The sequence below is a fragment of the Sphingobium trunci genome (assembly GCF_022664535.1).
Classification (GTDB): domain Bacteria; phylum Pseudomonadota; class Alphaproteobacteria; order Sphingomonadales; family Sphingomonadaceae; genus Sphingobium.
The window spans coordinates 1-57,671 of record NZ_JAKUJY010000022.1 but is presented as its reverse complement, the minus strand read 5'-3'; the positions used below and the strand labels follow the sequence as shown (position 1 = coordinate 57,671).

The 57,671-nt window shown below is 62.3% G+C and carries 49 protein-coding genes and 5 pseudogenes (1 of these 54 running past the window's edge); 23 read left to right on the top strand and 31 right to left on the bottom strand.

Annotation, left to right across the window (positions count from 1 at the left end):
- Together MJ601_RS17045 and MJ601_RS17040 are read left to right on the top strand one after the other, a co-directional pair.
- Positions 1-474, top strand: partial view of a ParB/RepB/Spo0J family partition protein gene (locus MJ601_RS17045; protein ID WP_242128580.1) — the end only. Its footprint begins 648 nt before the window's first position; 474 of the gene's 1,122 nt are visible here — the last part of the coding sequence; its start codon lies off the left edge, out of view; its stop codon occupies positions 472-474.
- A gap of 166 nt (positions 475-640) precedes the next feature.
- Positions 641-766: pseudogene (locus tag MJ601_RS17040) on the top strand (replication initiator protein A); the annotation flags it as partial.
- A gap of 34 nt (positions 767-800) precedes the next feature.
- On the opposite strand, the gene MJ601_RS17035 reads toward MJ601_RS17040, so the two are convergent.
- The gene (locus MJ601_RS17035; protein WP_242128578.1) at positions 801-1,625 is read right to left on the bottom strand and encodes an aldehyde dehydrogenase family protein; all 825 of its coding nucleotides are present in this window, start codon (positions 1,623-1,625) and stop codon (positions 801-803) included.
- Here MJ601_RS17035 and MJ601_RS17030 point away from each other — a divergent pair.
- The 3 genes and pseudogenes from MJ601_RS17030 to MJ601_RS17020 form a co-directional block, all read left to right on the top strand.
- Positions 1,539-1,914: pseudogene (locus MJ601_RS17030) on the top strand (transposase); the annotation flags it as partial. The gene MJ601_RS17035 and the pseudogene MJ601_RS17030 sit on opposite strands and share 87 nt — an antisense overlap.
- A gap of 349 nt (positions 1,915-2,263) precedes the next feature.
- Positions 2,264-2,566: a type II toxin-antitoxin system RelB/DinJ family antitoxin gene (locus MJ601_RS17025; protein ID WP_242128576.1), complete on the top strand. Its 303-nt coding sequence runs from the start codon at positions 2,264-2,266 to the stop codon at positions 2,564-2,566.
- On the top strand, positions 2,563-2,862 hold the full coding sequence (locus MJ601_RS17020; RefSeq protein WP_242128574.1) for a type II toxin-antitoxin system RelE/ParE family toxin: 300 nt from the start codon (positions 2,563-2,565) through the stop codon (positions 2,860-2,862). The genes MJ601_RS17025 and MJ601_RS17020 overlap by 4 nt, the downstream gene beginning before the upstream one ends.
- Before the next feature lie 5 nt (positions 2,863-2,867).
- On the opposite strand, the gene MJ601_RS17015 is transcribed toward MJ601_RS17020, so the two are convergent.
- The 21 genes and pseudogenes from MJ601_RS17015 to MJ601_RS16915 form a co-directional block, all read right to left on the bottom strand.
- A complete protein-coding gene (locus MJ601_RS17015) occupies positions 2,868-3,239 on the bottom strand; it encodes a PrpF domain-containing protein (protein ID WP_242128572.1) in 372 nt (123 codons plus the stop codon).
- Positions 3,240-3,389: 150 nt separating this feature from the next.
- Positions 3,390-6,173, bottom strand: coding sequence for a conjugal transfer protein TraG N-terminal domain-containing protein (locus MJ601_RS17010; RefSeq protein ID WP_242128569.1), 2,784 nt, complete (start codon positions 6,171-6,173; stop codon positions 3,390-3,392).
- A 14-nt stretch (positions 6,174-6,187) separates the two neighbouring features.
- A complete protein-coding gene (locus MJ601_RS17005) occupies positions 6,188-7,588 on the bottom strand; it encodes a conjugal transfer protein TraH (RefSeq protein ID WP_242128611.1) in 1,401 nt (466 codons plus the stop codon).
- 65 nt (positions 7,589-7,653) lie between these two features.
- Positions 7,654-8,457, bottom strand: a complete 804-nt coding sequence (locus MJ601_RS17000; RefSeq protein ID WP_242128567.1) for a conjugal transfer protein TraF — start codon at positions 8,455-8,457, stop codon at positions 7,654-7,656.
- A gap of 67 nt (positions 8,458-8,524) precedes the next feature.
- The gene (locus MJ601_RS16995; protein WP_242128565.1) at positions 8,525-8,917 is read right to left on the bottom strand and encodes a hypothetical protein; all 393 of its coding nucleotides are present in this window, start codon (positions 8,915-8,917) and stop codon (positions 8,525-8,527) included.
- Positions 8,898-9,770 (bottom strand): annotated as a pseudogene (locus tag MJ601_RS22140) (conjugal transfer protein TraN); the annotation flags it as partial. The pseudogene MJ601_RS22140 and the gene MJ601_RS16995, both read right to left, overlap by 20 nt.
- Before the next feature lie 1,934 nt (positions 9,771-11,704).
- Entirely contained in the window at positions 11,705-12,448 is a 744-nt protein-coding gene (gene trbC / locus MJ601_RS16985; protein WP_242128564.1) for a type-F conjugative transfer system pilin assembly protein TrbC, read from the bottom strand.
- 12 nt (positions 12,449-12,460) lie between these two features.
- A complete protein-coding gene (traU, locus tag MJ601_RS16980) occupies positions 12,461-13,483 on the bottom strand; it encodes a conjugal transfer pilus assembly protein TraU (protein ID WP_242128561.1) in 1,023 nt (340 codons plus the stop codon).
- Positions 13,474-13,752, bottom strand: coding sequence for a hypothetical protein (locus MJ601_RS16975; RefSeq protein ID WP_242128559.1), 279 nt, complete (start codon positions 13,750-13,752; stop codon positions 13,474-13,476). The genes traU and MJ601_RS16975 overlap by 10 nt, the downstream gene beginning before the upstream one ends.
- On the bottom strand, positions 13,752-14,408 hold the full coding sequence (gene traW, locus MJ601_RS16970; RefSeq protein ID WP_242128557.1) for a type-F conjugative transfer system protein TraW: 657 nt from the start codon (positions 14,406-14,408) through the stop codon (positions 13,752-13,754). The genes MJ601_RS16975 and traW overlap by 1 nt, the downstream gene beginning before the upstream one ends.
- On the bottom strand, positions 14,405-14,941 hold the full coding sequence (locus MJ601_RS16965; RefSeq protein WP_242128555.1) for a S26 family signal peptidase: 537 nt from the start codon (positions 14,939-14,941) through the stop codon (positions 14,405-14,407). Before MJ601_RS16965 ends, traW begins: the two co-directional genes overlap by 4 nt.
- Positions 14,922-15,587 carry a TrbI F-type domain-containing protein gene (locus MJ601_RS16960; RefSeq protein WP_242128553.1) on the bottom strand — a complete coding sequence of 222 codons (666 nt, stop codon included), beginning with the start codon at positions 15,585-15,587 and terminating at the stop codon, positions 14,922-14,924. The genes MJ601_RS16965 and MJ601_RS16960 overlap by 20 nt, the downstream gene beginning before the upstream one ends.
- Complete coding sequence (locus MJ601_RS16955) at positions 15,580-15,945, bottom strand: hypothetical protein (protein WP_242128551.1); 366 nt, start codon at positions 15,943-15,945, stop codon at positions 15,580-15,582. Before MJ601_RS16955 ends, MJ601_RS16960 begins: the two co-directional genes overlap by 8 nt.
- 5 nt (positions 15,946-15,950) lie before the next feature.
- Positions 15,951-18,536: a type IV secretion system protein TraC gene (gene traC, locus MJ601_RS16950; protein ID WP_242128549.1), complete on the bottom strand. Its 2,586-nt coding sequence runs from the start codon at positions 18,534-18,536 to the stop codon at positions 15,951-15,953.
- Entirely contained in the window at positions 18,536-19,312 is a 777-nt protein-coding gene (locus MJ601_RS16945; RefSeq protein WP_242128548.1) for a TraV family lipoprotein, read from the bottom strand. Before MJ601_RS16945 ends, traC begins: the two co-directional genes overlap by 1 nt.
- On the bottom strand, positions 19,309-20,199 hold the full coding sequence (locus MJ601_RS16940) for a DsbC family protein (protein WP_242128546.1): 891 nt from the start codon (positions 20,197-20,199) through the stop codon (positions 19,309-19,311). The genes MJ601_RS16945 and MJ601_RS16940 overlap by 4 nt, the downstream gene beginning before the upstream one ends.
- On the bottom strand, positions 20,186-21,526 hold the full coding sequence (locus MJ601_RS16935) for a TrbI/VirB10 family protein (RefSeq protein WP_242128544.1): 1,341 nt from the start codon (positions 21,524-21,526) through the stop codon (positions 20,186-20,188). Before MJ601_RS16935 ends, MJ601_RS16940 begins: the two co-directional genes overlap by 14 nt.
- Positions 21,526-22,335, bottom strand: coding sequence for a type-F conjugative transfer system secretin TraK (locus tag MJ601_RS16930; protein WP_242128542.1), 810 nt, complete (start codon positions 22,333-22,335; stop codon positions 21,526-21,528). Before MJ601_RS16930 ends, MJ601_RS16935 begins: the two co-directional genes overlap by 1 nt.
- The gene (locus MJ601_RS16925) at positions 22,332-22,898 is read right to left on the bottom strand and encodes a type IV conjugative transfer system protein TraE (protein WP_242128540.1); all 567 of its coding nucleotides are present in this window, start codon (positions 22,896-22,898) and stop codon (positions 22,332-22,334) included. Before MJ601_RS16925 ends, MJ601_RS16930 begins: the two co-directional genes overlap by 4 nt.
- A gap of 1 nt (position 22,899) precedes the next feature.
- Positions 22,900-23,190 (bottom strand): type IV conjugative transfer system protein TraL, encoded by a 291-nt coding sequence (gene traL / locus MJ601_RS16920; protein WP_242128537.1) that lies wholly within the window; start codon positions 23,188-23,190, stop codon positions 22,900-22,902.
- 55 nt (positions 23,191-23,245) lie between these two features.
- Positions 23,246-23,566 carry a hypothetical protein gene (locus MJ601_RS16915; protein ID WP_242128535.1) on the bottom strand — a complete coding sequence of 107 codons (321 nt, stop codon included), beginning with the start codon at positions 23,564-23,566 and terminating at the stop codon, positions 23,246-23,248.
- A gap of 596 nt (positions 23,567-24,162) precedes the next feature.
- On the opposite strand from MJ601_RS16915, the gene MJ601_RS16910 reads away from it, so the two are divergent.
- The gene (locus MJ601_RS16910; RefSeq protein WP_242128533.1) at positions 24,163-24,681 is read left to right on the top strand and encodes a helix-turn-helix domain-containing protein; all 519 of its coding nucleotides are present in this window, start codon (positions 24,163-24,165) and stop codon (positions 24,679-24,681) included.
- A gap of 7 nt (positions 24,682-24,688) precedes the next feature.
- Here the strand turns inward: MJ601_RS16910 and MJ601_RS16905 are convergent, their stop codons facing one another.
- Positions 24,689-25,618 (bottom strand): lytic transglycosylase domain-containing protein, encoded by a 930-nt coding sequence (locus tag MJ601_RS16905; protein ID WP_242128531.1) that lies wholly within the window; start codon positions 25,616-25,618, stop codon positions 24,689-24,691.
- Positions 25,619-25,725: 107 nt separating this feature from the next.
- Between MJ601_RS16905 and MJ601_RS16900 the strand changes: the two are divergent.
- Positions 25,726-27,021, top strand: a pseudogene (locus tag MJ601_RS16900) (DUF8535 domain-containing protein).
- Positions 27,022-27,182: 161 nt separating this feature from the next.
- Positions 27,183-28,079 (top strand): Ros/MucR family transcriptional regulator, encoded by an 897-nt coding sequence (locus MJ601_RS21960; protein WP_281061355.1) that lies wholly within the window; start codon positions 27,183-27,185, stop codon positions 28,077-28,079.
- 412 nt (positions 28,080-28,491) lie between these two features.
- Here the strand turns inward: MJ601_RS21960 and MJ601_RS16885 are convergent, their stop codons facing one another.
- Complete coding sequence (locus MJ601_RS16885) at positions 28,492-29,007, bottom strand: helix-turn-helix domain-containing protein (RefSeq protein WP_242128529.1); 516 nt, start codon at positions 29,005-29,007, stop codon at positions 28,492-28,494.
- A gap of 301 nt (positions 29,008-29,308) precedes the next feature.
- Here MJ601_RS16885 and MJ601_RS16880 point away from each other — a divergent pair, with 301 nt between their 5' ends.
- The 5 genes from MJ601_RS16880 (at position 29,309) to MJ601_RS16860 (ending at position 35,333) form a co-directional block, all read left to right on the top strand.
- Positions 29,309-29,938 (top strand): GntR family transcriptional regulator, encoded by a 630-nt coding sequence (locus MJ601_RS16880; protein ID WP_242128526.1) that lies wholly within the window; start codon positions 29,309-29,311, stop codon positions 29,936-29,938.
- Between the two features lie 715 nt (positions 29,939-30,653).
- Positions 30,654-30,992, top strand: a complete 339-nt coding sequence (locus MJ601_RS16875) for a helix-turn-helix transcriptional regulator (RefSeq protein ID WP_242128524.1) — start codon at positions 30,654-30,656, stop codon at positions 30,990-30,992.
- Entirely contained in the window at positions 30,982-32,277 is a 1,296-nt protein-coding gene (locus MJ601_RS16870) for a type II toxin-antitoxin system HipA family toxin (RefSeq protein WP_242128522.1), read from the top strand. Before MJ601_RS16875 ends, MJ601_RS16870 begins: the two co-directional genes overlap by 11 nt.
- A 667-nt stretch (positions 32,278-32,944) precedes the next feature.
- Entirely contained in the window at positions 32,945-33,577 is a 633-nt protein-coding gene (locus MJ601_RS16865; protein WP_242128520.1) for a lasso peptide biosynthesis B2 protein, read from the top strand.
- Positions 33,570-35,333: an asparagine synthase-related protein gene (locus MJ601_RS16860; RefSeq protein ID WP_242128518.1), complete on the top strand. Its 1,764-nt coding sequence runs from the start codon at positions 33,570-33,572 to the stop codon at positions 35,331-35,333. Before MJ601_RS16865 ends, MJ601_RS16860 begins: the two co-directional genes overlap by 8 nt.
- On the opposite strand, the gene MJ601_RS16855 is transcribed toward MJ601_RS16860, so the two are convergent.
- From MJ601_RS16855 to MJ601_RS16840, 4 genes are all read right to left on the bottom strand, one after another.
- On the bottom strand, positions 35,215-37,743 hold the full coding sequence (locus MJ601_RS16855) for a S9 family peptidase (protein WP_242128516.1): 2,529 nt from the start codon (positions 37,741-37,743) through the stop codon (positions 35,215-35,217). The genes MJ601_RS16860 and MJ601_RS16855 overlap by 119 nt on opposite strands.
- Before the next feature lie 55 nt (positions 37,744-37,798).
- Positions 37,799-40,702, bottom strand: coding sequence for a TonB-dependent receptor (locus tag MJ601_RS16850; protein WP_242128514.1), 2,904 nt, complete (start codon positions 40,700-40,702; stop codon positions 37,799-37,801).
- A 310-nt stretch (positions 40,703-41,012) separates the two neighbouring features.
- The gene (locus MJ601_RS16845; RefSeq protein ID WP_242128513.1) at positions 41,013-41,996 is read right to left on the bottom strand and encodes a FecR family protein; all 984 of its coding nucleotides are present in this window, start codon (positions 41,994-41,996) and stop codon (positions 41,013-41,015) included.
- 8 nt (positions 41,997-42,004) lie between these two features.
- A complete protein-coding gene (locus MJ601_RS16840) occupies positions 42,005-42,475 on the bottom strand; it encodes an RNA polymerase sigma factor (protein WP_242128511.1) in 471 nt (156 codons plus the stop codon).
- Between the two features lie 748 nt (positions 42,476-43,223).
- On the opposite strand from MJ601_RS16840, the gene MJ601_RS16835 reads away from it, so the two are divergent.
- On the top strand, positions 43,224-44,120 hold the full coding sequence (locus MJ601_RS16835; RefSeq protein ID WP_242128509.1) for a HEPN domain-containing protein: 897 nt from the start codon (positions 43,224-43,226) through the stop codon (positions 44,118-44,120).
- A gap of 49 nt (positions 44,121-44,169) precedes the next feature.
- On the opposite strand, the gene MJ601_RS16830 is transcribed toward MJ601_RS16835, so the two are convergent.
- Entirely contained in the window at positions 44,170-46,200 is a 2,031-nt protein-coding gene (locus tag MJ601_RS16830) for a M13 family metallopeptidase (protein WP_491572928.1), read from the bottom strand.
- A gap of 275 nt (positions 46,201-46,475) precedes the next feature.
- Between MJ601_RS16830 and MJ601_RS16825 the strand changes: the two genes are divergently transcribed.
- From MJ601_RS16825 to MJ601_RS22050, 7 genes are all read left to right on the top strand, one after another.
- On the top strand, positions 46,476-47,648 hold the full coding sequence (locus MJ601_RS16825) for a hypothetical protein (protein ID WP_242128505.1): 1,173 nt from the start codon (positions 46,476-46,478) through the stop codon (positions 47,646-47,648).
- A gap of 38 nt (positions 47,649-47,686) precedes the next feature.
- On the top strand, positions 47,687-49,066 hold the full coding sequence (locus MJ601_RS16820) for a patatin-like phospholipase family protein (protein WP_242128503.1): 1,380 nt from the start codon (positions 47,687-47,689) through the stop codon (positions 49,064-49,066).
- Positions 49,067-49,160: 94 nt separating this feature from the next.
- The gene (locus tag MJ601_RS16815) at positions 49,161-49,463 is read left to right on the top strand and encodes a hypothetical protein (RefSeq protein WP_242128501.1); all 303 of its coding nucleotides are present in this window, start codon (positions 49,161-49,163) and stop codon (positions 49,461-49,463) included.
- A 935-nt stretch (positions 49,464-50,398) separates the two neighbouring features.
- The gene (locus tag MJ601_RS16810; RefSeq protein ID WP_242128499.1) at positions 50,399-51,682 is read left to right on the top strand and encodes an MBL fold metallo-hydrolase; all 1,284 of its coding nucleotides are present in this window, start codon (positions 50,399-50,401) and stop codon (positions 51,680-51,682) included.
- Between the two features lie 22 nt (positions 51,683-51,704).
- Positions 51,705-52,937: a T6SS phospholipase effector Tle1-like catalytic domain-containing protein gene (locus tag MJ601_RS16805; protein ID WP_242128497.1), complete on the top strand. Its 1,233-nt coding sequence runs from the start codon at positions 51,705-51,707 to the stop codon at positions 52,935-52,937.
- A 179-nt stretch (positions 52,938-53,116) separates the two neighbouring features.
- Complete coding sequence (locus MJ601_RS16800) at positions 53,117-53,338, top strand: hypothetical protein (protein WP_242128495.1); 222 nt, start codon at positions 53,117-53,119, stop codon at positions 53,336-53,338.
- Between the two features lie 81 nt (positions 53,339-53,419).
- Positions 53,420-53,692 (top strand): DUF3761 domain-containing protein, encoded by a 273-nt coding sequence (locus MJ601_RS22050; RefSeq protein WP_348635596.1) that lies wholly within the window; start codon positions 53,420-53,422, stop codon positions 53,690-53,692.
- A gap of 129 nt (positions 53,693-53,821) precedes the next feature.
- On the opposite strand, the gene MJ601_RS16795 is transcribed toward MJ601_RS22050, so the two are convergent.
- On the bottom strand, positions 53,822-54,688 hold the full coding sequence (locus tag MJ601_RS16795; protein ID WP_242128493.1) for a hypothetical protein: 867 nt from the start codon (positions 54,686-54,688) through the stop codon (positions 53,822-53,824).
- A gap of 394 nt (positions 54,689-55,082) precedes the next feature.
- Here MJ601_RS16795 and dgt point away from each other — a divergent pair.
- Both dgt and MJ601_RS16785 read left to right on the top strand, forming a co-directional pair.
- Positions 55,083-55,562 (top strand): annotated as a pseudogene (gene dgt / locus MJ601_RS16790) (dGTP triphosphohydrolase); the annotation flags it as partial.
- A 157-nt stretch (positions 55,563-55,719) separates the two neighbouring features.
- Entirely contained in the window at positions 55,720-56,445 is a 726-nt protein-coding gene (locus tag MJ601_RS16785) for a dGTPase (protein WP_242128491.1), read from the top strand.
- Here the strand turns inward: MJ601_RS16785 and MJ601_RS16780 are convergent.
- Positions 56,442-57,671: DEAD/DEAH box helicase (locus MJ601_RS16780; RefSeq protein ID WP_242128488.1), on the bottom strand; the 1,230-nt coding region annotated here is incomplete at its 5' end. The genes MJ601_RS16785 and MJ601_RS16780 overlap by 4 nt on opposite strands.

Genomic DNA, 57,671 nt, shown 5'->3' with positions numbered 1-57,671 from the left:
GAACGGCTCAAACTGTCCAAGGGCTGGCTGTCGAAGATGATCAAGGTCGCGGGCATCCCCGAGGATATCATCGACGCCTTCGCCTCGCCGGCCGACGTGCTGCTGAAGCCCGCCTATGCGCTGACGCAGGCACTGGACGACGGCAAGCTGGCCCCGGCGATCCGCACCGAGGCCGGCCGCATCATTTCCGAACAGCGGACGTTGCGGGCGGCGGGCGCCTCCCCCATCGGCGCGAGCGATGTGCTGAAGCGCCTGCTCGATGCGCCCCGTCTGGCGCAGGCCGCACCCAAGGCCGAGCCCTATAGCTGGAATACCCGGTATGGCCGCCCTGCCCTGACCGTTCAGTCGGTGAACCGGCAGGGCGTCACCATTCGCCTGCATGCCGGATCGGGCGCGGACACGGAGATGCTGACGCAGGCCCTGCGCGACGCGCTCGAACATCTGGAGCGGCAGGGCATGGGATTGCAACGCTGATGCAGGCCGGGGGGCGAAATGGGGGCAAGGCCATGGCGGAACGCGAGAAGCGGCGGGTGACGCCGCCCCCCTGTTCGGCGGTGCTGGGACAGCATGTTTCCCCGGGGAAACGCAGTCCGCTGTTTCCCCGGGGAAACGGCGTGCCGATCATCCTGAGGATCCGTCCATGACGCGCGCCACCCAGACCGGGACCAGCGACCAGTTCGAACTGTTCCTGCCCTATATCGCGGACATGCCGCTGCGCGACCAGCGCGAGATGATGGAGCGGCCCTTCTTCAGCCTCGCCAAGTCCGCAGCGCCGTCGGTTCACCGTCGGCCATGGCCGCTCAGCCCGCCGCCGGCATGTAGACGGCCTTCGATTCCAAAAAGGCTTCCAGTCCCTCCGGCCCGCCCTCGCGCCCGATCCCGGACATTTTGGTGCCGCCGAATGGAACATTGGGCACGACTTCCAGACCATTGACCGTCATGTTACCGGTGTTGATGCGACGGGCGACCGCGCCGCCGCGCTCGACATCTTCGGTGAAGACGCTGCCGCTGAGGCCAAAGTCGGTCGCGTTGGCGATCCGCACGGCATCGTCAATGTCGTCATAGGCCATCACCGCCACGACGGGGCCGAACACTTCTTCCCGCGCGATGCGCATGTCCGGCGTCACGTCGACGAAGACTGTCGGTTCGAAGAAGAAGCCCTTGTTACGTTCCGCCGGACGGGCGCCGCCCGTGGTCAGCCGCGCACCCTCCGCCTTGGCGATTTCCACATAGTCCGTGACACGACCAAGCTGACGCGCATTGGCGACAGGGCCCAGATGCGTCGTTTCCTGCCACGGATCGCCAACGGTGAGGCCCGCCATGACCGCGGAATAGGCATGCGCCACTTCGTCGACGCGGGAACGCGGCGCCAGGATGCGGGTCTGGGCAAAGCAGATCTGGCCGGACATCGGCATGGTAAAGGGCGCCAGAGCCAGCAGAGCCTTGTCCAGCCGCACGTCGTCGAGAAGTATCGCGGCAGACTTTCCGCCAAGTTCAAGCGTGAACCGAGCCATTCGCTCGATGCATGCCCGGGCCACGGCCTTTCCGGCCGCCGTGCTGCCGGTGAAGCTAAGGAGCGCATGGAGGGGCGCCACCGGATCACACTGGGGGCCGACAAGAACCATGATATCGCCGCCTTCGTCGCGGCCTTGCGCGAGATCGATGTCACTCCGCACGTCGCCCAAAACAACACCAACCGGCGCTCGGCAATCGATGGGCGCACGACGCGCCATCCCGGCTAAGGCCTCTCGCGGAAATCCGCAAGCGGATCGAGGAAGTGTTCGGATGGGCAAAGACCTGCGGCACCATGCGCAAGACCCGCCACCGCGGACAGCAGCGCGTCGGGTGGTCCTTCACGTGACCGCCGCCGCCTACAACCTCGTCAGGCTGCCAAAACTGCTGGCTGCGGCATAGGCCTGCGCCTCACGGCGCCCGAGCCGGTCAAAAACGACCGGCTTTGGAAAGGTCGCCTGCCAGAATGACTGACGCCGTGGGCCAGAAAGCGGCGAAAGCTGGGCCAATGCCGAGCTCTGCCATGCCTTTTTCCGCAGACTGTTAAGCGATTAGGCGCATGATTCAGGTCGATTCGTTCATGGCAATTCCTCCAAATTACGAAGGTCTGCCCGCCAATCATCAGCCTGCGTCAAACGATCCTGGCTCGCAAGGGGCGGCACTGAAGTGCCGCCCGATGGCTCGTCCTCCACCGCTTCTCGGTGGCAATCGTCATGCGATTGCATTACATTGCAGGCGAAGGAGTGTGCCCATGGCCCATAACGCGCTGATCCAGACGCGAATCGACGCGGACGTGAAGGAGCAAGCCGCCGCCGTCTTTGAAAAGATGGGGCTGACCGTGTCCGACGCCGTCCGTATCCTGCTCACCCGGACGGCCCGCGAGGGCATCGTTCCCATGGAACTGCTCGTGGAGAAGCAAGCCTATGACGAATGGTTCAGGGCACGGGTACAGGAAGCGCTGGACGATGATCGGCCCGACATTCCCGATGAAGAAATCTCGGCGACATTCGCCGCGCTCCGGGAAAAGGGGCGCAAGGGCCTTCCCCCGCAATGAAACTGGTCTGGTCGCGTCACGCGGCCGCCGACCGCCTGGCCATTTTTGCCTGGATCGCGCAAGACGATCCACGAGCGGCCGCGCTTGTCGATGACCGACTGGAGGATGCGGCACGCCGGCTCATCGACTTTCCGGACAGTGGCCGCCCTGGCCGGGTCGAAGGCACGAGGGAACTCATGGTGGCCCGGACCCCCTATGTCGTTCCTTACCAGATCGTCGGGGACACGGTGCGCTTGCTCCGCGTCATTCATGGCGCGCGCATGTGGCCGCAGGAGACAAACGACGGAGATGGTTGAGCGGATCATTCCCTATAGATGAACGCTCGCAAGATCAGTCCAAGGCTCAAGTCGCCTGACTTTGGGTCGTGTCCCGCGGGGTGCGTGGACGGACCGACAATCGCGATCTTGGAAAGGGAAGAAATGCCCTCGCCCATGCCGTCCAGTTGGCGGCCGTTCGGATCAGGACTGCCCAGCTCCGCGCGGGTGATCGCGGCATCGGGATGACGCGCCGCGATCGAATCGAGTATCGCCTGCACCGGAACGGCCCGTGGCCTCGTCGTGACGCGCAACGCGGGATGGATGATGGGCTGAAGCTCATCCCGAAAAACCAGGATCATTCCGGTAATCGCCTGCAACAACAGGCTGACGAATGACCAGCCCGGCGGCCCCATCATCCAATATGTCCGATGATGGCATCGAACCCATGTCTTTTCCTATCGACGAAAATGGAGATGTGCCCCTTGCGGGCGCGATCAGCTATACCTTCACCCTCCTCGCAGTCGCTGGGCTGTTCGTCTATCTGACGCTCGCGATCTGAAGCGCGCCTACTTCCGCAAATCCGGGTCGTGGAAAAACCCTTTGTCTAAGCCAGCATTCACAACGGACTGGACATCAACAGAAGCTTGAACAGCAGAGCTCCGGTTCGCCGCGGTGTCATTGCGATCGGCTTCAATCACTTCCCTGCCGTCATCTATGATCCGCCCCGGGGCATCAGGATCGCCTAAATTCGGCGCGCTCACCAGGGAAGCCACGCCGTGCGGATGATGGGTCGAGCGCACATCGTCATACCCGCCGATCACGCGGCGCGGCACGTCGACAAGATCAGGACGATCAATCATGTTTCGCACCTCACTACCAATTTCGGCCTGCTTGCGCCGCATCCAGGTGTTGATCATCGCGCTTCTGGCATCTCGCTGCTGGTCTGTCATGGTCGTTGCCCACAACTCCGGCACACCCATGCCAGGATTGCGCGCCGTTTCCGCGCGATACCAATCCGCCAATTCCTGTGAGAAATTGGCGCTGAGCTGCATACCGTGGGTCTCCGCATAACTTGCGTCCCGACTGAGCTGCCCTGAAAGCTCATGAAGTTTTCGAGCAGTCTCCTGGTACGACTGAGCACGTGAAAGAGCATCCTCGGTGCTCTGCGACGAAGAATTGGTTGCCGCGGCACGTTCAAAAACACCGCTTTTGTCATAAGTGCCATCGGTCTCATTTGCGTTGACACCATTAGAATGTTCGTCACGGAAGCCGGTGGATGAAGAACTACTATTATCTGACGTGCGCTGATCCGTCGTTCCATAGCTGAGCCTATCCTGCTGTTGCCCGGAGCGCCCGACACTTATGCCGAGGTTACCCGCACCAAAACCACGGCCACCATTTCTACCGCCTACTGGCCCGCCCGCGCCCAAACCTGCATTGCCGCTGACGTTATCAATTATATTTGCGGACCGTTCCTGGCCCTGCGACACGCTTTGCGATTGGCCAGTGGACGATTTTTCCTCAATGCCCTGCGAACTGGAAGCAGAGGCACGGTCGTATCGCTCAATCGACGTTCCTGACGTTTGTCCCCGGCCGCTGTCCCAACCAGAGCTACGCTCGCTCGACGTGCCGAACACACTGCGATTGGTGTGGGTGCTTGTGAGAATATCCGACGCCGCCGCTTCAAATGCTTTCGCCTGCCGCTCCGCCACGCTCGCCTGTTCACGCAATTCGGACACAAAGCCTGTGGTTGCGCGAGGTTCGACATCCAGCCGCGAAATGGCCTGATGCATGTCGATCACCTCGGCGCCGTTCCCGAAACTCGAAAACGACGCGCCATTATCCTGTCGCCAGCCAAAGGATGCGCTTCCGTCCTGATAGCTGGGTGCCATGCTCCATTGCCCCGTCTGCCGCATGTTCGATGTTTGGTTGGCCCAGCTCACATTGCCGAAGGCATAATTGCCGGTGGTCTGCTCCAGCGCCGCGGCTTCGGCCGCATTTTGCGCCGGCGCCAGCATCGACATGGACTGTCCCGCGATCGACATCGCCCCCTTCGCGAGCCCCGCCGCCAGGAACGGCACGCTCATCAGCATGAAGCCGGCAATGGTCGCGGTTTCGGCATTTACAGCGCCGATCCCGGCATAGCTGCCGAGCGAGACTCCGCCCCTCGCGATACCGGTCGCGGTCCCCTCGGCCCGTGTCATGCAGATCATATGCAGGATCACGTAAAGCGGTCCCCAAGCGGCGAGGTAGAAAAATCCCGTCGCATAGCCTTTGAGCGCCGACACGCCTGTCTGCGGCATCAGGAAGAGTGGAAAAATCACCGGGAACATCGCGAAGAAAACAACCGTCAGCACAACGTTCAGGATCGGCACCCAGGTCATCGCCTGCTGGGCGATGCTGTTATAGGTGTTGCGCGCCTGGATATCGGCGCGCGTCTGCGCGAAGGCGTCGATAGCGCCACCGCTCATATTATTGCGGGCCTGCATGAAGGCGTTGATGGCGGTGCTCTGCCGCATCGTTTCGACAAAGTCGTCGCTCGACCGGGTGAAGGCCTGATTGACGATGGGAACATCGTTGCGGAGCTTGGCCTCGGCCAGCGTGTCGCCGAGCCTCGGATAAAGTTCCAGCCCCCACAGCTTGGCGTTGGCATTGATCATCGTGGTCCATTGGCTGTCCATCAAAGCGTAGGCCTGTTTGCACGTCACGATGTAGGGCGTGACCTTCCCGCCATTGCGCTCCAGATATTCCTGCGACCGGGACTCGGCGTCGGAGGCGATCGCCGCCCAAAGATCCCTGGCTTCCGCGAGATCGGTCAGCGATTTCTGATAGAGCAGGATATCGCCAAAGACGCACTGCTTCATATATTGGTCGAGATTGGCGGAGAATTCGGCATCACGGATGATGAAGTCGCGCGTCGCGTCGAACAGACGGGCGCCATAGACGAGCCCGTTGCTGCTGTAATTGAGTTCGTTGGGCATGACGAACACCGTTTCCGCCGTCCGCGTCAGATAGTCGCCAAGCTGGGTCGTAAAGCTGGCGAGAATGCCGAGCCCTAACGGCACGTTCGCGACTGTCGCCGGCGCAAGGCTGGGATTGATCCGGTCCGTCACCTTGATGTCGGCGGTCGGCACCATCAAGCACATATAGATGAGCGTCGACTGGAGAAACCAGTTCAGCCAGGCCTTGTAGTTCAAGGTGAAGGCGACGACGAAGAGCGAGTAGATGAGGCCCATCACCATGACCACCCGGATCATGGAGGCAAAACCCCCTCCCCCGGTCCAAGCGGCGACGGCATTGAAGCTGTTGACGAGATATTCGCCGCCGCCGACCGTAAACACCTCCAGCATCGTCGGCGCCCTTTCTAGTTCAGACCTTGCGCGCCAAGACCGCGCGAGAAGTTGAGGGCTGCCGCCATGCCCGGCGACATCGAGTTTTGCAGGGTCGATTCCAGGAAGACGCTGCGGTTGATGACCTGATAGGTAAGCTGGAGTTTGTTGCTGAGCTTGACCTCGCGCGCGCCAAATTTCTGCCGGGTCGCCGATATCTGCGCTTTCCACTGCTCGGCGGTGGCTTGGTCGGCGGTCTGATAATGGACTTTCGCCTGCTCCACCCTGTCGAGGATATTGTCGAGCATAGCGTTCAGGATATCGACCGCCACGATCTCGGACAGCGCCTCGATCTCGCCTTGCGTTAACGAATAATGGGCAAAGGCCTGAACCGTCAGTATCTTGTAGAGCGGGATGGTTGCGAGATTGAGCAACTGCTTCTCGGCGGCGGTCAGCGCATTGTTGGAGCGGGCCTTCGCGCTCATGTCGCTGATCATGTCGCGGATGCGTGGGCGCAGAGCCGCCGACGCCGGAATGCTGAGCGTCGCTTCCCCGAGATCGTAGCAATCGCTGTCATTGCATTTGAGGACCTTCACCGGTGGCGCATCAGCCGTGCCATCCAGCAGTGCGGTGATGACCGCCTCTTCTGCCGGGCCAACCATCACCACGTTCCCGCCATTGTTCGAGCCGGTGGGCGCGCGGGTGACGATCGTGCCGACCAGCGTCATGATATATTCCGAGAAATCCTGGTCGAACGCGCCGAATTTCGCGGATTTTCGGAGCGCCTCCCAGGTATAATTATGGTCCTGGCCAACGAGCTGGTCCTTCATGGCGGCATCGCTATTGCCCGCGATCGTGCTGTCGCGGCTACCGCCATTGTTGCAGCCCTGGCGAGAGGCGGCCCAGTCGGAAAAGACGCCCTGACTGTTGCCCACCGCCTCGCAGATGGTCGCGCGCGCCGTGTCGATCGAGGGCCAGATGCCGCCGACCAGCGCCTGCGCCGTCTCGCAACTGGAAATGTTCATCTGGTTTAGGAGCTGCGCTTTCTGGCTGAGCTCGTCCATCACCTTGCCGATCTCCGGGGAAACAGAATCGATCGCCAGCTTGAAGGCGAAACCCAGCGCATTATTGGCGGTCGCCTTCAGCATCGCCACGATCTCCGAGGCGTTGATGAAGGAGAAGGAGCCCGAGAAGAGATCGATGCCGCCGCAACCAGCGCGGGCGCTCGGCAATTGCAGGTTGAACGGCGAGACGCTTTTCTGCGGAAAGCGCGTCCAGACATTGCCCAGCGAATAATGGCCAGCGGACTGACCCTGGAAAGCCGACGGGCCGGTCACATTCGCCGCTCCACCTGCCTCGCTGAAGAAGTTGTTCATCTCCGACGCCACATTGGCGTCGGCAACGCCGATGAAGGCGAAGTGCGCGGCCGCGAGCATGGTCACGCTCGACCCGGCGCAGCGGAAAAGGCCGCGCAGGCGGCCGCGCTGGGAATCCTGTTCCATCAATAATCACTCCCGACCCTGGTGTTGGTAAGCGTGAAGATGCGATCCATGATCTCGTCGGCGCTCAGCATGCCGAACCCGATCGGGATCGTGCGCCGGGTCGCGGTGTCGAATAGGGCGAGCGCCGGTGTTTCGTTGCCGGGGACACCCATGCGCGCGCGCTGCCCGGCATCGACCACATATTCTGGGAAATCGCGATTGGGACCGCCGTCCATGGAAACGGCCATTACCGCCATGCCGTGGCTGTCGGCGACCGACCGCAGGATCGGCCCGAAAATCTCGCACGCGCCGCAGCTCTGGGCGTAGAAATAGAAGAGGCCATACCTTTGGCTGAGGCTTTCGAGCACCGCGTCGCGATCGGCCTTGCGATTGTCGAGCCAGGCGCGTTTGCCCACGGTGCTGACCGGGCGCTGAAGCGTATAATCAAGATCGGGGTTCTGCCAGAGCGCGCGCTGCCAGGTATCGGAGAAGGTCGAGGCCCGATCCAGTTGCTCGCGCTGGAAACGGACATAGGCGATGATATTCTCTTCGCTCGGCTCCAGGATCGCCCGGGCCTTCAGCTCCTTGAGCTGGCTGGTGATCACAGCCATCTTCTCAGCGGCGCTGGGCCGCGGGATGCCGGCGTTCGGTCGCGGCGTGGTTTTGGACCGAGTGCAATAGAACCACTCTCCGAGCTTGCGCTCGCCGCAATAGAAATCGTCGCCTGGCGTTTGGTCTTCACCGCCAACGGCACCCGCCGACGCTTCCCGCGCGTATACCGACCCAGCCAGGACCGCCGGCGCCAAAGCGGCGAGCACGAGCATGGCGATCGGGCGCTTCCTTACCTTGTCCATCGAAACTCCTCCTTTCGCATGAGGTCGCGCCGAGCGTTCAGTGTCCGCCCGGCGCGCTGTCCAATTCTCCCCTGGTAAGCTGCAGCAGCGACATCATCAGCGCGACGTCGAGCAGCCGCGTGCCTTGGTCGAGCATGCGGATGATGCCGTTCATGAGCGGCCGGGCAACCTCACGCCCCTGAACACTGGCGCGCATGCGATCCTTGCTCTTGATGAGCCACCCCCGCCCGATCATGTGGCCGATGGTCTCGGCCATGATCTCGCGCGGGATCGAGCATTCAAACCAACGGCCAACGGCGCGACAGATCTCATCGACCTGCATCGGCGAGTGGCTGCGAAAAACGCAGACGAAGATCGCCAGCTCGAACGCCGTCATGTCCCAGCCAAAAGGACCGCCGGGTTCCACCATCTCATTGGGCATGAAGATCATAATATGCCTGTATCTTCTGCTGGATGTCCGCCACGGTCTGCACCTCGTCGGGCAGTTTGGCCGCGTCCATGAAGTCGGAATAGACGTCGGTGAAATCCATCGCCGAGAGGTCGAGGCGCGAAAACTCGTCAACCGTGAAGCCTTCACATCGCTCATGCTTCGGCTTCCCGAACGGCTTGTTGATCTGCGGCCGCCCCTGCTCCTGGAGAATGCGCGAGAGCTTGCTCTCGAAGCAACAGTAGGCCTTCCGTTTGGTCGTGCACACTCCCAGAAGGCTGGAGGAGCAATAGCTACCGACAAAGGTGCAGAAGCCCATGCGATCCTTGACGTCGAGCATCTTCTCTCCCGTCGAGCAGAGGAAGGTGGTGAGGAATTGCGTCGCCACGCCGGCCAGCGCCGCCACATTGCCGTTGAGCGCGCCTGCGAGCGCGGCGCCGCCGATACCAAGCGGGAGCAATCCCGACACCTTGCCCGCGCAGCAATTGACGACGCCGAAGATCGGTTTGTGGCAGGTGTCGCGGGTCCCAGGAAACACATGCATGTCGTCGGGATCGAAATCCTTCCCCGCCGTGTCGATGGCATGCAGCGCCGTCAGCGCATCCTTGAATTCGCTCGACGCCTCGCGCTGGATCGCTTCGCAGTCTCCATTGATGCAATAGACATCGTCACCGCACACATATTTGGACGGTTGCCGCACCGTTCCCTCCGGAACCGGACAGCGGAACACCCGCTCGGTCATCTTGCAGGCCTCGCCGGACGGTTCTTCGTCCAGGCAATTGTCATATTTCCAGCTGCACTGGGGATTGGCTTCGAGCGTGCCGCAATCGCTCCGCGGATCTTCGGCGTAGCAAGTGCCGTCGGGCTTGCTGTTCGAACCCGCCGGACATTGCTGGCGCGCGGATGCTGGCTGGCCATGGATTCGCGAGCATTCTTGCCTGGACAGCGTGAAATCAGCTGGACAATAATAGGTGGGCCGCGCAGCCACGGTTGCGGTGCATTGCCTTCCTGAAAGTACGAAGCCCGTAGGGCAGGCGTAGATCGGCGTTGCTGCCTGATCCTCGGTCTTCGTGCAGGTCGTGCCACCGAGCGAATAGCCGGTGGGACAGGCATGGACGGGCGTGCCTGGAACGTTGTCCGTGCGGGAACAGGTCGAGCCACTCAGGTCATATCCGTCGGGGCAGGAATAGCTGACGGAGGCAGCGATCTGCTCATTCACCGTGCAAGTCGTGCCCGACAGCGCGCCGCCGCTGGGACAGCTGTGTTGGACGTTGGCTTGTCTGTATTCCGATGTAACGCATGTCTGCCCGGACAAGGCATGATCCGCGGGGCAGACATAGGTGAGGCTCGAGCCAGTCACATTGGTTCGATAACAGGTCGTGCCTTGCAAATCGCCGCCGTCGGGACAGGTATAGGTCACGGCACCGTCCTGAATGACGTTCGAGACGCACTGATTATAGGTCGGGTCGAAGTTCCACGCCGCGCTGGGACAGGTGTAGGTCGTGAGCGGCTTATAGAGGCAGAAGGTGCCGCCCGAAGATTTTTGCTCCCGGAGAAACGCGATACTGCCCGGATTTGTACCGGTGGGCGCGCATTTTCCATTCGCGAACTCCGCCTTGCGCATGACGCAATAGGGACCACCACCCCCGAACATGTCGCCCGGATTGTAATAATAATATGGGCAGGCATAGGCGGGCGTGGCCGAGGTCGTGCTGGTCGTTACGCATTTGTCGCCCTCGACCGCGGCGCCGCTTGGGCAGCGATAGGTGGCCGTCGCCTGGTAATTGGCGCTTTGCGAGCAGGTGCCGTTGCCGAGGCTGTAGCCCGGGGGGCAGGCATAGTTTTCCGCCGCGGGCTGCGACAGCTGGCGCGAGCAGGTCATGTCGGTCAGGGCCCAGCCTGGCTCGCATGAAACGGTCGCCGTCGCCGTATAGCTGAAATTGCGCACGCAGCTGGTTCCCGACAATGCATAGTCGCTCGGGCAGAAATAGACCGGCGTCGCGCCCACGTTTACCGTCGTCTGGCAAACCGAACCCGCCAGGCTATAGCGGTTGGGGCAGGTGAAACCGGTCTGCTCGGCGCCTTGGGTCAGGGTGCGGCTGCACCGGCTTCCATTCAGCGCCCACCCGGCAGGGCAGCTATAGGCGCTCACATTGGCAGGCAGGGTTTGCGCGCATTTCGACCCATTCAAGTTCCAGCCAGCATCGCAACCATAGCTGATGCTGGCCGGGATCGTCTCGGTCAGCGAACAGCTTGTACCGCCCAGCGTCCAGCCCGGCGGACAGCTGTGGATGGTTTCCGATGGCACCGAACGCACGACCATGCCCGTGTCACAGGTGGCATCATGATAGATTTGGGCATCTTCCGCCGGCAGGGGCTCGCATTCACCGCTACCGCCGCTGATCGATTCTCCGCCAAGCTGGGTCGAGAGATCATTCTCGATGGCATTGGCTTTGGCCGTGACCGCCTTGATCTCATCGCTCAAGAAGGTCGGCCGGGTCTTGTTGGCGTCGGTTGAGATTTGATAGACCTCACTCGCCCCTTTTTGCGCATTGCTGTCGCTGACCAGCTTGTCGGGATCGCCATAATAGTCCGTCTGGGGCGGTTCCCTACCCTGATAGCCCGGTACGATCGCTGCCTGTGCTTCGTCCCTGGGCACCCAGTTGTCGTCACCGCGCATCGCATTCCCGAGCGCCTTCCCCTCCTCGCGCGCCTGTTGGCTTGTCATCTGCGCGGGCGTCGGGATCGCCACGCCCAGCACGACCATCGAGAAAAGGAAGGTGAACCGCCTCATGGCCGGCGCCGGTCGAGATTGGACCGGGCGACCGCCGCGACGCGCGCGCCCGGCCCCTGGCCTTCGACAAAACTCTCCAGCGCATAGCGCACCGTGACATTGCCGGTGATGCGGTCATGCGGCGGCACGCGGGTCCGGCAGTCAAACCCGGCGCACAGATCAAAGTCCGAGGAGACCGCCACATAGGTCGGCGCCGCCTGCACATCGAAGGCGCGGAAGAGGCGGGGATCGATGCCGATATGGGCGAAGTCCTGTTCGTCCACCAATTTGCCAAGCCGGGCAGCGAAGGCCTTCATGCTGTTGTCGGGGAAACCCCGGAACACGACGATGCCGCCGGCGGCCGCGGTATCGCGGATCATCTGCTTCAGCGACGCAGGCGGCATGGAGAGGCTGGCAAAGGCGATGAATTGCGGCGCCTCGCCCGCCTTGGCGTCCAGGTTTTGCGCGGCGCCTCCAACGATCGCGTCGAAATCGATCGGCCCGGCGGGACCTGTCGACGGATCGTTCGCGGCGACGCGCTTCATATTCTCCGTCCCGCCCCGATGCGCCTCCAGCGCATCCGCGCGGAAGGCATGGCCCCGATCCTTGACCTCGTCGACAAAGGCCTGAGCCTCGGCTTGGCTCGCGAGCGAGCGCTGCTTGATCATCTGGACGTCGAGACCCTCGACATTCTGGGCGATCAGCGCGGAGATGCCGACAGTGGCGAGGATGAGGGCAAGCCCGAATGTGGAGAGGCGCATCTTGTCCCTGCCCTACAACACGCAGCAGTTGCGCTTGCGCCAGACCAGATAACCCATATCCTCACCGGCGGCGGGATAGGCGCGGCCCGCGTCCGGCGGGAAGGTCGATGCGCCGATGGCCGAGCAGGCGAAGCGCCCCGACACGGTCGGTATAGGGTTCACCATCTGGAAGCGATATTGTTGCTTCCGCATGATCGGCATCAGATATTTGCTGCACAGGCCCTTGGAGCCCATGGTGCCCCAGGCAAGGCCCTGCCGGTGCATCTTGTAGGCAAAGCGCGACAAAGCGAGCCGTGAGGACTGCACATGGCCGATCGACGAGGCTATGTTCCCGTTCATGGGATACATGGACCCCTGACAGCCCGCGCACCAGAATAGCGGGTCGAGCGGCAGGTCGGCGGTCCCCGCGACGCAATCCGCCGCGCAGGCGGCCTGGGCGATCGGGTTCGCGAAGACGATCGCTTCCGGGTTGATGAGACCCGAGAGCGCGTCATCCTGCCAAAGCGGATCGACCTCGGTCATATAGGCGATGTCGAAGCTCGCCTGTTCGAAGCAGACAAAGTCGGTCAGCAGCTCCATCCAATAGAGCAGCGGATAGACATACCAGTGAACATGCCATTTGGCCGTGCTTTGCGAACGGCCGCCGACCATGGACGGGCCTGCGATATAACCCTGGCCGATGTCGAACCCCGGCGCGACCCGGATGCCGCCGAGATTGGGGAAGCACCAGGGCTTCATCGTCACGTCGGCGAGGCGCGCCGGTTCCCAGAAACCGACCGAGATGCCGATGCGCGGGAGAGGATCAGTGCAGGCGCAGATCGGCGAGGCAGGGTTGCCGGGATCGGGCCGGTTGCCGGGCCAGATTTTGAGGCCGCCCACGGATAAAGGGAACAGGCAGGACCAGCAGACGTCGGTGATCGGGTTCACGAATTTGCCGTGGCAGGGCGGGCCAGCGGCCTCGGCACGCTCAGCTAAGAGAGCGAAGGCAAGGACGGCGCAGACGCAGGCCAGCGCGAGGCTGCGGATCAGGCGCAATCCTCGCCCTCCCCTATTACCGCAAGATGGGCATTGTCGGCGCGGCCTTTGGCGCGGAAATAGATGCAGGTTTGCACCGCGGTCAGCAGGATAAGGCCGGCGGCAAGCCGCGGCGCGAGCGGACCGATCGATGCCCGCATCGGCGCGAACAACAATATCGTCGCGGCAAGCGCCAGGCACAAGCCCTGCCACGCATGGCGCATGAAACGAAGGAAGCGGGTTTCAGACGCGGCCATGGGTGTGCACAGGAGATCGAGCCAGAATGGCATCAGGTCGCCCTCCCCGGTTTGATGACCAGCTCGCTCACCTGCATAAGCTTGCCGGCCGAACTCACCACGGCCGGAGTGTGCTGGATTCCGAATTTGCCAGTGAGCCGCCCTTCCTGGTCGAAATAAAAGCGACGTTTCCGACTGGTCATTGCCTCGATCGGCGAACCGCCGACGAGGATGATCTTCGCTTTCACGTCGCTGTAGCGCGTGGTCGCCCAGGCCATCTGCTCCGCGTCATCACCGTCGACAAACACCAGATCCTGGCGGATGGTCACAAAATCGAGCGGGTTGATCTTCTGCCCGGCCGCCGCGATCAGCCTGCCTTGAGGATCGCGGATATCCTGTTCGACGGTGACAGTCGGATCGAACTGCCAGCTTCGCGCCTCTCGCGCGGGCGTAATCCCGGCCACGGGATCGGGTCGCCGGACCTTGGCCTCCACGCGCCTGGCGAAGGCCGCGTTCATGCGGGCCAGTTCACCGCCCGCCTCGGCTTGGCTGAGCCGCGCTTCGATGGTCGCGAGCAGATCGGGTTCGATCACCGGGAAGGTCTGACCAGCCTGGCCATAATCCTTCGCCTCCCCGCGCATCGAACCGCCGACGAGTAACACCGCGTCCAGCGCGATCCCGGCGAGGACGCCAACCGCTGCCCCCTTCATAGCACCGGCTCCCCGATGCCGATGATCTGCCGGGCGCAAATGAGACCGATCTCCGCGTAGCGGCTGTCGAATCCGTCCTTGTGCGACGTGCCGACATAATAGCACCCCCGCGGGATCACGCCGGTCGGTCCAGGGGTCAGCATTTCGCCCCAGCGCGTGCCCGGCTTCATCCGCGCGACCGGCCTGCCATTGACGCGGACCAGTGGGCCATCATGCGTGATCGTGTCGCCGGGCATGCCGAAGACTCGCTTGCCGAACATCGGCGGCGTGGCGCCAAAATGGCGCGTCACGAGCACATTGCGGGGAGCATTGAAGAACATATAGTCGCCACGTGCCGGCGCACGAGTGCGATGGATCAGGAAGGCCCAGTTAGGCAGCGAGTCCGTCAGGTTGACGAGAAAGGCATGGCTATCCCGCCAATCGCGGATCGCGCCATGGGCCGCCCATCCGAGCAGCCCGGCACCCAGCATCGCCCAGGCCCGCCCGCGCGGACGCCAACGCGGCACGGGCGCCTCACTGACCGCTTGCGCCATCGGGACCTCCAAAGGTCGAGACGGACGCACCGGGATAAGGGGTCGGCGGAGCGGGATCAGGCCAACCGGCGAAGGCCCGCGTCCCCTCGCTCGTCTGGCGCGCCACCAGTGCCATGGGATCGGTCGTCCCATCAGGCGGCGCCAAGGGCGCGGCCTGGACGGGCCCCATCGCCTGCTGCTGGAGCGAGAGCATCTCCTGCGCGCTGGCCTCTCCGGGTCGCGCTATGCCCGAGGCGTAAACCGCCCGGCTGATGCTCTCGGTGACGTCGGGCACGGTCTTCGACAGCACCGCCTCGCCCACCATGACGATCTCGCCTTTTTGCGAGCGGCGCTGCAACTCCCCGTCGAGCGCCGCCATGAAGCGACGCATCTCCACCTGGACCTGGGGTCTTGGCGACGCGCTATGGGCCTGCGCCCGCACATAGTCCCCAACGATCGCCGACAGGCGGGCGGACACGATGCGGGGATGGTCCGGCATCAGCAGCGATTTCGTGACCCACATCCCCCAGGCGAGGCCCAACGCGAGGGCGGCTCCCGCGACAAGCTGGCCGCGCGTGAAGCCGGCAATCAGGCTGGCGCGCCGGGGCGTCGCCGGAAGAGGCGAGGAAGGGGGCGTGGGGAGATCGAGTTCCTGCTGCTCAGCCATGGCGCGCGCTCCCCTGCCCCGTGGTTGCCGGGAGAATGCGGTGCCGCCGCAAGACAAGGATGGTAAGGGTGATGAAGGCATGGGCCGCGAGCAGCTCGCGGTGGAAGGAGGCGATCCGATCGGGGCCAGCGGCGAGATAGCGGGCGGTCAGATTGCCGAGCTGGTGCATCATGCCCTCGATCGAAAAGCCGCCAATCGACAGGAAGAAGAGGATAAACATCCCCCAGCTCATGAGCAGGACGCCCGCGCAAAAGCCGGCGAGGCGCAGGCCGGCATAGGCGATCGCCGCCCAGTCGAGGCGCCGACGTCTCCGGTGCCTCGCGGGATGGCCATGACGGGCTATGGGGCTCAGCTGCATGGCGTTCACTCCGCTGTTTCGGCAAGATCACCGGGGCCCGCCGTCCATTTGTCTGGCCGATCGGGGAAGGCGATCCGTCCAATCGCCTGGCTCATCGGCATCCCCCGCCCTACCATTTGCTCGATCGCGGCAAAGGTCTTGGGGCTCGATGAGAAGAGGGTAGCCGAATAGGGATCAAGGACCAGCCGGCCAACCGCCAATGTCTCCGGGCCCTTGATCAGGATATCGGAATATTCAAAGCCGTTGCGCTTCAAGGAACGCAGCAAGGCGTCGGTATAGTCGTCCATTTCGAAGCGGTCATGTTTCTTGAAGTCGGCAATGGTTTCCGGTTTGTGCTGAAGAATGACGAACCAGTCACTATTCTCCAGCGCCGCGATCGAACCGGCAGACTTATAATAGTCGTTGAGGGACTGGGTCGCTGTGACCAGCGACGCGCCATATTTGCGGCAGGTGCGCGCATAGGTCTCGATGAAGTCCGCCATCGCCCCGCCGCGCAGCATCTGCCAGGCTTCGTCCAGCAGCAGCGCCTTGGGAATGGATCGGTCGAGCTTGCGCATCATCTGCTGCGCCATGAACATGATCGCGGTCAGCACCACGCTGCGCAACTCCTCGCGCGAGGAGAGATCGGAAAGCTCGAAGACGGTCAGATTGGCCGAAAGCTCGAACGACACCTCACCCACGAAGAAGCTGCCGAAGGTGCCGCGGGACGAGAAGGGCCGCATGGCGATGCCGAGCGCCGCGGCCAACGCATTGCCGGTCTGGTCGAGCGCGGCGATCACATCGTCGATGGCGCCAGCCCGACCCTTCTCCTCCCAGACCTCATTGACCGCGCCGTCGATGAGCCCGCGCTCGGTGTCGTTCAGCGTATCGATATGGCGCGCCATCTGGTTCACGATGGCCTTGAGCATGGCGAGGCAATCGAGCCGATAATCCTGGTCGCTCGCAGCGAGATCCGCGTCGATCATGCTGAAGGGATTGAGGCAGAAACCCGACGCCATGGTGAACTCGACAAAGGCGCCGGCCTGGAGCTTGGCCGAATGCTCGAACGAGCGGCCATCATCGATCACGACCACACGAGCGCCGGCGCCGCAAAGCGAGGCGCACAGTTCCTGAAGCGCGACCGATTTGCCCGACCCGGATTTACCGAACACCGCGACATTATGGTTGCCCGCGCTGTTCTCGAACGGGCTCCAGAAGAAAGGCTGACCCCGCCTGCCGACCAGCAGCAGATGCGGGATCGAGCCGCCCAGATATTCACCCTGGAGCGGAGCGAGATTGGCGGCGGTCGTCGTCAACATGGTGCGCATCCGCTTCATGCGCTCCAGATCGCGGGCGAGGCCGTTCGCCATGGTCATGGGCATGGCGCAGAGCAGGCCCATGACCTGAAGATAGCGATCGTCGAGCAGATCCCAGCCGGCCGCGCGATAGACGGATTTCAAGACCCGCTCATTGATGTCTCCCTTGCCCTTGGGCGAAAAGGCGGTGACCGAATAGAAAAGCCGGACGAGCTTCCTCCCCTGCTTCATCTCGTCATTCACATAACGCCATTCCTGGCTCTGCTCCTTGAGCTGCGGTAGAAAGCGGGCCGATCTGCTGTCGGCAAGGCTGGTCGTGCGCATATATTTAAAGCCCGCCTTGCTGCTGGCCGCTTCCACGTCGGGAAAGTCGATGCACAGATTGGTCGCGACCGGACAGGGCATGCGCAGCTTGTCGGTGAACATGTCGCCAATCAGTCGTGCGACATCCCACGGCGCCCAGCGCTGGGGCAGATTGCGGACAGAAAAGGAGCGTACGTCAAAGACGTCCGGGTAGATCTCGCCAATCTCGGGCGTGCCGTCGACCTCGCGCCCAGTCGGGCGGAAGCGCTCGGTTCGCAGCAAGATGCGATCGGCTTCGACCCGCATCTCGATGTCGCGGCGGATCGCCTGGTCGGCGATGCTGTCGAGGGGATTATAGCTGACGGCATCCTCGCCCGGCGCCGTGGTCGGCGAGGTGATGTCGTCGATCCAGGCGATGAGCGCTTCGGGATCCATCCGGCGCGCCGACACATTGATCGAGGCGAGCGCGGAGATGAGGCCGTCCATCACGCCTGCAATCTCCTCATTGGAGACGCGCGAGGATTCAGGGGTGGAATAGGAAATGGCGACGCGGTGATTGCGAAGATAAAAGGGCGCGTCGGCCGAGAGCGAGGTCCAGACGCCATCGGTCATGCATTCGACCCGGTGCCTGGCCATGCGCTCATAAATGCCATGTGCCTGGTATCGCGGCACATACCATTTGGAGAGGAGTTCGCCCACGCGCGGGCTCATCCATTGGTGGAATTGCAGGCAGCCCGGCGTCGGAATCGCCTCGGACAGAAATTGGGCCAATATTTCGCCGCCGCGCTCATCCGCGCCCACCATGGGCGCCACTTCCAGCACGAAGCCGCGCGAGGCGCTGTTGTAGAAAATCCCGGTTTTCGCGTCATAGCTGCGATAGGGGAGCCAGTGGGCGAGCATCGGCACGCCAAGATCCGGCCTGGCGGTGTCGGGCTGTTTGGTATCCCCCAGCATTGTGCCCATCAGGCGGTCGAGAAAGGCGGACTTAGCCATTATTGGTCCTTTGCTACGCCGCCGGGAAAGGCGGCTGCGCGCATCGTGGGCGCGGGTGGCGTAGCGAGGGGCGGCTTCGCATCCGGGGCGGGTGTCCCCGTCCCCTCCTGGACCAGCGTCGGAGTGGCGGTCGCTTTTCCGATGGCGCTCGCCGCCGCAGGCCGCGCATCGCGCCGAGGGGCGGCAAGGCGGCGCGCCACATCCGATTTGATGGTAGCGACAGGATCGCCCTTGCGCGCTCTCGCCGCCTCCACCGCCGCGAGCGTTGGCAAGGTGGGATCGACCGCTTCCGCGAGACTTGGCATTTCCGGTGCGGCGGCTAGCGCGTTGCGGGTTGGAGCCGGATCATTCACCGCCGCGCTTTGCCACTCTCCTTGCGCGACGACGGCGTGGATGGCGCTCGCCTCGTGCAAGCGTCCACGCTCGTCAATAAAAGCAGAGAAGACAATCCGCATCACGCGCTCGCGGGTTCGGGTTCCGTCAGCGGTGACCCGTGCGCCCACGGGCTGGGCTTTGGCGGTACGCGTTGGAGGCGGCTTTCCGTTCTGCTCCCGATAGGGGCCAGCCGGCATCGGCTCTGCCGAGGGATCGGCGGTGATCATGGCCAGCGCGCGGTCATCGATCTGCGCGCTCGGCGCACAGATGCCATCAGGCGCGGCGCAGGCGAAGCTGCCCTTGACGTTACCGCCGAAGCCCGCGCAGCCGCCAAGCACAACAAGGCCAAGGAGACCGCACCCGCGTCGGACGCACATCCGCGCGGTGATCGTCCGGCTCACGACCGGCCCTCCTTCAGCCATTGCTCGAGAAACTCTCGCGGCCGATAGCCTTCGAGCACCGCGCCGTCGCTCCGCACGATCACCGGCGTGCCGTTGAGACCATGGCTTTGGGCAAAAGCCTCATTGGCGTCGAGTCCGGTGGTATCGCAGGTCGACCCGCCGCGCATCGGCTCGCCCGCATAGGCGGCATGTACCGCCTGCTCCCGGTCCCTGGCGCAATAGACACGGTCGGCAATATCGCGGCTGCCAAGCACCGAGATCGGCCGCTCGATCACCTTCACTTTCATGGTACGCAGGACATTGGAGAGAGCACGGCAATAGCCGCAGCGGAAATCGGTGAAGACGGTGACGGCCTGGCCCCGCGGATCGCCCCAAATGATTGCGCCTTCCTTGCCCAGCCCATCGAGCGAGAGCTTTCGCAGGACCGGCGCGGCGGGCGTCCGCCCGAGATCGGCCTTGCCGCCGGCGGCCGCGGCAACCGCCCGCCGCGCGTCCTGGCCAGTGACATTCGCCGCTGCATTGGCGGAGGCCGCCGCGCCAACCAGCATGTCCGGGTTCATTTCCAGCAGTCGCGCCGCGGTCAGATCCTGGCGCGTCTGCATGTCGTAGATGCGGCCGATGATGAGATAGCGCGCGGCGGGATCGACATAGAAGAGATTGGCGCCAGCGGTGATTTCGCAAAGGCCCCTCACCTTCGCGCAATCGATCGCGCCGACCGGCGTTTTCGGCAGACGGGCTTTCAGCGCGTCACGCACCGCCATGTCCGCCTCCGGCACGTCGGCCGCGAGACCGAGGCTCGCCAGGCCAACAGAGCAGCAAGCGGCTATGACAATGCGCGAGGGACGCATCGCGCCGGTCGCGCGGCGAGCCCAATCAATTGCGGACATAGACACCCTCCAGAAAGATGATTTCGACATCGATGCCGGTCGGCATCTCGATCACCGGCTGATATTGCTCGGCGCGCTCGATCAGATATTTGGACACCATGTCCCCGGTCTGGGCGACGCCTTCGCCGAGGCCCCCTTCCAGGATATCCCCGGTCGAAAGATTGTCCCGCTTGCCATTGGTGCTGATATTAGTGCCCTGGAACACGCTGTTGGCATTGGCCGAAAATCCACGGCCGAACCCACCGACGAGGCCCGCCATGAATGCCTGCGTCACCAGCGATCCTTCGCGGGACACCACGCGGCCGCGTACCCCGGTCTTGCCGCCAAAGGCAATGAAGCCCTTCACCTCCGAAACCGCATAGCGGCCGCCGGGCTGCGGGCAGGTCATCTTCTGGAGTTTCACATAGACTTTCTCAGCCGAGAGATCGCCGCGCGCGGCGCCATTGACGAGGCAGCCCTCGATCCGGGTGGTGAGAAGCTTGCCATTGGCGAAGACCGAGCGCGCAGGGCCCGTGATGCGCAGCACGACGGGGAGGGGATCGGTCTGGCTATTGACCCCGGCACTGGCATCTACACCCACGATCACCCGCGCCCGCGCAAAGCTGTTGGGTGGGAGATAATTGGGGCTGTCGGTATAGACAGTGCTGCCCTTAACGATCTTAGAGGCGGTACCCGTATCGCTGCTGGTGAAGCTCACCATCTTGACCTCGTTGCCGCGTGGCAGCGCTTCTGCGGTCCGCTGCGTACCCGTCCCTGCCGGCCCGTCGGGGCGCTGATAGCTTTGCGGGCCATTGGCCCCGTAGAGCGCGGAGGGGCCTGGAGTGGGTGGTGGCGTGATGCGCCGATCGGAGATCTGGCGCTTCAATTGCTCATTCTCGGCCTGATAGGCGGTGAGGACGCGCTGGCCGTCGGATTGCATGGCCTGATTCTGGGCTTTCAAGGCCTCGACCTGCGCCGCCAGCTGGTCCATGCGCCGCTGCTGACCGCCAACGGCCTTCAGCTGGTTTTCCTGTGCCTGGAATTGGTTTTCCGACATCGCCATCCACTCCTGCTGAGAGAGGTTGCGGTTCACCAGATCCTTGGTGGACACATCGATCCGCTCGCCGCTCTCGGCCTCGACATCAGGCTTTTTCTCGTCAGCGCCGAAGATCCAGAATGACGAGGCGACAAGACCAATACCGGCGGCCCCGGCCAGCAGGAGCCGCTGCTTGGCCCGTATCGCTTCATTGCCGGCAAGGTCGGCGCTCACGGGAGAGACGTCCTCGCCTTCCGCTTCGCTGCTTTCATGGCTTTCGCGCTTGCGCGAGAAGAGATCAGCCAGAACCATTATGGCCTCCCATTTCGCGAGATCAGATAAGCCGTCGTGATCTGGCCCGGGCCAAGACGCGGCTCCGCGATCGAGGCGGCCAGCGTGTTGACGGGCGCGACCGTCGTCTCGTCGAGGTCAACGGGTTTGGCGCCCTTATTTTCGATACGCAGCACCTTGCCGGTGAGGTCCGATCCGCGATATTCCGCGATCATCTGGACCTTGAGATCACCCACCTGGACGGGGCGAAGCGCGCGCTGCCGCATCTCATAGCCTTGCACATTGCCATTGGCGGCCATCGCCTGCATCAACTCGACCGCGGCATCCTGTGGGCTAGGCCGTTGCCGCTGTCCTTCCTCCGCCGCTTTCTCGCTTGCGATCGCGGGATTGGAGACGAAGATCTGTGCCGCCTGATCGCCGCCGACGCGGCAGACGAATTTATAGACATAGCCGCGCTTGCTGGTGCCGAAGAAGGAAAGAGCCGGCTTAGCAAAACCATCGGGCACGGAAAGGTAGATGTCGCCGCGCACCGGTTCATTGACGACCGAGAAATCTTCCGCCGGATTGCCGGACGCGATTTTTGACACGCTAGCGAACTCATCTTCGACCAGGCTGATCCGCGTCAGATCCTTGGCCGATGCCTGGCAATCGACCTGCGCGCTGTCCGCGGCCATGATCGTCTGGTCGGCGAAGGCAGGCGCGCTCAGCAGCAACAGGGCGATCCCGAACAGTCCGACGCCGATCAGGCGGCTGGTCATGCACAGCGCACGGCTGACGAAGGCGGCGCTGCCGATGACGGTGACGATGACGATGACGGGCGCCGACATCATGGCTTCTTCCCTTTTTCTTCCTCGACCACGCCAAAGCCGATGAGCTTCAGGGTCAGGCCCGCATATTCCCAGCGGTAGCGGAAGGTGCGGAGTTGCTTGGAAACCACCTTGCTGCCAACAATGGTATGGAGTTCGCCCGTCACTTCCGAAGTCAGCCGGTCGGTGTCGATGGTCATTGACTGGATCGTGAAATATTGCGCGATCGACGATCCCCGCTGTTCCTCGACAATCTTCATGAGATCGGCCCTGAGCCTGCCCTGCGCGCGCGGCGAGGAAATGGCGAGAACGCTCTCCATCCAATATTCGAGATTTTGTGGATTACGATCGAGGGTCAGCAGCACGGCATCGCGGGTGATCATTTCCAGATAATCCCGGCTGACGCCCGCGCTCGAGACAGTGAGTGACGAGCGCAGGACCGGCTGCAACACTATTTCGCGATCTCGCGAGAGCGTGACGCCCAGCAGCAGGACGCTCGCAACCCCCAGCGCGCCGGTCGCGGCGAACAGCAGGTTGCGCTGCTTCAAAACCCGCTGGTGACGCGAATGTTGGGTGGAAAGATCCATGTCAGCCCGCCATCAGTCGGAGATAGGAAGGTGGCGTGGCCTTGAGGCCGGTAAAGCCGGCCGGCAAATGCCAATAGGCGAGGTGCAAAAGCCATGAGCCCGCGCGTCCTGCCTTTGCTTTCCGCAGACCCCACCAGCCCGCGCCCGCAAGCGCTATGCCAATTAGAATATGCTGAGACAGGATACCCCAGGCGAAGGGAATGACCATCGCCAGGAACTCATCCAGCGTCCAGAGCCCTATCAGTTCAGGATCATCCAGATGAGCCGGGACCACATATTTGTCCTGTGCCATACACCACCCTCTTGTCGGCCCGGTGGCTCAAAGCCCGTGGGCCGCAAAAAAAGCTTCAGATCGTCGCGGTGACGGTGGAGGTCACGATCGGGATACCAGTGCCCGCGCCAACGCCCACGCCTACGGGAATAGCGATCTGGCCCAGCGAAAAACGGCCGGAGGCGAGGCCCACCACGCCGCCCACAAGCGAGAGGATGGTGATGATCCGCCCGCCCGAGCCTTCAAGGAAGGAAGTGAACGTATTTTCCGCCGTGTCGAAAGTGGTGTCGGCGCCGGCAAAGGCGGGGCCAACCAGCAGCAGAAGCGCAAACGCGACTATGGCGAGTCCAAGCACCGCCAGTTCCACGCTTCCTGCCTGTTTCAGAACAGACTGCATGAGAGGTTTCCTTGTCTTCTTGAGCGCGGGTGATCCGTGCCCCAAGGAAAGGCTGGGTGCGTTCGCGCGTTTTCACCAAGGCGGAAGAGCGAACAGGGCATCAAATCATAAAATAAATGGCGTTTAATCGACATTGGCGACTGGGTAGCGCGTAAGACCGCCCGTGTTCGCGGGCAGTTGTCCCATTTCATGGATTTCTGTCCGTGATCTCGAACAGGCGAATATTGCGGGAGAGATGATTCGCGAAAGTCGCGCTTCGATTATTGTCATGCGAGATCGTATCAAAATGACTGGAAATTTGTGGCGGTTGCAGGTGTACGATTATCGGGACATGGCAGTTATTTGTCGATCATTCGCCTCGTAAAAGCGCGTCGCGACGTGGAATAGGCAGGGGTTCCCTCAATCACATGAAAATAGTTTGAATATCAAATCCGCGAGGCCGCATGTTCCTTCGCGGAAAGCCTGTACGTCTCTCGAAAGCATGACAGAAAGCTTCCCATACGCGGGTGATGAAGATGGGTCAGGCAACCCGCTTCATGACACCCGTCGCACACTCTCCGGGGGGAAAGCACCTAATTACCAACAGGGAGATTTTCATGGTGTGGCAATCGGATGGTGATGATCCCAGCAATTCAAAAACTGGCCGGGCTGATGTGCAGGCGGGCTTTCTCGCCGTCATCCTCGACGCCATGGCGCACAAGCGACTGAGCGTCCGGGATCTTGCCGGCGCCAGTGGTATCGGTAAAAGTCGGCTCGGTGCCGTTCTACACCGCAACGAAGCCAAGCGGCCGCCGCTCACCGTGCCCGAGCTTCAGATGTTGCTCGATGCGCTCGATATCCATGTCCTCCATGCCTGGCTCAAGGGCGAGGCGCTCCATCATATGGGGTCGCACAGCGACGATCGGCTGAACCGGCTCTTTCCCTTGCTTTCCCAATTCTATCTCGATCTGCCGCGCAAGCTGCTGGCCGCGATGGCCGAGATTGAGGGCGCCGACGGTACGGAATTGCGCCGCGAATGGTCGGGGCCGCTCGCCAACGCCGTTGCCAGACGCATGGCCCATGAGATCATGCGCGTCATCGAGCGGCGCAACGCGCTGACCGATCTGCGCTTCTGAACCGTTCCTAAAATGTCGAAACCTGTGCCATGCGATACGGGGCCATGTCCTGTCGATCGCCCGCACTTGCCTGCGTTTCCGGCCATGCGCCCGGCACCGCAAGGCCGCTCAGCCGGGACCAGTTGCGCAATATGTCATCGACATAGAGGCGGGTCTGTCGGATGCGGGGGACCATCGCCCTTCGTATCCGGCCCGGTCCCGCATTATAGGCGGCGAGCGCTAAGTGGACCTGGCCGAAACGATCGAGTTGCCGGCGCAGATAGCGGGCGCCGCCACGCAGATTCTGGTCAACAATATAGCGATCGACGCCCAGTTCCGCTGCCGTGCCGGGCATGAGCTGGGTCAATCCGTAGGCATTTTTGGACGAGAAGACATGATGGCGATAGCGGCTTTCCTGGATGATCATGGCGTCGAACAAGCCGACCGGAATGCCATATTCGCAGGCGATCTCGCTCATCAGGCCGTAATAGGCCTGGCGGCGGGTCTCGGCATCCGCGGTCAGAAAACCCGCCGGCTGGTAGGAAAGGGGCAGGCAACCCGGTACCCAGCGGGGGCTTGCCGAAGAATGGACCTGACCACCGGTCATCCACGAAGGAATGGGCGTCGCACTCGCGGGGAAAGAAAAGCTGGCTGGTTCACCGGGATCAGCGCCGCTCCAAGGCTTCTCGCCCAAGGCTCCGTCCGCCATGAAGCGGGCCATCGCCTCAATTGCAGTCGAAGGATCGTCGGAGCGACGGGCGAGTACAACGTCCGTGACCGGCACACCAAACTGCTGGACGACGGCGCCTGTCGTCCCGGATCTGCCGGTTGGTTCCCTGGCGGAGATAGCGGCGCCCATCTCGATCAGTTGCACCGTTCGTATCCTGTCGGACGTTGCGCCCTCCACGGCGTCCGTTCCAGCAAGTATCAACCCGGCGAGCAGAAAGGTCCTGCGCATGACATTCTCCTATGCGGTGAACGCCAAGTTGAGGTCAGCATGACCCTGACTGTCAATCCCGAGGGCCTGGGTTCACCCCCCCTTCTCGCCGGTTCCGCGAGGCTCCCATGTGGTTGATCGACCGTCATAGCGACGGGCTTGCAGCCCGTCGCGTCGCCCTGCCCCCGTTGGTGCGCGAGGCACTCGTTCGATGGTATGAGGGCGTGGGCAATCATCATGACGAGGAAGCGTGAATTCTGCTCGTTCAGCGGGCGCGCATCGGCGAGAAATGGATTGCTTGCGATTGCCTGGACGAGAGCCAGGCACCGCCAATACTGACGCCCGCTTATTTGAGCGAAGCGGAAACCTATTATCTGCGCCGGCTGACCAGCGCGAAGCGCCCCGAGCATCGGAGCGACTGTCCCTTCTTTCGCGACCAGGCGACCAATCGCGTCACCGAAGTCCGCAGTCCTCTCAATCCGGCGGAACCTCCGGCGGGCTTCTTCGAGGTGCCGCGGCCCGCGCCTGAAAATCTAGCGCAGCGGCCCGAAGAGGATCTGACCGACGACCCCGCGCACAAGGCGTCGATCCCCCGGCTTGCGCGGTTGCTCTGGCGCCTGATCGATGCCGCGGACCTGAACCGGGTACCTCCCCTTCGTGACCGACCCATTCCCTCCTCGATCAAGGATGAATTCAAAGCGCTGGGCCAGGCCGCCGCGAAGATCGAGATCGCGCCCGGAATGGAATTGGCGAATGCGCTTTGGACCCACGCGCAGGCGCTCCACAGTCGGCAGGTCTATGCGTCACTCCGGCGCCTCGCCAAGAAATGGCCGCGCGGGCATGCGCCCCAGGCCTTCCTCACCCTGTTCTCGCCCGCCTTCAAGGGCAGTATGATCGAAGTACCGGGCTGCGATCCCGTGCGGGTCGCCAACCGTGTTCAGTCGCCATCGACACGGACCAATCTTATCAAAGGTCCCTATCTTGCCCTCGTCGTTGTCGGCGAATATCCAGAATCTCGTGGCTTCGCGCCGCTGCGCGCCTATGCGCAGCCCATCTATTCAGGACGCCGCTTCGTTCCGGTCGACGGCGAATTTGAACGTATCGTATTGCGACGGCTTCTCGAAGCGCGGCGCCGTCTTCATACCATGGATATTGACGTCGCGATCGAGAAACCGGTCTTCGATCGATTGACGGACCTGGGGCCGTGCAGGCCAGACTTCCTCGTCGAAGCGCGCTCAAGAGAGACAGGCGAAATCAGAATATTGATCATCGAGGCGGTGGGGTTTGACGACGAAAGCTATCGCGCGGCGAAAGCCGTGATGCTGCCCCGGATGGAGCAGATCGCCCCTGTCCTTCCGGTGACACCAAGGGATGCGGACAGCCGACGAATTGGATCAATGGTGATGAACATCATTCTGTCATGACCTTGATCTGATTCACCAAAATTATGGATATAACCTCACGGAACCATGACGGGATCGAAGTCGTTGACCAGTCTCATCTTGGCACGTGCAAATGGTGATTTACATTTTCCTCCATTGCGCGCATGAGGCGCGGAACATTCCTCGAAGATGGGTTCGCGACCATGGCCGACAACAATGCTCCTGACATCACCGCTCTGACCGTCCAGTTGGTAAGCGCATTCGTTTCCAACAACACCCTGCCGAGCGGCGATCTTGCCGGCCTGATCCAGACGACACGCGCCGCGCTGACCAACGAACTCAATCCAGCACCCGCCGAACCCGAGGCGCCTACCTACACCCCGGCTGTCTCGGTGCGTAAGAGCCTCTCGTCGCCTGATCATATTCTGAGCCTCATCGACGGCAAGCCGTACAAGACCTTGAAGCGCCACCTGGCCTCGCATGGACTCTCGCCCGAGGAATATCGCTCGCGCTATAATCTGCCCAAGAGCTATCCGCTGGTCGCCACCAGCTATTCGGATGCGCGCCGTGCGGTCGCTTCCAAGATCGGTCTGGGCCGCAAGCCCGTCACGCCCGCAGCCCCGGCCGCGGAAGCCAAGCCCGCCGCCGCGCCAGGCACGCCCGCTCCGGCAAAGGCAAAGGCGCCTGCCAAGGCCGCCGCGCCCAAGAAGGCAGTGAATGGCGACGCCAAGGCGAAGTCGGTCAAGCCCGCCGCTCCTGTCTCCGCCGCCAAGGACGCTCCCAAGACGCCTGCCGCAGCAAAGACGGCTCCTGTCGCCGAGCCCAAGGCGGCGCCGGCCAAGACGGAAGCACGCAAGCGCCTTTCGATTTCCGGGCCGAAGGATGAAAAGCCGGCGGCAAAGGCCGAAGCTGCCGCCAAGCCGGAAGCGAAGGCCGCTGCTCCCAAGGCAAAGGCGGTTCCCACGGCCAAGCCGTCAGCCGCACCGAAGGTAGCGAAGCCAGCCGCTGACAAGAAGCCGGCCAAGGCTGCGAAGGCGGCTGCTCCGGCTGCGAATGGCGATGCCAAGACCAAGGCCGACACCGCGCCGGCAAGCGCCTGAGCGATCAACCGCCTTTCAATGCGCTGATTTTCACGACAGCCCCGCTTCGGCGGGGCTGTCTTCATGTCTGATTCCAGCTCCTTAAATTCTACAACTTTGGCCGCCGCTTCGATTATCGCGATGGCGCGAAGAGCTTTTGTCTATCGAGGTCTGCTGCCACGGCCAGGAGATACCGCCTTACATCTTCCACAGCATGTTCTGCGCCAATGACGATCGACGCATCGAGCCTCTTGCGCAATTCATTGAGCTGGGCCTGGCGCTGTTCAGTGTTACGCAAGGCTTCCTGACACTCGTCGATGGGTCATTCATCAAATAGTCCAGACCTTGTTTGCGTAATGGGCAAATCTCTGAAATTCGCATCCAGGATCGTACATAGACGTCATTCCGCGCTGTAATGAGGCTTGCCGCTCCTTCAACTCTTGGCAAGACGCGGTTTCCGCAAACCAGCCGCCATGGATGCCGACTTGCGCGATTGTGTCTTCTGCTCTTTCAGCCAGTTCTCCGCATATGTATCCCGCTCGCGGACATTTTCGACCAACTCCTTGCACACCTTGGACATGGCCCCGATGGCAGTCCCGGATTCAAGGAAGACAATGTCGTCCCCCAGTTCCTCGTTCAGCAGGCGAAAGCAGGAAATCATGATGCTCATGAGTTTGTTGTCCGCGCAGCGTACGGCAAACTCGGGCGAGCCGATCTGCGGAATGGACCATAATGCATCGGGATCGCAGCCGGTCGCGTCTGCAAATCGACGGATCCGCTCATAGCTTATACGCCCTTCTCCTGCCTCCAGATGCTCATAGGAACGGACGGGAAGTTCCATCTTCTTGGCAACCTCGGACGTGCGCATCCTCCGGTCTGTGCGGATGGCGCGCATGGCCTGCGCGATCGCTTCCGCTTCAATGGTTTCCTCGGACGACTTGCTTCTCATCTCCGCTTTCCCGTTCATCTCGGCTGGACCAACGCTGACAGGGGGCAACGTCAGTTTCAGAAGGAAACCAGAAAATCGTGCGCGAATAAACCCTTGATTTTCAAAGAGTCATATTATTGCCGAATTGGCGCCGCTTTTTGGCGGATAATACGCGAATAGCTGCGGAAAATACGCAAATAATGGCGGAGTTGAAGTGCTCTGATACAAATTTGAGCCATTCGACCGCATTTCGATCACTTTTATCTCGCCTATGCCTTGCATCACCGCAACTTCCATGACTCGGACTTGGAAGGGACGCAGCATGTTCATGGGCAACATCGAAGACAGGGCATATCTACAAGCCTATAAAGCGATCCGTCAGGCTCTTCGCGAACGCCACTGGCCAGAAGGGCGGCATATCTCGGTCGCACGTTGTGCGGCAACCTGCAACTTCAGTCCAACGCCGGTCCGAGAGGCCATGGCGCGGCTCGCCGGCGAGGGCTTGCTCGAGGAACGGCGGGGTCTGGGCTATTTCGTACCCCTCCTTGGCCCGGTGGAATTGACCGAACTCTACACCGTTGCCCAGACGACCGCGGCCTCGATATTGAATGAACCTGTCGTGCTTCCCGCCAACGTCGCCACGCAGGGCACCGAGATGATGATGTTCGACAGCGGCACGATCCTTGTAACGCTGGCCGGCCAGACCGCGAGCAAACTCCTCCGCCTGATCGCTACCAATCTCGATGCCAGGCTCGCGCCCGCCCACGCGGCGGAGGCATCGATGTTCGACCTTGCCGCCGAGTCCGCGGAGTTTCTGGAGCGGCTGGACGGTAACGATCGGCGGCTCCTCCAGCGCTTCACGAACGCCTATTACAGCCGCCGGCGCAAGGCCGCCCTCGAAATCGCCCGTCGGCACGAGTCCATCGCGCGATCGGCTACAGAATGGAAATAGAGCCAATATCAGTTGAATAGAGAACTTCGCGGGAGCCTCGTAGGGGGGCCGATGTTCGGCACTTTCCAATGAAGGAGGTTCGTGATGACCAAAGTGAAATCCGCGTCCCTGCGGCGCCTCGGAAGTGTCTCGCGTGACACCAAGGCGATTGTTCAGGTGGGCGAGCAGGAGGAATTCATCCCCGTCCTGTCTTACGCCTGACCCCACAACTCGGGAGCGGCCTTCTCGGGAAGGTCGCTCCTTCCTCGTCGCACCTTTCTTTTCTGTGCCCGAACCAGGCCACCTGGCCGGTGTCGGCATCATTGCATGCATGATCCACTCCGTGACGGCCGGCCGCCCATGCCCACTGATCGTTCAAGAGATGAGGCTTCCGGGAGATCGATCCTATGACCTTCTTGAACTTCGATCGTCGCGCGCTGTCCTCGGCGGATGATATGCGGCGCACAAATAAGTCGACCACGGGTGGTCGGCACATTTTCACTTTCCAGCCTTCGGGACGGGCCTGAGCCAGGGTTCGCGATCGCATGGGATGCCTCCCGTTTTTGCGGCGGCCGCCAGCAGGCGGTCGTTCATGCTCGACCTGTGGAACATCCATGGCCCATATAGCCGAGATATGGTCCTTATCGCTATCATTTACGGCATTCTGAATTGCCATTCCCTCGATCATGGTCTATGCAGCAACCATATCACATCAATATGATCGATGGAGCGCCCATTGCCGACCCCGACAGATCGCGCCTATGGCCGGTATACCCGCGAGGCGGTGTCGCTTCTCGGTCGCCTGGTAGAATTGGGCCGTAAGCAAAAGCGCATTACCGCCGCTCTTCTCGCCGAACGCGTAGGCATCTCCCGTGGAACGCTGCGTCGCCTCGAGCGCGGAGACCCCAAGGTTGAGATCGGCATCTATTTCGAGGCGGCGGCGATCGTCGGTGTCGCCCTCTTCGATGCCGACTTGAAGGGGATCACCGCCATGATTGACCGGACTGGCGATCGGATCGCCGTCCTCCCGAAATATGTGCGCGAGAGCGACGACGAGGTCGACGATGCCTTCTGAAATCCCACATCCCGACGATGCCTTCGTCTGGACCTGGCTGCCCGGAGAGATCGAACCCGTCATCGCCGGCCGCCTGGTCCGGCGAGGAGCAAGCATAAGATTCGCCTATGGCCGCACCTATTTGGATCGTGCAGGCGCGATATCGCTTTATGATCCGGAGTTACCGTTGCGCGCGGGCCTCCTGCCGCTTCCGGCCGGGCTCTCCATGCCGAGCGCGATCCGCGACGCCGCGCCAGACGCGTGGGGACGGCGGGTCATTCTGAACCGCACTTTCGGAGTGAAGGGCGACGACCTGGACGACCGCCAGCTCGATGAACTGACCTTTCTTCTGGAATCGGGTTCGGATCGGATCGGGGCGCTTGATTTTCAGACCTCGGCCACGGACTATGTACCCCGCGCCTCGCAGGCCGCGCTCGACGAATTGATGGCGTCCGCGCAAAAGGTCGAGCAGAACCTGCCACTTTCGCCCGAACTCGACCAGGCGCTGCACCACGGCAGCTCTATCGGCGGCGCGCGGCCCAAAGCCTTGATCACCGACGGCCAGCGCAAACTGATCGCAAAATTCTCGTCGACCAGCGACGTCTACAGCGTCGTCAAGGCCGAGTTCGTGGCAATGCGCCTGGCCGCGCGCGCCGGGTTGCAGGTTGCCGGGGTCCACCTTGTCCATGCTTCAGGACGCGATGTGCTGCTGGTCGAGAGGTTCGATCGTCTGCCCGCCAATGGGGCATGGTCGCGGCGAGCGATGGTATCCGCGCTGACGCTCGCTGGGCTCGATGAAATGATGGCCCGCTATGCCAGCTATGAGGATCTCGCCGAGATCGTCCGCCATCGCTTCACGGCCTCGACAGATACGCTCCACGAACTGTTCGGCCGCATCGTCTTCAACATCCTCGCCGGGAACACCGACGACCACGCCCGCAATCATGCCGCCTTCTGGGACGGAAGCGCGCTTACGCTGACGCCGGCTTACGACATCTGCCCGCAGGCCAGGGCAGGGCAGGAAGCGAGCCAGGCGATGCTGATCGTGGGGCAGGATCGCTCCAGCCGCATCGAGACCGCTCTTGCGTCAGCCCCGAACTTCCGCCTGGACGAGAAGCAGGCCATCGCCAAAGTCGAAAGCCAGATCCGCGCGATATGTGACCACTGGCAGGAAGAATGCGATGCGGCCGAACTCGGCGAGGTCGATCGCAATCTCATGTGGCGGCGCCAGTTCCTGAATCCGTATGCTTTCACGGGCTTGCGCGAGAGCGCTGCCTATCTCACGGCACTGGTTCAGACCGTATAGGGTAAACGGGGCCGCCATCGATCTCGAGGTCGATCCACCACTCGCCTTCGGGATGCGTTGGCTCATCGATTTCGAGCGCGACAGGTCGGCACGACGCGGAACAGAGCAATACCCATCGACCTGGGGCCGGACCATCCGACCGTCGTTCCGCGGAAAAGTCGGATCGAACGCAGTTCGTCCCCAACCACGATCGGCACCCGGGCAAGTAGCGCGAATCCCTCCCCTTTGGCTCCAAAGCCCGGTGCCGCCATCAACCGGCGAACAATGCATCGAGGTGCTCATCAAGCATCAGGTTCAAAATGACATATGATATTTTAGACATATTTTCAGCCACCGTCGGCCGCCGCGATTGTTCATTCACTGGTGTCCGCGCCCGCTCGACGCCTCGTCGCTGTCCCCGAGGAATATAGAGCCAATATCGATTGAATAGTGAGCGCCGCCAGCGCCTCATGGCCAGGCCGATGACCGGCAAACCCCAAGGAGGTTCGTGATGACCAAAGTGAAGTCCGTGTCCCTGCGGCGCCTCGGCAGCGTCTCGCGCGATACCCATGCGATCGTCCAGATGGGCGAGAGCGAAGAATTCATGCCCGTCCTGTGCTGGCCCTGACTTTCCCCTCGGAGCGGCTCCACTCGGACGCCGCTCCCTTTTTTACGGGCTGCGCTCTCGATGCCACTCACCCCCACCACCCATGTCCGTGTCGCCGATGTCGGCAAGGACCTTATTTTCCTCGACCTCGCCGACGACAGTTATCTCTGTCTCGCGGGCAAAGATGCACAAGATGTCATTCTCGCCATCAAGGGCGACGACCATGATACCGGCAACCCGATCATCCGAGAACTGGTCGACGCCGGACTGCTGCGCGAGGTGGATGACCATATTCCATCCATCCTCGACCCAACCTTACCGGAGGATGGCATGCCTCCCCGCGGCGGCACGATCGCGAGCCTGACGCTCGTCCCGACAGTCATCCTGGGGCTCATCCATTATCAGCTCCGCCGCAAGGCTCTGCTCCGCCGCCCGGTCGCCGTCGCCACGCAGTGCAGGCTGGATGACGCCGGTGTTGTGCGGTTGGTCCAGCGGTTCCGGCAATTGCGTATCCTTCTGCCGCGCAGCGGCCGTTGCTTCGTCCAGTCCTGGCTGCTGTTTCGCACCTTACGTAAACGTGGTGTCGCCGCGCAATGGATCTTCGGCGTGCGCACCTATCCCTTCGAAGCCCATTGCTGGATCGAATGGCAGGGGCGTGTCCTCAATGATTGGGCTGATCATGTCCGCTGGTACGCATCCATTGCCCGTGTCTGAACCCTTATGCTTCTGCGCGCTACTCGCGTCATCGGGCTCCTCGACCGAGGCCCGCGCCCGGACCATCGCCAGCGCCTTGCGCGCGCGCCTGCCCGACCTCATCGCCCAGGCCGACCATCCCGGCTTTCTGTTGCTCGCGCAGCCGCCGCAATCGAACTGGGGGCTCAGCAGCGCACGAAAACATGGCGTGCATGTGCTCGGCACCTTGTTGCCGGGGAGCCTGCCGGCCGAATCCCTGCCAGCGGTGCTGGAAAGCTTCATCGCGCCGCTCGAACCGTTGACCGCCCTCACGCGCCTCTGTTGGGGCCGCTATGTCGCGTTCGTTCATGACGCGGAACGCCAGCAGACCAGCTTCATGCGTGATCCATCCGGCGCGCTGCGCGCCTACATCTGGAAGGTCGATGGCCTCACGCTCATCACCGGAGGCCTGCCCGACACATTGCTCGAAAGCCTGGGGGTCCGACCAACGATTGACTGGGCCGCGCTCGCGACGCTGACCGCGCTGCCCGAACGAGCCGGTAGCCTCAGCGCGCTCACGGACGTGACCATCCCGCTTCCCGGCCGAGTCTATCATGTCGGCGATAGCGGCATCACCACCGAGTCCATCTGGTCGCCCGCCGCCATCGTTCGACGCGGGCCGGAGTCTCTCTCGGATCTTCCACGGGTCCTGGGCAATTGCATTGGCGGCTGGACGCGGGGGAGCAACCAGATTTCGGTCGAGCTGTCCGGTGGCCTTGATTCCTCGCTGATCCTGGGCGGGCTTGCCAGTCGGAAGGAACGGCCCGCTATCCAGGCGCTCCATCTCGTGCCGCGCTCGGCCGGTGGGGGGGAAAGCCGCTTTGCCCGCGCGGTGGCCGGGCACTGGGATATTCCCCTGGTAGAAGTCGGGATTGAACCGGAAGAGATCGACTATCTATCCCATGTGGAGCGATCCCGACCGGAGCAGCCCTTGGTTTATGGCCTCGATCTCACCGCGGACCGAATCTCGGTACGCATGGCCGACGAAATTGGCGCGACCCGCATATTGAGCGGCCAGGGCGGTGACGCTGTTCTCTTTCAACCGCGCGGTCCTCATGTCGCGGCCGACCGACTCCGGGCCAAAGGTCCCGGCCCTGCCTATTGGCGGCTCATTGCCGCGAGCGCCGCGTCAACCGATCGCTCCATCTGGTCGGTTCTCTGGCGATCGCTACACCCCGCCCCGGCTCGCGCCGCTCCCAATTTTCAAGCCGCGTTGGCCGGACCGCTGCTTCGCGCGCAATTCGAAGCAGGCTTGCCGCTCCACCCCTGGATGGAGGAGGCAAGGCGGCTGCCACCCGGCAAACGGCTGCAAATCGCCATGCTTGCCAATTGCCAGATCTTCCATGCCCCGACCCTAACCGCTGCCGGTCTGCGGCTTGCCCATCCCATGCTGTCGCAGCCTGTCGTCGAACATTGCCTGCGCGTGCCGACCTGGGAACTGGTTCCCGACGAGCGGGACCGGGGCGGTGCGCGCGACGTGCTCGCGCAATGGTTGCCTGACGCCGTGCGCAATCGGCGCACCAAGGGGGAGGCTACGGGCTTTTACAGCCGGGCCATCGCCCTTCAACTTGATCGGCTTGGGCCCGTGCTGCGCGAAGGGCATCTGGTCCGCCAGGGAATTATCGACCGCGCGGCGCTGGAGCCGATGCTGGATGCGCGAGCGCTGCTCTGGCGTGGCGACCATTCCCTGCTCGCGACCCTGGTGGCGATGGAAACATGGGCGCGGCGTTGGGTGTAGCCGTCCTGCCGACGGACAGCCGATCACCAAGCCACGCGGCTATTTGGCGCCACATATCGCGAATATTGCCGGGGCTGCGCAGATTATGCGCCTCGCCCCAATAGCGCAGCAGCGTGACGTCCCGGCCAGCGCGGTGCAACCGCGCAAACATACGCTCGGAATTGATGGCGAGCACCGCGTCAATATCGCCGTGAATGAGCAGCAGCGGATCGCTTATGCCATCGGCCTGGTAATAGGGACTGCTGCGCCAATAGCGCTCGGGCGCTGCCTGCGGTCCGGTGAGCATATGCCCCTGCCCGCCTTCCGCCCAGCCGAACCCCGAGGTCAGCGGAAACCCCTCGTCCAGCTTCACGCTGTCGGGCGGGGGAAGCGCGCCATGCTGGATAGCAAGATCAGCCGGAGCCGCGCTGGCGATATAGGCACGGAAGCGATGGCTTTGGGTGGCAATCTTGAGGCTCGCATAGCCACCAAAGCTGTGGCCGTAGATTGCCATTCGCTCACCATCGACAAGACCCGTCGCAATGGCCCGGTCGACCGCCCGCTCCACTTGGGATTGTAGATTAGCGCCACGATCCGTCCCATCGCGTGCATCGGCAAGGCTCGGCATGAGCACCGCGTAGCCCAAGCTCGTGAGCAGGAGCGGATTTACAGCTGAGGCCACGATGTCGGGCGCAAGCGACGGCGGACGGCCCGCGCTGAAGGTCGTGCCGGGATAGGGAACCACGACCAGGGGCCATGGCCGATCCTTCATCCCCGATGGCAGGATCAACCAATCGACAAGCCCGGTCGATCGGTTCGGCAGTGCCTGCATGGCCGGCAGATCGATATCGGCCAGATGGGCATTGATCCGATCCACCTCGCGAACGCCGGCCGGCCCTGAGGCCATGAGCCGGCCGACACCCCGGACATTGCGCGCGACCCACAACGCAATGCCGCCACGCCTGCTGCCGGCTAGCAGACGCGAGACAGGATAATCCGCGATATTGATCCGCCGCATCGGCGCTCCCGGCCAGCCCAGTTGCGCCTCTGCTCCCCGTGGGACGAGAATGGGCGCGTCGTCGCTAATGGGCGTGATCGATCGATGGTTGGCGCGAATCCCGATATCGAAACTTTCGCTCGCCGGGCGAGGCATCAGGACCGGTACGCCTTCCACGATCCGCTCTGATTTGCCCATGCGGTCCATCGCCCAAAGACCGTTGGGGCAGGCGAGGAGCAGTCGGAGACTCCCCGCCTGCAGCGCCGAGGGCTGGCAGGGCAACCGCTCCAGCGCTTTTTCGATCGATGCTTTCGAGCGCGGACCAGTCCAGCGGTTCGGTCCCCCACCCCTATTGCCGAAGACGAGCGGGATATCCCCCCACCAACCGGCGCGAACAAGTCGAACGCCGCTGTCATCAGGTGGCAGAAAGGGCGTCACGCCGTCCAAAACTGGCCGGCCGCGGCCAGAGCGCATGTCGAAGTACCGCAACTCTCCTTTTGCCCAGTCTCCACCCGACTTGCGCGCGAAGAACATGAGATGGCCGCCCTTGGGCGCCCATTCGAGAAAGCCCGGCTGAATATCGCAATCAGCACAGGCTTGCCGCTCCGGCCCGCCCCGTAGCGGGACAACCGACAGGCGGTATTGGCGGTTCTGGTCGCTCGACCGCACCGGGACGTCCGGAGGAACGGCCGTCTCCGGGCCTTCGCGGAGCAGTGCCAGCCATGCGTGATCGGGCGAGATCGCGACATCGGCGATTGGCCCGGCGGCGATCTGCCGCGCTTCCTTCGTTTCAACGTCCACGATCGACAGGCGGCGTCGCGGGGCCGGCGCCGCCTCGCCCTTGCCGCCAACCACGGACACACCAGGCGCCTGCCCTCGCGCCGTGCGCGCCCAAAGGGACGTGACTTCGGCCTGGTAGCGGCTGCCGGCCGCGAGAGGCCAAGGCAGTGACGGCCCATTCGCCTCGACCAGCAACAGCCGGCGGTCATCCAGCCAGTCGGGCGCGGGATGCAGCAGCGAGGTCGCGGGATACTGGGGAAGCCAGTCCACCTCCCGCGTTTCCATGTCGACAATGCCGAGCGACAGGGTCTCGTCCTTCAGCCGGAAAACCGCTAGGCGCTTGGCGCTGGGCGAGAGGCTCGCGATCCAGTAGCCCGCGCCGACATCCTGGTTGAACAGGGGTTCCAATCGGCCGCCATGCTGAAGGGCGAGGCGCATCACGACACCCAGGCCCCGCCGGTTGAAGCCATCATAGCGATAGCTGGTGCCGCTGTCGTAGGGCCGATAGCGATCGATCACGGCCCATTCGCCATGGGGATCGACCAGCGCCTGTCCGTAGCTTTCGACGCGCAGCATATCGTCCACGCCATAGGGGCGTGCATCGGCGATGCCGGCCGCGGCCAGGCATAGCGCCGCCAGCAATGAGAAGCGCATGTCATAGAGTCCTGAGTCTGGAACAAGCGAAGATCGGCGGCTTAGCCGCCGGGCACTACCATCGCTTTTTCACCTGCAAGGAGACGAAGCGGCCGAGCACATCGGCATTGGCCGGGTCATAGGCAAATCCGAGATTGCGATCGACAAAGGGCGGGTCCCGGTCGAAGAGATTCTGCACGGTAACCGCGAGGCTGAGGCCCTTGCGCCAGCCCTCCGCCGCTGACGGTTCATAGCGCAGTTGCAGGTCGACCCCGTTCCAGGACGAGATCGGCCGGACTGGAACGCTGATGTTGTCGGTGTAGGGACCGACATGGTTGAGCGAGAGCGTGGCCCCGACATCGCCCCGTGACCAGTCGAGCACTCCGCGCAAGCGGAAGTCGACCGGGTTGCCTAGCGTTCCCACGCGTTCGATCATCGGCGAGGCGGGCGTCAGCTGATCCTTATAGTCGATGAGGATCGTGCTGTTGACCGAGAGGGTCAACCGATTCGCACCGAGGGTCAGGCTCTGGCGCACCAGCAGGTCGACGCCGCGCACATCAACGCGGGCGGAATTAACGTAACGCCCATCGATGATCGCGCGGAAAGACTCGGGCGCGAAGCTTGTCGGCACGCTCGACCCCGGCACCGCGAGCAACGCCAGTACGCGCGCGAGATCAGCGGCATTATGCGCCGGATCGATCAAGGTCACATAGGGGGCGTAGATCGGGTTTGTGAGCGCCTGGAGGATATTCTCGGTAACCGGCTGACCAATGCGATTGGAGAAGCGGGTCTGGAAATAGCTCGCCTCGAAACCGAAGCCCGGCAGCGCCTTGGGCTGCGCCTTGAACCCAGCGGTCAGTGACTTTGCCTTTTCCGGTTCCAGATCGCGGTTTCCGCCGCGCAGCGACAGGACCGGCAAATTGCCGCCGCCGGTCGTCGGCAGCTGCGTGTAGGAGACACGGAAGGGATCGAAGATTTCCGGGAGCGCGGGCGCCCGGAAGGAGGTACCCCAGCTACCCCGCAGCTGCAAACCTTCCATTGGCTCCCAGACCAGCCCGATCTTGGGATTGGTGGTCGAGCCGAAATCGGAATAGCGCTCATGCCGAACCGCCAGTGACAGGTCGAGGCGCTGCACGCCGGGGCGCGTATTCCCAGGTCCGACCAGCGGCACCGCCAGTTCGCCAAAGACCGCGACGATGGTACGGTTGGCCTTGGCGGTCACCGGCGCGGGCGGGGTAATGCCCGAGGCATAGGTCTGGATCGAGCGGGCGAAATTCTCCTCCCGCGCCTGGGCACCAAAGGCGAGCTTCAGAGGCCCGCCCGGCAAGTCGATCAGCGTGCCGTCGGCGATCAGGCTTCCGTTCAGCAATTCGCTGCTGTAGCGCTGCCGGATGAAGCCGCTGCCGATGAACCTATTGATGGTCGCGCTGTTACTGCCGCCGTCGCCGAACGGATTGAAATAGCCGTCGCGCTGCGCGCTATAGGGCGTCAGAGGATTGTCAGCCGTGAGGCCGAGCGCTTCGTTGAGCGCGGTGCTGTTCAGCAGGTGATCGCTCAATTGCCGATCGACCTGCCGTGCGTGCGACATATAGGCGTCGACTTGCCAGTCACCGCCCAGCTCCGCGCGGACCCCAGCGGTCACCGAGTGGCTGCGCACCCGGCCACTGCTGACGATCGGACCTATGTCCCGACCGAAATCATAGGCGATGGCCACCGACGAACCGCCAGTGGGCGAGACGAACCAGGGGTTGGCGCGGGTCACGCTCATGATGGTGAGCGAAGGCTGAGAATTGGCCTCGAAGGTGCGATCCGAATAGCGGCCTTCGGCATAGAAGGTGAGGCCGTCGGTCAGTTCCTGCTCACCGCTCACGAACAGGCTGTGGCGGTCCTGCTTGGAGAGAAGGTCGACATGGGCGCGCGGGCTGGAGAGGCTCGCTCCGGGAATGAAGTCGCCGGGCTCGAGATCCGTGCCGTCCTGGCCATCGGGAATGGCATAGGCCGGGACATAGGTTCGGGTGACCGGGTCCAGCGCGACGATCGTGCCGGGTACCGAGAAATATTGGCGATAGTCATGCCCGCCCAGCGGCCGCAGGTCCGCCGAGCGCGTATATTTGCGTGCGGAGCCTGGCAAACGGCCGCGATGCTGATATTCATAAGCGGCGAGGATATGGCCGGTCGACCAGCGCGCGCCGGCCACCTGGCCGGCGATGATGTCCTCGCTGCCGCCACGCGTCACGGTGCCAAGGCGCAGGCGGCTTTCCGCTCCCTCGAAGTCCTTGCGCAGCAGGATATTCACGACGCCGCCGATCGCGTCGGAGCCGTAGAGCGCCGATGCGCCATCAGCCAGCACCTCAACGCGTTCAACCGCGACCGCCGGAATGCTGGAGAGATCGGTAAAATCGCCCTTCCCGCCCGCGCCCGCCGTGCGGCGGCCATTGACCAGGGTCAGCGTTGCGTCGGAACCCAGCCCACGCAGATTGATGCTGGAGCCAAGGCCTGGATTGATGCTGACCCGGTCCGAGCCGGTGAGGCTCGTGTCTTCATTCGCCATGCCTCCGAAATTTTGCGGGAGCAACGCCAGCGCTTCCGCGACCGTGCCAGCGCCCGAACGGGCGATTTCGGTGCCGGTCAAGCTGATCACCGTGGAGGAAGGCGGCGCAGCCGAGTGGATGTTGGTGCCGGTGACAACGATGCGCTCCGAGACCATTTCCGGAGCGGGTACCGGCTTCGGGCGCGGCGCCACCACTTGCGCGGGACGTTGGGGCGCTGGACGAGGAGGAAGAGTTCGCGCAGCTGGCGGTGGCGCGGAACGCGGGGACAGCACATAGACGTTGCGGCCCTGGAAACTGACGACAATAGGCTGACCGCCGAGCAGCTTGCGCAAAGCCTGATCGGCATCCATCGATCCGACGACCGCATTGGCGCGGCGTCCCTCGACAAGCTGGCTTCGATACAGGATCTGGCGTCCGGTAAGCGCCATGTAGCGCTGTAGCGCTTGGTCAAGCGATCCCGCGGCAATGTCAAAATTCTGCCGGGCCTCCCGGGCATGGGCTAAGGGAGGCGCGAGGGGGACGGTACTCAGCGCCCAGGCCGCACAGGTCATCAATACGTGGCGCACCCTGTTTGCCCCGCGCTTCTGTCGCTTGGCTCGATTGACAACCTCAATTCTCATGGTTCCCCTTCCCCTGCTGGTCCGGCGGACCGAGGGGCGAGCTTTCGCCTTTCCTCGTCGCCTAATCCCTTAACGTGAGGAAAAGGGGGTAACCCTGGACGATTGTTATATTTTTGTTTCAGGATCTCGCCGGGTCAAGGACCAGGCGAATGGTGCCGTTATCCTCATGCAACGCCCGCAGAGGATAGAGGGCGGTCACGGCACGGATGAAGGCATCCCGGTCACCCAGGGCGAAGCCGCCATTGACGCGCTCGTCAGAAAGGGTTGGAGCGTCTAGAATGATCGGCAACTTGCAGTAGCGGTTGACCTCATCGACCGCATCGGCGAGCGCACGCCCCGTAAATTGAAGCCGGCCGGACGTCCAGGATGTGATCGCCTGGACATTTCCACGCTCCTTGGCACCCAGGCCCGCCTCGCTCGCCATCATCATGTCACCGGGAAGCAGATGATCGGTGCAAGCCCCGGTGGAACACTCCGCGGCATCCACCTTGACCTTACCCTCGATGAGGAGAATCCTCGCGTCAGCTCGTTGTCGATCGATCTCGAAACGCGTGCCAAGCGCGCGCACAGTCGCTGCTCCCGCATCGACGTCGAAGGGACGGTTCTTGTCGTGCGCGACATCGAAAAGGGCGCGGCCACTGATCAAGGAGACGCGGCGATGCCCGGCGGTAAAGCGCACATCGACCGCGCTACCGCTATCGAGATGAAGGCTTGTGCCGTCGTCCAACCGCACCAGTCGTTGCTCACCGACGCCGGTCTCGTAATGGATTGAGAGCGGCCAGAGCAGGAATGCGCCGAGCGCCACGGCACCGGCCATGACCGCGCCCGCCATCCATAAGACGGGGCGCCTGATAACCGATCTGGGCGACGTCTCGTCTAGCGTCCGGTCGATCAGCCGGGCAATTTCCGGATCTTTCCCAAGTTCCTGCGACACGCGCCAATGCTTGTCAGCCCGTTCATAGGCCGCCGCATGGTGCGGATCCTTCTTCCATTCGAAGAATTTCTGGAGTTCGCCATTGTCCGCGACACGGGAGTTGAAGCGCGTCACCCAATAGGCGGCCTCTTCTTCAATCTTCCTGTCCTCTTCCCTGCCCATGGTCATCTATGCCCTCAGTCCGACAGCCATTGCGCGATATGTGCAAGTGCCTTGCTAATCCGCCATTCCACGGTCTTGATCGGAATCCCGAGCCGCTTTGCAATGTCTGCGTTTGTCATGGGCGTGAACCGCGACAAAATAAAGGCACGGCGCAGGTCCGGTGGCAGGGAGAGGATGGCCCGCTTGAGATCCAGCTGATATTCCTGATCGCCATAAGTCGGGGTGTCCAAGGGCGGATCGGGATCATTGGCCGCGAGCGGTGAAGGCCGGAACTTGTTAAATCGCATCTGGTCCCACGCCAGATTGACGCCGATCCGCAGCAGCAGGGCGCGGGGATGGCGCCGCGTCGCTTCCTCGTCATAACGCGCGACCCGTATATAGGTGTCGTGCACCAGATCCTCCGGTTCAAGGCCCATGCCCGCAAAGCGGCGTTGCAGCATTCCCAGCAGCCAGCCGGAATGATTCCGGTAAAGCCGATCGATCATCCCGTCCCGCCGCCCGTCCTTTGACAGCGACGGCCTTTTTCCTCGCTCGCCGGTCATTACCCGCGCCTTTCCTCACATTACGACGGGCGCGCCACCCAATACGGGCAGCGAAGGAAGGGCTCCATGCCGGTACGCTGCGCCGAAGGCGCGCGCGTGGATCGGGAACACAAGCGCAAGCGCCCGTGTCGGCGATCTCGGTACAGGGGTTTCCACGCCCCGCCATCGGCCTCCCGACGGCAGAATGAGAGTCCCGCAACTGGAATCTTGTAGCAAGCACTTGGGAAAAGGGGTCGGGTGTTGGAAATCCTGTACCAGGACCCGGTATTTAGACGTTGCGCCGCTGCCGACCGGACGAACCAAAAGCCCGCCGATCCCCCGGCCCATGGGACACACGTCCTGTTTCACGGCACCCGACCTAATCTCCATAGCGCAGTCAGAGCGACTGTCTAACTGGCGGGCACGAACGGAAGAAAAAATTGTCGCCTGGCCTCGTCTCCGCGGCTTTTTGCGCGAACGCCGCCAATTAGCCGCCGGGATTCGGCACTTTTTGGCGGAGGCTTCGCCAAAAAGTGCCGACCTGTGGCAAAGCGCTTTCACCGTCGCAGGCTGATTCGTGATCCAAAGCCGGGCAATTTGCTGCCTTCACGGGAGCAGCGAGCCTTTGGCTCGCGCCGGTCTCCAGGCTGTCGATTGAAGGGAGACGCATATTTTTCTTGGCTTTTCCGCGCCGAGGAACGACTCTTGGGCGATGAAGACCGCTCTTGATCATCTGCCTCTCCGCAAGCGCGCCGAACTCGAAGAGGTTGTCCGCATCCTCTTTGCCGAGTTCGATGATGCGCTGGCCGGCCGCAATGCGCCGCATCGGAAAGCGGGCAAGATATTGAAGGTGATCCTATTTGGCTCATACGCGCGCGGCGACTGGGTCGAGGATCCGGTTGGCGGCTATTTCTCGGACTATGACATCCTGGTGGTCGTCAACCACGAGGAACTGGCTGACCCGGTCGAATATTGGACACAAGCTGAAGATCATCTGATGCGGGCGCAGACGATCACCAAAACGATCAGAACGCCGGTGAATCCGATCTACCACAGCCTCACCGACATCAATGCGCAGCTCAAAAAGGGGCGGCCCTTTTTTGTCGATATCATCCGAGACGGGATCGTCCTCTACGAAGCCCCTGACCACCCCTTCAACCAACCGAGCAAGCTCCCACCCGAAGAGGTCCGGGAGGAAGCGCATAAATATTTCGACAAATGGTTTCCAAGCTCAGTGGGATTTTTGAGCATGGCGCGACATGCCATGAGCGAAGGCCATTCGAACGAAGCAGCATTCGCTCTGCATCAGGCCACCGAGAGACTATATCACTGCTTTCTTCTGGTTGCGAGGCTGTATTCACCGAAATCTCACAAGCTGAATTTTCTGCGTTCACAATGTGAGGGACAGGAAAGCCGGCTGATTGCAGCATGGCCACGCGATACGCGCTTTGCTCAGCGTTGTTTTGAACTGCTCCGTAGCGCCTATGTCAATGCACGCTATTCAGACCATTATAAGATCGCCGTGGAAGAACTGGACTGGATTTGCGAACGCCTCCGTCATCTTCAGTCCCTGGTGAAGGAAATCTGCGAAGAGCGGCTCGCGGAATGAGCGAGATCGGGCAGGACGGGGTTGGGACGCGCACCGTCCAGCCCGATCATCACCAGATCCTGACGCGGTCTTGAGGCGGCAGGTACAGCCTGTCTGTTAGCTTGGCCTGAAACGCAGCGTACCATGCGTCGAAGTTGCGCACCGTCAAGGCGCGATACTGCGCCGGGGAATGGGAGTCCGTGACGGGACGCTGGCGCAGGGCTCCCTCTCGATATTTCATTCGCCAGACCTGTGCCCATCCAAGAAAGAAGCGCTGGTCGCCAGTCGTGCCATCGATGACCGGGGCTGGCTTGCCACTCAACGACGCGTGATAGGCGTCCAGCGCCACCGCCAATCCCGCGAGGTCGCCGATATTCTCACCCAATGTCATCGCCCCCTTCACATGCACGCCGGGGAAAGGCTCGTAGCCGTCAAACTGCCGCACCAGCCGTTCCCCCAGTCCCTTGAATGCCGCGATGTCGGCATCGCTCCACCACTGGTTGAGCTTGCCGGTTTCGTCATATTTGGAACCCTGGTCATCGAAATGATGGCTGATCTCATGGCCGATCACAGCACCGATCGCGCCATAATTCACCGCTGGATCCGCCTTGGGATGGAAAAAGGGCGGTTGCAGGATCGCGGCCGGAAACACGATCTCCACCTTGCCGAAATTGGCATAAGCGTTGATCTCCATGGGCGTCATGCCCCATTCCCAGCGATAGATCGGCTTGCCGAGTTTCCCCACATTATAGTCGAAGGCAAGCTGGTTGGCCCGAACCGCGTTGCCGTAGAGGTCGTCAGCCTTGATCGTCAGCCCCGAATAATCCCGCCACCGGTCCGGATAGCCGATCTTGGCGGTAAATGCCGCGAGTTTACTGGGTGCTCGAACCTTTGCAGCGTCGCTCATCCAGGCCAGTCTGTCGATGCGCTGCCCCATGGCTTCAATCACATTCCTGACCAGTTCCTCCACGGTGGCCTTGGTCTCGGGCGGAAAATACCGGGCGACATAGGCCTTGCCGACTTCCTCGCCGAGCGCGCCCTTGAGAAAGTCCACACCCCGCTTCCAGCGTTCGGGCCGGGTGGGCGTACCCATCAATACCGTGTTGAAGAAACCAAAATCCTCCGCGCCGATGTGATCGGGCAAGAAATCGGCATAGGCATGGAGCGTCCGGACGACCAGCATATCCTGAATAACACGCAGCGGCGCCTTTTCGAACAACGCCGTTTCTCCCGCGATGGCGCTCGGCTGAGACACGATCAGCGTGATTGGCTTGATCCCGATCGCCGCGAAATAACGCCGGAAGTCAAAACCCGGGGTGGCTCTCATCAGATCGCCAACCGTCATTTTGTTGTAGACCTTATCAGCGTCGCGGCTTTGAACGCGGGACCAATGAACCTTGGCGATCTCCGCCTCGAACCTCATCAGTGCCTCGGCCCGCCCGGCGGCGTCGCGCCCACCGATCATTTCCAGCATGCGGGTCAGATGGCTAACATATGCCCTGCGGATCACGGCCATTTTCTCGCTTCGATCAAGATAGTAATCGCGATCCGGGAGTCCCAATCCACCCTGGCTCAGCTTGAGGACATACGCGTCAGGGTTCCTATCATCCTGACCGACGAAGAGGCGGAACAGACCTGAAACGCCCGCGCGATTGCTCTTCGCCAACAGTGAGACGAACTCCACTTTATTGTGCACTGCGCCAATCTCCGCGAGCGCCGGCGCAATCGGCGTAAGCCCCTTCTGCTCGACAGCTTCCGCGTCCATATAGCTGCGATACGCCGCGCCTATCTTGCTCGAGGGATCCTGCCGTGCCTCATCCAGGATCGCCCGGCTTCGTTCGCGTGAGAGATCTTCAAGCTCATTGATCACGCCGAAACTCGCCTTGTCCGCCGGTATCTCGCTTTTCGATATCCAATTCCCATTGGCGTAGAGAAAGAAATCGTCGCCGGGCCGCACATCGGGGTTCATCCCCTCAACATCGAAACCGTAAGATCGAAGCACCGTATTGTCCGCATTCCGCGCCAGTTCGGTCGGCTCGGCTTGCGCGGGCCGTAGCAGCCAAATGCACGTCAAAACCGGAATCAACCTGGACACTCGCATTTCAATTTCCTTCACTGGCGCCAATCCAGCCGCTACCGCCGTCAGTACAATCATGGGAAGCGGTTCAAGCGGTCGGCTATCCGCAGACTAAACGTAATCTCGACCGCCTTACCCTGAAGGCGACAGATTCAATTGAACGGAACGTAACGGGTGCACGCGGAGCGCCAGGGTAAGCTCAGTTACCGACGCCTTCACGATGAAGGTTGCAAAGCTTGTTAATTTGAATGATGGATGGACCCAAGTGGTCGCTTTATTCTTGGATGGAGCGTGCCCAATTGCGAAACAGAACCAACCTTCTCATCCCGATTCTTGGCCTACTCCTATTGGCTTCGGTACCTTCGTCCGCCTTTGAAATTGGCTCGGGTTCGAAGGCAAAGGCAAGCTACGACCTTCACGAAACATTCACGCTCGCGGCGCGCCAGTGCGTGGAAGAAGCCGGGGGAAATGAACCGGCCGATTGTAGCGGCAAACTCGATTGGGTGCTCGGCCAAATCCGCAAGGCGCAACCCAAGGACAAGAGCACGGAAGCCTATGCCGCGCGCTGGCCGGATGATCCCGTCCGCATGCTCGACCGCGATCCATCGAAGATCCGCTTCGGCATCAAGCTGATGAACGACTGCGCGACGGCGATGCACAAGGGACCCGCGATCGATGATGTCGGCCTGCTCTGCTCTTCCCATTTCGGACGGTTGCAGTTCATGCATGCCCAGATGCTGAGCAGCGATGCGGGCGGGCCGCAAGAGCCGCGCGCGCTTGCTGTTGCCTGGGCAAGTTTCGCGTTCGACGCGGCCACGGATCGCAACTTCCGTCGGCAATCCTATTGCGGAGCGGTCAAAAGCATCACGCATCCGGGTTTGAAGCAGGCGCTGACCTTCCGGGATGATAGTTGGTGTGCCGACCGGACGAAACGAAAAGGCTGGAAGGTCGCCACCCTGTTCGCATTGAACTGCCCCAATCCATTGCAGGAAGTCAGGTGCTGGGAAAAGACAGGGGAACCTGGCGACGATCTGGCCCGCATGGCCGCCCGCGGTGCTGTAGTCCACCTGATACAGGACAGTTTTTCTCAGGCGCATGTCGCGCGCGTTGCGCTAGGCGATACCGTGCCACGCGCCCGCGGTCCCTTTGTCGCCCGGATCATGTGCCAGCGCGCTGTGGCCTGGTACGACTATAATATACAGAACCTCCTTATTCCGGACGATGAAGGCCATATTGTGCCGGATGCGCACGGCGTGGCCGATCATCCGCCAGAAGGCGGGACCATCAAGATCGATCCCGCCTGTCGTTCGGTCCAACGGTTGGTCGATGACCCGGTCACTGCTTCGGCCCGTGCGCTCTGGTTCATCGACCGAGCACAGCGCGCGCGATCGGAGGGTGCAACGGATGAAAGCGTCGCAGCCATCCGCCACCAGTTTATCAATTATCTGGAGACCAGTGTGTTTCCCGCCTGAAACGTGCAGGCCAATGGAGCTCAAAGTGGGGGGCTATGATGAGAGCAATGCTATGTGCGGCGCTGGGCCTTGCCCTAAGCGGCTGCGCGACACGCGGATCGATCGACATCACCTGCGATGATTTCGCGACCTATAGCCACAGACTGCCGCAGTCGCGCCTCGAGCGCGATATTCATCGCGACGTGCCTGGACACGGCCACAAGACAATGGAGGGATCTCAGACGCTGGTCGCGGGATCTCCCGACACTGAATTGGCGGAGGCGGATCCCATGGCACGGGCCATGGTGGCTCTTGCTCGCGGATCGACCGACAAGAACCAGCCGCCCTTCCTGAACCCACCGCCGAAACCAGTGTTGCTTCTCTCGGGCGGTGGCCAGTGGGGCGCTTTCGGCGCGGGTCTGCTCCAGAGGCTGCATGAAAAAGGCGGAGCTGGGGCGACTGACTATGGGATCATAACTGGCGTCAGCACCGGTGGCGTGCAATCCCTATTCGTGGCGATCAACGACAGCGGCGCATTCGATGCGCTTATCAAAGCCTATTCGCCGAAAAAGGAAAGCGACGTCGTCAACCGTCCCGGCATGAAGGAGGTGGCTGCTATAACCGGGGCGTTGGCCGGACTCAAACCGCTCAGGCGACGGATCGAGGCGGCCCTTTGCACCGATGGCAATCCAGCCTTGGGCTGTCCGCTGATCGAAGCGCTCGCACGGGCCGATCGGCAAGTCTATATCGGCTTCATTCAGGCACGGACTGGGGAATTTCTTTATGCCGACGCGGTGGCCATTGCCAGATCGGCGGCGACCGACCGCGCCAATGCGCAACAATGCCTGACCGCGGTTGCGATGGCGTCCGCCGCGATGCCGGTCTTCTATCAGCAGCTTAAGATCAACCATGAAACCTATTTCGATGGAGGCGTTCGCAGGTCGGTTTTCGAAGCAAGCGTCGCCGACCTTCTGGAGCGGGGCGTCCGGCAAGCCCAGGCCGAGACCATCGCAATGGGGGGGCACGCAAGCAGCGTTTCCACTCCCATCCTCTATGTCATCCGCAATGGGCCAACGCAGCTCCTGGGTCCCGATGGCGTGCCCGCGCCCGACCCGGACGCAGACAAGAAGCTGAGTGCCCTGACAGCAGCGCTTCGGGCGGAATCGATCGTCGTGAATGAACTGGAAGTCGGATCGATCGCCTCCCTTCGTCTGGCCCATCCCACAGGCCCAATCCTCCTCGCTACCGCCGACGGCTATACCGCCTGGCCAGCGCCCGACGGGGCGGGACAATGTCGCAAACCCAAGGATGTGATGTTCGACCCCAAATTCATGGGATGCCTGCGCGATCTTGGCCGTTATAAGGGCGACTGGCCGCAGCCTTGGATTAGGCTCAGCGAAATCGCAACACCAACCAAGACAGCAACGGAGGGCAGATGATGCCTGCCATGCTTACCGGCGAACACTGATTGCAGCGCTGGCCAGCCTCGTCGCGGGTTGCACGGAATGCTGCCGCGTCTCGCGGCTCGGTTCCGTGATTCCCGACAAACCGCCGGTCGGCGACACCCATGTCCATTTGCTCAACGCCGCCGATCTGCCGGTCGAAGGCTTCCTGCGCTATGTCGTCCTGCCCGATCATCTGAAAGGCTTTGAGATTTTATGGCCGGTACTCATCCATCTGGCAGAACTTCTGAAAACCAACGCCATTTCCGCTGAAGAGGAAATCCGGCACCTCCCCTCCCCTGGGGCATCGGATCGGGGAAAAATGGAAGCATCAGCCCAGAGCTATTCGCGTACATCGCGGCTGATGAGATCGAACGACAGACCGCGATGTTGACGCCCGGCTCCCTCATGCTCAGCGGCGCCGAAACCGACCTGGCCGCTAGCCATGCCGCTCTCGTACTATTACTGGAAGAGGCCCAGCGTGTTCAGGCCGGCAAGCCCGCTTCGAACGCCCCGCTCGTCGCGGGCCAAACTATCAAGCTGATCCCACCAATGTCTGCAATCGGGATCGCATCGATGCGCGTAGAGTGGCAAAGACTGGGACTTTCGCGACGGTCAGCTCCGGAGCGCGGCAGCGTCGATTCCGGACATTACCCGGGAACAAACCTGCTGTCCGCTGGTGCCGGCATTGCGGTCGTTGGGCCGGCTCTCCGAGCTTCCCGAAAGCAGACTTTCACTCAGATGAAGGCTGCTACCTATCGAGGATCACGAGTATGCTCGTGATCCTCGACGGCCTGGCGTCTCAGCTAACTGATCGTCACTTGCACTTGATGAATTTGCCCTTGCTGTCGCGACAGGGCGCTTTTCTCGAAGGTGCCGTTGCAGCCTTCGGTGGGGGACATTTGACGAACCTACCCTTTGCATCCTTGCACGGCGCAGCCTCGGCGCTCGCGGGCACGGCGAACAGGGAAGTTGCGGCGAAGATTGCAATGACCAGTTTGCGCATGATTAATCCTTCTCCGGCTGGGATTTTCAGGATGCCCTCGATTTCGACGAATTACAAATCCAGTCTGGCAAGGAAAATGCGAGATGTAGTGCCGATCCGACCGAATGGTAGCAGATGCATGTTTCCTGCAGGATATCCTCCGATATGGTCATGAAATCGTCAGATCAAACGCGGTGGATATTAAATTCCCGATATCTATCGGGTAGATAAGGTGTAGACTGACCTGATTCCAGGAGGATCGGCTGACGAGAATATCATTATTACATAGCGATGTCTTAGGTTGAATGGGCGAACTTGAGCCGACGGCCAGACGGGGGGTGGCTATGAAGCGTTTGTTTTTGACTTCATTTTCGCTTGTTTTTGCAGCTCTCTGCTTGCAGGCTGTCGAAGCGCGCGAGGTCAAGCCTACAGAGCGGGTGACGACCGCGGTGATAGTCCGTCAAGGCCCGAGCACGAATACGGCCGTCCTATCTCGTCTCCGGCCCGGCGAGGCTGCGGAGGTCATCGACGAGGTGCCGGGCTGGTACCATGTGCGACTGGCAGATGGTACCGACGGCTATGTCAGCAAGACCTGGACCAACGAGGTAGCGGAAGCTGGAGCGGGCGAGTCGCTCGTCCAACCGTCAAACTACAAGATCCATGTGATCGACGTCGGTACTGGGCTGGCCGTCTTCGTCGAGAGCAAGAATTTCGCGCTGCTCTACGATGCCGGAAGCCAGGACGATCTGCACGACGGCGACGAAAACCGCGTGGTCGCTTACATCCACGCCGTCCGACCGGATCTTCGTCGTCTCGATCACGTGATCCTCAGCCATCCGCACAAGGACCACGTGCAACTGATGCCCGACGTCTTCCGCGTCTTCGACGTGAAGAACGTGTGGGATTCGGGCCGGGTCAACAACACCGACGGCTACTGCCATTTCCTGAAGGCGATCGCCGGCGAACCTGGCGTGACCTACCACGACGCGATCGCATCCAATCAAACGCGGAGCGTCAGCTTCTCGGGAAGCGGGTGTAGCGGCACGGTCGTCCTCCACGAAGGCGAAAAGATGACCGCCGCGCCGGTCGCCCTTGGCATAGGAGCCAGCATGTCGATGCTATGGCGCAATGCGAGCAACTTCGCCGATCCCAACGGCAACAGCATCGTCGTCAGACTGGACCTTGGTGGAAACCGCGTGCTGCTCGCAGGCGACGCCGAAGGTGGCGAGCGCAAAAGCCCGTCGACGCCGCCAGACGCGAATTCCATCGAAGGAACGCTGCTGGGGTGTTGCAGGGCTGAACTCAAGGCTGACGCTCTCGTGGTGGGACACCACGGCAGTCTCACCTCATCACGGAATGCTTTCATCGACGCGGTCGGCGCGCGCATTTTCGTGATCTCGTCGGGTCCGCATCCCTATCGTTCCGTCAGGCTTCCTGACGAGGAAATCGTCCAAGCGCTGAAGCAGCGCGGTGAGGTGTTCCGCACCGACATCGACGACGATGCCTGCGGCGCCAACACCCACAAGATCGGGCCGGACAACGACGAGGATCCGGGCGGCTGTGACAACGTCGTCATCCGCATCGATGGCTCCGCCATCTCGGCGCAGTACAATCGGTCGGCGGACTGAGCGGCCAGCAAGGGGCACGACAATGGTTGCAGTGATGGCCGAGCATGATGAGCCGCAGCCCGGCATCACGCCGCCAAGCGGCCGCAACCTTGTCATCATGCTCGACGGAACGGGCAACGAACTCGGCCGGAACCTGTCGAACGTCCTCAAGCTCTTCCGCATCGCCGAAAAAGGCGAGAAGCAGAAATGCTTCTACAATCCCGGTGTCGGCACGATCGCCAGGCCTAGCCCGTGGAATCGCTGGCGTCAGAACGTGACCTACATCGCCGGCTTGGCGCTTGGCTACGGGCTCGATGACAACGTTCTCTCCGCATACAAATTTCTCGTTGAGACCTGGCGGGAAGGCGACCGCATCTTCCTCTTTGGCTTCAGCCGCGGTGCTTGGACCGCGCGTGTCCTGGCAGGTCTCATCCATCTGATCGGACTGGTTCGGCCCGAGCAGCTCAATATGTGCGACAGCGCACTCGGCGCGTACAAGCGTGCGGCAAGCAACGACGATCTCCCCTTCGCCTGGCACTTTTCGCGGGCCATTGGCGCGCGCCGACCGACGATACATTTCGTCGGGGTCTGGGACACGGTCGGATCGGTGATCGTGCCGCGGGCCGACCGGTTCTACATTCCGAGCCTCGAGGCCCTGCCCTACACCAGGACCAATCCTTCAGTCCGTACGTTCCGGCACGCTCTCGCGCTTGACGAGCGGCGGCGCATGTTTCGTGTCGCCAAATGGAACGCGCCCCAGCCCTACGTTGCCAATCCGTTCCGCCCCGGCAAGAGCGAACCGCAGGATATCGAGCAGCGATGGTTCGCTGGCGTTCATTCCGACGTCGGGGGCGGCTATCCCGAAGTGGATAGCGCGCTTTCCAAGCTGCCGCTGATTTGGATGATCGACGAAGCCGTGAAGGCCGGCCTGCGGATCACCAAGGCGACTTACCGGCATCTGGCCTACGGCGACGATGAGGCCGGTGCGCAGCACCAGTACGCCGCGCCTTCGGAGACGGGATCGATGCACAGCTCGCTCAAGGGCGCATGGTGGTTGCTCGAAGTCCTGCCCAAGTCGGTCAAATACCTCGAGTGGAAGCGTCGGTCCCTCCTGGGGCTCTATTTCCCGCTCGCCGAACCACGGCTGGTTACGCCAGGCACCGTGGTGGATACCTCGGTGAGCGCCCGCATCCGGAAGGACCCCACCTATCGGCCGATCAATGTACGCGGTCTTTGGGTGCCACCCGCGCCGCCGCAGGACGCTGGCGACGATTGAGCACTCTCGGTCAAATCAGGAGCGCACTTACAAACCGAAAAGCTGGGTCACCAGTATCTATCGTGCGTAGGCATCAAGGTCTCGTAATCGCCAATCGATCGAGAACGGTGAATTGTTGATGATTTGCGACAGGCGATGTGCTGTAAAACGCCAGATCGAGACAAACGGGCAGGCAATCCATGACAAAACCGTTCGATGTCGAACCCGTCATCGCCAAGTGGGAGTTGCGCAGCGTCGCGACAATGCTGATCGCCACGCACAGCGAGAATGCGGAGCGCACGGCGCAGGAGAATCTGGCAAACGCCATCGCCGAAGAGCACGAAGGCAACCAGATCGTTTGGACGGGCATCATCACGCAGCTTCGGGAAATCCGCGAAGCGGATAGGCAGGAGCAGGCATAGGCGTCACGCCGACCGACCGGACCTAGGCGCCATAGCGACGCAGCACATAACAGAAGCTTTCAACAAGGCCGGGAGGGCACCATGAAAAGGGCAATGATCCTTGCTTGCATCGCATTGGCGGCGCTCCCGTCGACCGGTTTCGCGAAGGCCCCAAATCACCACACATCCGCCCCACGAACCACGCACGGCTCCGATTACTATACGAATGTGAACGGACGCTCGGTCCACCGGCCGATGCGGTCTCAGTCCCAGCCGAGCGGCGCGACGGCGAGATGTCGCGACGGTACATGGAGCTTCAGCCAAAACCACCGCGGCACCTGCTCACACCATGGCGGCGTGGCGAGCTGGCTCTAGGCAGCACCAACTCCGCCATGCTCCCGAAGTGGCAGGCGTGGTGCGGGCGCCGGCGGTTCTCGGAACGCCGAACCTCATAATCCAGCTAACCCCCACGCTGGATGACGACGGGGGCCATAAACGATCCGGCTAGGTGGCGGACGGGCTGGGGGAGGCGTCCGCCTTCTTGAACCCGCACTGCGACTGCTCCATCGCGATCTGCTTGGTGATGCGGCTCGCGTTCTGGGCGTAGGCTTCGGTTACCGAGCCGTGGTTGACAGTCTTGCCACGAAGCGGGCTGACGGCTTCGCAAAGGTGGAAGACGTGCGGCGTCGCCGAAGTCTTGGCTCCATTCTCCGGTGCGATCCAGTAGACTACGTCCTGGCCGGCGGGGTGGGCGTCGTCCTTGGTCGCCGCCGCGACTGTCTCGGAATCGGCGGCGATCTGCTTGGCCTGTTCGGCGACTTCGGGCGAGCAGGCGGTCGTAGGCTGGCTCGCCTTGATCTGCGCCGCGCACTGATTCATGTCCTGCGTGTACTTTTCCACCGAGGGCGGGTTGAAGTCGATCCCGATTACCGTCGCAAGCAACGCCAAGACCACGCCGACACTGCCAGCGATCTTCTTGTTCTTGGGATCCATATTTTTATCGAAGAAGATCAGCGCCAGCAGCGGGAGGAAGGCGACAACGGTGATGATCGCGCCGAGCTGGTTCTGGACGAAGAACTTGAATGGCTCGGACGCGCGCGCGGGATCGTGCTTGTTGGCCGCCTTCCACATCAGGCTGCCGGCGATGGCGAAGATAGCTATGCCGACGAGAATCCCGATCAGGAGCGCAAGATTGCCATGGTCGAACTTGTGCTGGCGGAGGAGTACGATCCCCGCGATCTCGCCGCCGATGGCAACGACCCACGCGAGCGCGGCGAACAGGCGCAGGCGCTTCGCACCCGACTTCTGATCCTGTGAGGCGCGCCACTCTTTCGTGACGTCGACTTCTTCAGTCGGCTTGTTCTCGACCATAATCCGATCCTCCATATCGTCGCCCGTAATCGACCCCGACCGGAGATTGCGGCCGGATCTACCTGTCCTCATCGCACGAACCATTTCATCTCGCAATCGGACCGGCTCGACCGTCCTTGGGACGCGATAACTCCGCAACTCTCAATGTCCATTTTGGCCGATGCCGCCGCAAGAGCGGACGTTGGTTGCGCTTAACTTGGTCCTGGAAACCGACCGTTCGTTCACGCGGCACGTTCTGACGCCTATTCGATCATGATCTCAGGTATCAGCTTCACTTAGGCCACAGCGCCCGCCACCGCTGCACCAAACTTGTGCGATCCAACTCAATGTGCTCTCACATCCCAAACGCTGCGGTCGGTCCATGCGGCAGACGAAAAAGGACGTTTGAAACAGAATGACCAGGGGACCCAATGCTGACATTTGGAGCGAACGCCGCGAGGGCTGGACGCCCGGCAAGTCCGACGCCCGCGACGCCGCTGCCACCGATTACGCCCGTATTGTCCATTCGGCGTCATTCCGTCGGTTGCAGGGCAAGACCCAGATCCTCAACCTTGGTGACAGCGACTTCTACCGCAATCGGCTCACCCACTCTATCGAGGTCGCTCAGATTGCCAGTGGCATCGCCCGCCAGCTGAATAAAGACTTCGCCAGACACGACGCCGCGCCTTGGATTCCCGATCTCACCATGATCCAGGCGATTGGCGTGACACACGATCTAGGACACCCACCATTCGGGCACGGCGGCGAGGTCGCGCTCCACTACAGCATGCGCAAGAACGGCGGCTTCGAGGGGAACGGGCAAACGCTTCGTATCCTCAGCCGGCTCGAGAGCTTCTCCGACAACAACGGCGCCAACCTCTCGCGCCGCTCGCTCCTCGGCGTGCTCAAATATCCGGCGCCCATGAGCGCGGTGCAAAGCGCAGAGGAAAAAGCTGCGACCCGCCCTGCTCGGCGACACGTCGGTCGTGCGCCTAATCAACCGGAAGGCATGTCGCCCACCCAAGTGCTATCTCGACACCGAGAAGGACGTGGTGGACTGGCTGCTCGATCCCTTGCCCCAGGCCGATCGCGACCTGTTCACGTCCTGGAAGCCGGTCGATGGCGACCATGGCGAGACCGAACACAAGACATTCGACTGCAGCATTATGGACTTGGCCGACGACATCGCATTCGGGGTCCACGATCTGGAGGATGCGCTGGCGATGGGGCTGATGGAAGCGGCCGACATCACGGCGATGATCCCCGAGGAGTCCTGCAAATGCTTCCTCGAATATCTCCAGAGCCGCGAGAACTTCGGCAATCACGTCTATGAGGGCTTCGTCCGGGTGCTCACCGGCGACCAGCACACGCGCAAGCGAAACATCGGCCGGATGGTGACGCACCTGATCACCTCGGTCGAGATCAGGACCGAGGGCACGTTCGACACGCCGCTGATGCGTTACCGGGTCGACCTGCCCGAGCGCCAGCGCACCTTCCTCAAGGCCCTGAAGAAGGCCGTGAGGGAGAAGGTAATCCGGAGCGCGGCGGTCCAGCATCTTGAGTTCAAGGGCCAGAAGATGGTGGTCGCGGTGTTCGAAGCGCTGGCGACCGACCCTAAGTCTCTCCTCCCCGAGAGCACCCGGGCCCGCTACGAGGCGGCGGACGACAAGATGCGGGTGATCTGCGATCACATCGCCGGAATGACCGACGGCTTCCTGCTCCGCACCTACGAGCGCCTCTTCAGCCCGCGCATGGGCTCTGTCTTCGATCAGCTCTAAGCGGTCGGGTCGACGGCGCCCGCCGCCTGCGCCAACGCGAACTGCCGCGCCCAACACAGCCCGTTGACCAGCTCCATCTGGGCGATGGTCGAGCACGGAATTTCAAGCAGCCGAGGGTTGGCGAAGATGACCGCGAGGCACCGCGCCCGGCTGATCGCGACGTTCAAGCGGTTGCGGCTGTAGAGGAACTCGATGTTGCGCGGCAGATCGTCCCCGCTCGAGGTCGCCATCGACACCAGGACGACCGCCGCCTCCTGGCCCTGGAACTTGTCGACAGTGCCGACCCTGGCGCCTGCGGGTAGCGTCGTCTTCAGGAGTTCGACCTGCATGTTGAACGGGCTGACCACCAGGATGTCCTCGACACCGATCAACCGCTCGACGCCCTGCCGGTCGCGCCAGCGCTGGCCGAGAAGCGCCCGGTAGGTCCGATCGAGCCGGTCTGCCTCAGGGCGCGAGCGCTGGGTGCAGCCAAGGCTGTCGACGAACACGAAGCGCAGGCCCGCCGGCGCGATCGCCTCGGGATCGAGAGCGGGATCGGCAAGCAAACACTGCAACTCGGTCCCGGGCGCGGAGTGCAATCGGCGCTCATAGATAGCTGCCGACACGAACGCGCAGAGGTCGGGATGCATGCGCCGCGTCTCCGACAGGAAGACACCGCGTTCAGGCGGCACGGTCGCGTGATCTTCGAGCAGATGCTGGAGGGCGGACACGCCGCTGCCGCGTGGATGGGTTCCCTGGATCGGCTGAGCGAGCTGCATCTGGTCGCCGACGAGTACGATGTTGCGCGCGGCGACGCCCATCGCGACGACGTTGGCCAGACCAACCTGCCCGGCCTCGTCGATGAAAAGATAGTCGAACGCCTGGTCGTGTTCGGGCCGGGCGAACAGCCACGCGGTGCCTGCGACGAGTTGATATCCGGCCGCCACGGCCTTGTTATCGAGCGTCTCCTCGATCCAGCCGCCAGTGCCCAGCATCTGGTCCTCTCGGCTGCTCTTCTTGATGCCGCGACAGCGCAGCCCGTTGGTCGCGGCGAGCGCCTCAACCTCTCCGAGCAACTGGTTGATCGCCTTGTGACCGTTCGACGCAATGCCAACGCGCCTGCCCGCCGCAAGCAACGCGACGATCGCCTGCGACGCCGTGTAGGTTTTGCCCGTGCCCGGCGGCCCCTGCACGAGCAGGTGGCTTCCCTGCAGCGCCATGAGCGCGTCGATCGTAGCCGGCAGTGG

Bases quoted from the DNA above. Each gene is read 5' to 3' on its own strand.
- MJ601_RS17035 (WP_242128578.1), bottom strand. From the start codon at position 1,625: ATGGTTCTTGTCGGCCCCCAGTGTGATCCGGTGGCGCCCCTCCATGCG.
- MJ601_RS17025 (WP_242128576.1), top strand. From the start codon at position 2,264: ATGGCCCATAACGCGCTGATCCAGACGCGAATCGACGCGGACGTGAAG.
- MJ601_RS17020 (WP_242128574.1), top strand. From the start codon at position 2,563: ATGAAACTGGTCTGGTCGCGTCACGCGGCCGCCGACCGCCTGGCCATT.
- MJ601_RS17015 (WP_242128572.1), bottom strand. From the start codon at position 3,239: ATGATGGGGCCGCCGGGCTGGTCATTCGTCAGCCTGTTGTTGCAGGCG.
- MJ601_RS17010 (WP_242128569.1), bottom strand. From the start codon at position 6,173: ATGCTGGAGGTGTTTACGGTCGGCGGCGGCGAATATCTCGTCAACAGC.
- MJ601_RS17005 (WP_242128611.1), bottom strand. From the start codon at position 7,588: ATGCTCGCGGCCGCGCACTTCGCCTTCATCGGCGTTGCCGACGCCAAT.
- MJ601_RS17000 (WP_242128567.1), bottom strand. From the start codon at position 8,457: ATGCTCGTGCTCGCCGCTTTGGCGCCGGCGGTCCTGGCTGGGTCGGTA.
- MJ601_RS16995 (WP_242128565.1), bottom strand. From the start codon at position 8,917: ATGATCTTCATGCCCAATGAGATGGTGGAACCCGGCGGTCCTTTTGGC.
- trbC (WP_242128564.1), bottom strand. From the start codon at position 12,448: ATGCGCCTCTCCACATTCGGGCTTGCCCTCATCCTCGCCACTGTCGGC.
- MJ601_RS16975 (WP_242128559.1), bottom strand. From the start codon at position 13,752: ATGCCATTCTGGCTCGATCTCCTGTGCACACCCATGGCCGCGTCTGAA.
- traW (WP_242128557.1), bottom strand. From the start codon at position 14,408: ATGAAGGGGGCAGCGGTTGGCGTCCTCGCCGGGATCGCGCTGGACGCG.
- MJ601_RS16965 (WP_242128555.1), bottom strand. From the start codon at position 14,941: ATGGCGCAAGCGGTCAGTGAGGCGCCCGTGCCGCGTTGGCGTCCGCGC.
- MJ601_RS16960 (WP_242128553.1), bottom strand. From the start codon at position 15,587: ATGGCTGAGCAGCAGGAACTCGATCTCCCCACGCCCCCTTCCTCGCCT.
- MJ601_RS16955 (WP_242128551.1), bottom strand. From the start codon at position 15,945: ATGCAGCTGAGCCCCATAGCCCGTCATGGCCATCCCGCGAGGCACCGG.
- traC (WP_242128549.1), bottom strand. From the start codon at position 18,536: ATGGCTAAGTCCGCCTTTCTCGACCGCCTGATGGGCACAATGCTGGGG.
- MJ601_RS16940 (WP_242128546.1), bottom strand. From the start codon at position 20,199: ATGTCCGCAATTGATTGGGCTCGCCGCGCGACCGGCGCGATGCGTCCC.
- MJ601_RS16935 (WP_242128544.1), bottom strand. From the start codon at position 21,526: ATGGTTCTGGCTGATCTCTTCTCGCGCAAGCGCGAAAGCCATGAAAGC.
- MJ601_RS16930 (WP_242128542.1), bottom strand. From the start codon at position 22,335: ATGATGTCGGCGCCCGTCATCGTCATCGTCACCGTCATCGGCAGCGCC.
- MJ601_RS16925 (WP_242128540.1), bottom strand. From the start codon at position 22,898: ATGGATCTTTCCACCCAACATTCGCGTCACCAGCGGGTTTTGAAGCAG.
- traL (WP_242128537.1), bottom strand. From the start codon at position 23,190: ATGGCACAGGACAAATATGTGGTCCCGGCTCATCTGGATGATCCTGAA.
- MJ601_RS16915 (WP_242128535.1), bottom strand. From the start codon at position 23,566: ATGCAGTCTGTTCTGAAACAGGCAGGAAGCGTGGAACTGGCGGTGCTT.
- MJ601_RS16910 (WP_242128533.1), top strand. From the start codon at position 24,163: ATGGTGTGGCAATCGGATGGTGATGATCCCAGCAATTCAAAAACTGGC.
- MJ601_RS16905 (WP_242128531.1), bottom strand. From the start codon at position 25,618: ATGCGCAGGACCTTTCTGCTCGCCGGGTTGATACTTGCTGGAACGGAC.
- MJ601_RS21960 (WP_281061355.1), top strand. From the start codon at position 27,183: ATGGCCGACAACAATGCTCCTGACATCACCGCTCTGACCGTCCAGTTG.
- MJ601_RS16885 (WP_242128529.1), bottom strand. From the start codon at position 29,007: ATGAGAAGCAAGTCGTCCGAGGAAACCATTGAAGCGGAAGCGATCGCG.
- MJ601_RS16880 (WP_242128526.1), top strand. From the start codon at position 29,309: ATGTTCATGGGCAACATCGAAGACAGGGCATATCTACAAGCCTATAAA.
- MJ601_RS16870 (WP_242128522.1), top strand. From the start codon at position 30,982: ATGCCTTCTGAAATCCCACATCCCGACGATGCCTTCGTCTGGACCTGG.
- MJ601_RS16865 (WP_242128520.1), top strand. From the start codon at position 32,945: ATGCCACTCACCCCCACCACCCATGTCCGTGTCGCCGATGTCGGCAAG.
- MJ601_RS16855 (WP_242128516.1), bottom strand. From the start codon at position 37,743: ATGCGCTTCTCATTGCTGGCGGCGCTATGCCTGGCCGCGGCCGGCATC.
- MJ601_RS16850 (WP_242128514.1), bottom strand. From the start codon at position 40,702: ATGGCGCTTACCGGACGCCAGATCCTGTATCGAAGCCAGCTTGTCGAG.
- MJ601_RS16845 (WP_242128513.1), bottom strand. From the start codon at position 41,996: ATGACCATGGGCAGGGAAGAGGACAGGAAGATTGAAGAAGAGGCCGCC.
- MJ601_RS16840 (WP_242128511.1), bottom strand. From the start codon at position 42,475: ATGATCGATCGGCTTTACCGGAATCATTCCGGCTGGCTGCTGGGAATG.
- MJ601_RS16835 (WP_242128509.1), top strand. From the start codon at position 43,224: ATGAAGACCGCTCTTGATCATCTGCCTCTCCGCAAGCGCGCCGAACTC.
- MJ601_RS16830 (WP_491572928.1), bottom strand. From the start codon at position 46,200: ATGCGAGTGTCCAGGTTGATTCCGGTTTTGACGTGCATTTGGCTGCTA.
- MJ601_RS16820 (WP_242128503.1), top strand. From the start codon at position 47,687: ATGAGAGCAATGCTATGTGCGGCGCTGGGCCTTGCCCTAAGCGGCTGC.
- MJ601_RS16810 (WP_242128499.1), top strand. From the start codon at position 50,399: ATGAAGCGTTTGTTTTTGACTTCATTTTCGCTTGTTTTTGCAGCTCTC.
- MJ601_RS16805 (WP_242128497.1), top strand. From the start codon at position 51,705: ATGGTTGCAGTGATGGCCGAGCATGATGAGCCGCAGCCCGGCATCACG.
- MJ601_RS16800 (WP_242128495.1), top strand. From the start codon at position 53,117: ATGACAAAACCGTTCGATGTCGAACCCGTCATCGCCAAGTGGGAGTTG.
- MJ601_RS22050 (WP_348635596.1), top strand. From the start codon at position 53,420: ATGAAAAGGGCAATGATCCTTGCTTGCATCGCATTGGCGGCGCTCCCG.
- MJ601_RS16795 (WP_242128493.1), bottom strand. From the start codon at position 54,688: ATGGTCGAGAACAAGCCGACTGAAGAAGTCGACGTCACGAAAGAGTGG.